This is a genomic window from Nocardia sp. NPDC051787 (assembly GCF_040681325.1).
Classification (GTDB): domain Bacteria; phylum Actinomycetota; class Actinomycetes; order Mycobacteriales; family Mycobacteriaceae; genus Nocardia.
Window position 1 is genome coordinate 57,672 of record NZ_JBFAYO010000014.1, and the last position, 55,265, is coordinate 112,936.

Annotated in this window: 58 protein-coding genes and 1 tRNA gene (2 of these 59 cut by a window edge); 37 read left to right on the plus strand and 22 right to left on the minus strand. The window is 66.7% G+C overall.

All coding sequences use genetic code 11. From position 1 onward, the window contains the following. Positions 1 to 972, plus strand: the 3' portion of a protein-coding gene (gene dmpG / locus AB0M45_RS16900; RefSeq protein WP_364329195.1) for a 4-hydroxy-2-oxovalerate aldolase. The gene continues 42 nt to the left of window position 1, outside the view; 972 of the gene's 1,014 nt are visible here — the last part of the coding sequence; its start codon lies off the left edge, out of view; its stop codon occupies positions 970 to 972. A 50-nt stretch (positions 973 to 1,022) separates the two neighbouring features. Here the strand turns inward: dmpG and AB0M45_RS16905 are convergent, their stop codons facing one another. Further along, positions 1,023 to 1,658 (minus strand): helix-turn-helix domain-containing protein, encoded by a 636-nt coding sequence (locus tag AB0M45_RS16905; protein WP_364329198.1) that lies wholly within the window; start codon positions 1,656 to 1,658, stop codon positions 1,023 to 1,025. A gap of 201 nt (positions 1,659 to 1,859) precedes the next feature. Between AB0M45_RS16905 and AB0M45_RS16910 the strand changes: the two genes are divergently transcribed. Both AB0M45_RS16910 and AB0M45_RS16915 read left to right on the plus strand, forming a co-directional pair. Continuing rightward, positions 1,860 to 2,999: an amidohydrolase family protein gene (locus AB0M45_RS16910; RefSeq protein WP_364329201.1), complete on the plus strand. Its 1,140-nt coding sequence runs from the start codon at positions 1,860 to 1,862 to the stop codon at positions 2,997 to 2,999. Between the two features lie 213 nt (positions 3,000 to 3,212). Beyond that, positions 3,213 to 4,499 (plus strand): DUF3533 domain-containing protein, encoded by a 1,287-nt coding sequence (locus AB0M45_RS16915; RefSeq protein WP_364329204.1) that lies wholly within the window; start codon positions 3,213 to 3,215, stop codon positions 4,497 to 4,499. A gap of 58 nt (positions 4,500 to 4,557) precedes the next feature. Here the strand turns inward: AB0M45_RS16915 and AB0M45_RS16920 are convergent, their stop codons facing one another. From AB0M45_RS16920 to fabG, 4 genes are all read right to left on the minus strand, one after another. Beyond that, the gene (locus tag AB0M45_RS16920) at positions 4,558 to 5,829 is read right to left on the minus strand and encodes an extracellular solute-binding protein (RefSeq protein WP_364329542.1); all 1,272 of its coding nucleotides are present in this window, start codon (positions 5,827 to 5,829) and stop codon (positions 4,558 to 4,560) included. Beyond that, the gene (locus tag AB0M45_RS16925; protein WP_364329207.1) at positions 5,826 to 6,647 is read right to left on the minus strand and encodes a carbohydrate ABC transporter permease; all 822 of its coding nucleotides are present in this window, start codon (positions 6,645 to 6,647) and stop codon (positions 5,826 to 5,828) included. The genes AB0M45_RS16920 and AB0M45_RS16925 overlap by 4 nt, the downstream gene beginning before the upstream one ends. Further along, on the minus strand, positions 6,637 to 7,500 hold the full coding sequence (locus AB0M45_RS16930; RefSeq protein WP_364329210.1) for a sugar ABC transporter permease: 864 nt from the start codon (positions 7,498 to 7,500) through the stop codon (positions 6,637 to 6,639). Before AB0M45_RS16930 ends, AB0M45_RS16925 begins: the two co-directional genes overlap by 11 nt. Positions 7,501 to 7,563: 63 nt before the next feature. Continuing rightward, positions 7,564 to 8,316, minus strand: a complete 753-nt coding sequence (fabG, locus tag AB0M45_RS16935) for a 3-oxoacyl-ACP reductase FabG (protein WP_364329214.1) — start codon at positions 8,314 to 8,316, stop codon at positions 7,564 to 7,566. A gap of 132 nt (positions 8,317 to 8,448) precedes the next feature. Between fabG and AB0M45_RS16940 the strand changes: the two genes are divergently transcribed. Continuing rightward, positions 8,449 to 8,925, plus strand: a complete 477-nt coding sequence (locus AB0M45_RS16940; protein ID WP_364329217.1) for an SRPBCC family protein — start codon at positions 8,449 to 8,451, stop codon at positions 8,923 to 8,925. Positions 8,926 to 9,072: 147 nt separating this feature from the next. Here the strand turns inward: AB0M45_RS16940 and AB0M45_RS16945 are convergent, their stop codons facing one another. Beyond that, complete coding sequence (locus AB0M45_RS16945) at positions 9,073 to 9,255, minus strand: hypothetical protein (RefSeq protein ID WP_364329220.1); 183 nt, start codon at positions 9,253 to 9,255, stop codon at positions 9,073 to 9,075. Positions 9,256 to 9,508: 253 nt separating this feature from the next. Here AB0M45_RS16945 and AB0M45_RS16950 point away from each other — a divergent pair, with 253 nt between their 5' ends. From AB0M45_RS16950 to AB0M45_RS16975, 6 genes are all read left to right on the plus strand, one after another. After that, complete coding sequence (locus tag AB0M45_RS16950; protein WP_364329223.1) at positions 9,509 to 10,129, plus strand: TetR family transcriptional regulator; 621 nt, start codon at positions 9,509 to 9,511, stop codon at positions 10,127 to 10,129. Next, entirely contained in the window at positions 10,126 to 10,929 is an 804-nt protein-coding gene (locus tag AB0M45_RS16955) for an NAD(P)H-binding protein (protein WP_364329225.1), read from the plus strand. Before AB0M45_RS16950 ends, AB0M45_RS16955 begins: the two co-directional genes overlap by 4 nt. A gap of 242 nt (positions 10,930 to 11,171) precedes the next feature. After that, positions 11,172 to 11,399 carry a hypothetical protein gene (locus tag AB0M45_RS16960; protein ID WP_364329228.1) on the plus strand — a complete coding sequence of 76 codons (228 nt, stop codon included), beginning with the start codon at positions 11,172 to 11,174 and terminating at the stop codon, positions 11,397 to 11,399. A gap of 679 nt (positions 11,400 to 12,078) precedes the next feature. Next, on the plus strand, positions 12,079 to 12,525 hold the full coding sequence (locus AB0M45_RS16965; protein WP_364329545.1) for a hypothetical protein: 447 nt from the start codon (positions 12,079 to 12,081) through the stop codon (positions 12,523 to 12,525). Then, a complete protein-coding gene (locus AB0M45_RS16970; RefSeq protein ID WP_364329231.1) occupies positions 12,477 to 13,172 on the plus strand; it encodes an NAD(P)H-binding protein in 696 nt (231 codons plus the stop codon). Before AB0M45_RS16965 ends, AB0M45_RS16970 begins: the two co-directional genes overlap by 49 nt. A 76-nt stretch (positions 13,173 to 13,248) precedes the next feature. Further along, positions 13,249 to 13,734, plus strand: coding sequence for a MarR family transcriptional regulator (locus AB0M45_RS16975; protein WP_364329234.1), 486 nt, complete (start codon positions 13,249 to 13,251; stop codon positions 13,732 to 13,734). A 29-nt stretch (positions 13,735 to 13,763) separates the two neighbouring features. Here AB0M45_RS16975 and AB0M45_RS16980 read toward each other — a convergent pair whose 3' ends face one another. Then, positions 13,764 to 14,231 (minus strand): MarR family transcriptional regulator, encoded by a 468-nt coding sequence (locus AB0M45_RS16980; protein ID WP_364329237.1) that lies wholly within the window; start codon positions 14,229 to 14,231, stop codon positions 13,764 to 13,766. Positions 14,232 to 14,364: 133 nt separating this feature from the next. On the opposite strand from AB0M45_RS16980, the gene AB0M45_RS16985 reads away from it, so the two are divergent. Continuing rightward, a complete protein-coding gene (locus AB0M45_RS16985; protein WP_364329240.1) occupies positions 14,365 to 14,832 on the plus strand; it encodes an SPW repeat protein in 468 nt (155 codons plus the stop codon). Positions 14,833 to 15,007: 175 nt separating this feature from the next. Here the strand turns inward: AB0M45_RS16985 and AB0M45_RS16990 are convergent, their stop codons facing one another. Continuing rightward, positions 15,008 to 15,622, minus strand: coding sequence for a hypothetical protein (locus AB0M45_RS16990; RefSeq protein WP_364329243.1), 615 nt, complete (start codon positions 15,620 to 15,622; stop codon positions 15,008 to 15,010). Next, positions 15,612 to 16,181, minus strand: coding sequence for a TetR/AcrR family transcriptional regulator (locus tag AB0M45_RS16995; RefSeq protein WP_364329246.1), 570 nt, complete (start codon positions 16,179 to 16,181; stop codon positions 15,612 to 15,614). The genes AB0M45_RS16990 and AB0M45_RS16995 overlap by 11 nt, the downstream gene beginning before the upstream one ends. 183 nt (positions 16,182 to 16,364) lie before the next feature. Here AB0M45_RS16995 and AB0M45_RS17000 point away from each other — a divergent pair, with 183 nt between their 5' ends. Further along, positions 16,365 to 16,745, plus strand: coding sequence for a cytochrome ubiquinol oxidase subunit I (locus AB0M45_RS17000; RefSeq protein WP_364329249.1), 381 nt, complete (start codon positions 16,365 to 16,367; stop codon positions 16,743 to 16,745). 383 nt (positions 16,746 to 17,128) lie between these two features. Here AB0M45_RS17000 and AB0M45_RS17005 read toward each other — a convergent pair whose 3' ends face one another. Then, positions 17,129 to 18,139 (minus strand): hypothetical protein, encoded by a 1,011-nt coding sequence (locus AB0M45_RS17005; RefSeq protein WP_364329252.1) that lies wholly within the window; start codon positions 18,137 to 18,139, stop codon positions 17,129 to 17,131. A gap of 510 nt (positions 18,140 to 18,649) precedes the next feature. Here AB0M45_RS17005 and AB0M45_RS17010 point away from each other — a divergent pair. Then, positions 18,650 to 19,252: a hypothetical protein gene (locus AB0M45_RS17010; protein WP_364329547.1), complete on the plus strand. Its 603-nt coding sequence runs from the start codon at positions 18,650 to 18,652 to the stop codon at positions 19,250 to 19,252. 141 nt (positions 19,253 to 19,393) lie between these two features. Here the strand turns inward: AB0M45_RS17010 and AB0M45_RS17015 are convergent, their stop codons facing one another. The 3 genes from AB0M45_RS17015 to AB0M45_RS17025 form a co-directional block, all read right to left on the minus strand. Continuing rightward, positions 19,394 to 19,792 carry a hypothetical protein gene (locus AB0M45_RS17015; RefSeq protein WP_364329255.1) on the minus strand — a complete coding sequence of 133 codons (399 nt, stop codon included), beginning with the start codon at positions 19,790 to 19,792 and terminating at the stop codon, positions 19,394 to 19,396. Positions 19,793 to 19,952: 160 nt separating this feature from the next. Continuing rightward, on the minus strand, positions 19,953 to 20,324 hold the full coding sequence (locus AB0M45_RS17020; protein ID WP_364329258.1) for a hypothetical protein: 372 nt from the start codon (positions 20,322 to 20,324) through the stop codon (positions 19,953 to 19,955). Positions 20,325 to 20,597: 273 nt separating this feature from the next. After that, positions 20,598 to 20,939, minus strand: a complete 342-nt coding sequence (locus AB0M45_RS17025; protein WP_364329261.1) for a winged helix-turn-helix transcriptional regulator — start codon at positions 20,937 to 20,939, stop codon at positions 20,598 to 20,600. Positions 20,940 to 21,020: 81 nt separating this feature from the next. Here AB0M45_RS17025 and AB0M45_RS17030 point away from each other — a divergent pair, with 81 nt between their 5' ends. Beyond that, complete coding sequence (locus tag AB0M45_RS17030) at positions 21,021 to 22,175, plus strand: MFS transporter (protein WP_364329264.1); 1,155 nt, start codon at positions 21,021 to 21,023, stop codon at positions 22,173 to 22,175. A gap of 130 nt (positions 22,176 to 22,305) precedes the next feature. Beyond that, positions 22,306 to 23,172, plus strand: a complete 867-nt coding sequence (locus AB0M45_RS17035; RefSeq protein ID WP_364329267.1) for an alpha/beta hydrolase — start codon at positions 22,306 to 22,308, stop codon at positions 23,170 to 23,172. A 416-nt stretch (positions 23,173 to 23,588) separates the two neighbouring features. Here AB0M45_RS17035 and AB0M45_RS17040 read toward each other — a convergent pair whose 3' ends face one another. Next, positions 23,589 to 23,948: a hypothetical protein gene (locus AB0M45_RS17040; protein ID WP_364329270.1), complete on the minus strand. Its 360-nt coding sequence runs from the start codon at positions 23,946 to 23,948 to the stop codon at positions 23,589 to 23,591. A 539-nt stretch (positions 23,949 to 24,487) separates the two neighbouring features. Here AB0M45_RS17040 and AB0M45_RS17045 point away from each other — a divergent pair. The 6 genes from AB0M45_RS17045 to AB0M45_RS17070 all read left to right on the plus strand — a co-directional run bounded on the left by AB0M45_RS17045 (position 24,488) and on the right by AB0M45_RS17070 (position 30,292). Further along, a complete protein-coding gene (locus AB0M45_RS17045; protein WP_364329273.1) occupies positions 24,488 to 25,837 on the plus strand; it encodes an MFS transporter in 1,350 nt (449 codons plus the stop codon). Between the two features lie 40 nt (positions 25,838 to 25,877). Beyond that, positions 25,878 to 26,303 (plus strand): carboxymuconolactone decarboxylase family protein, encoded by a 426-nt coding sequence (locus AB0M45_RS17050; protein ID WP_364329276.1) that lies wholly within the window; start codon positions 25,878 to 25,880, stop codon positions 26,301 to 26,303. 23 nt (positions 26,304 to 26,326) lie between these two features. Continuing rightward, on the plus strand, positions 26,327 to 27,793 hold the full coding sequence (locus tag AB0M45_RS17055; protein WP_364329279.1) for an NAD-dependent succinate-semialdehyde dehydrogenase: 1,467 nt from the start codon (positions 26,327 to 26,329) through the stop codon (positions 27,791 to 27,793). Continuing rightward, the gene (locus AB0M45_RS17060; RefSeq protein ID WP_364329282.1) at positions 27,790 to 28,638 is read left to right on the plus strand and encodes an alpha/beta hydrolase; all 849 of its coding nucleotides are present in this window, start codon (positions 27,790 to 27,792) and stop codon (positions 28,636 to 28,638) included. The genes AB0M45_RS17055 and AB0M45_RS17060 overlap by 4 nt, the downstream gene beginning before the upstream one ends. A gap of 27 nt (positions 28,639 to 28,665) precedes the next feature. Beyond that, positions 28,666 to 29,367 carry a GntR family transcriptional regulator gene (locus AB0M45_RS17065; protein WP_364329285.1) on the plus strand — a complete coding sequence of 234 codons (702 nt, stop codon included), beginning with the start codon at positions 28,666 to 28,668 and terminating at the stop codon, positions 29,365 to 29,367. Positions 29,368 to 29,449: 82 nt separating this feature from the next. Further along, the gene (locus AB0M45_RS17070) at positions 29,450 to 30,292 is read left to right on the plus strand and encodes an alpha/beta fold hydrolase (protein ID WP_364329288.1); all 843 of its coding nucleotides are present in this window, start codon (positions 29,450 to 29,452) and stop codon (positions 30,290 to 30,292) included. A gap of 340 nt (positions 30,293 to 30,632) precedes the next feature. Here the strand turns inward: AB0M45_RS17070 and AB0M45_RS17075 are convergent. Next, positions 30,633 to 30,706, minus strand: a tRNA-Pro gene (locus AB0M45_RS17075). Between the two features lie 318 nt (positions 30,707 to 31,024). Between AB0M45_RS17075 and AB0M45_RS17080 the strand changes: the two genes are divergently transcribed. The 7 genes from AB0M45_RS17080 (at position 31,025) to AB0M45_RS17110 (ending at position 41,983) form a co-directional block, all read left to right on the plus strand. Continuing rightward, positions 31,025 to 32,677, plus strand: coding sequence for a S8 family serine peptidase (locus tag AB0M45_RS17080; RefSeq protein WP_364329291.1), 1,653 nt, complete (start codon positions 31,025 to 31,027; stop codon positions 32,675 to 32,677). A gap of 74 nt (positions 32,678 to 32,751) precedes the next feature. Beyond that, positions 32,752 to 33,162: a hypothetical protein gene (locus tag AB0M45_RS17085; protein ID WP_364329294.1), complete on the plus strand. Its 411-nt coding sequence runs from the start codon at positions 32,752 to 32,754 to the stop codon at positions 33,160 to 33,162. 218 nt (positions 33,163 to 33,380) lie between these two features. Then, positions 33,381 to 33,731 carry a hypothetical protein gene (locus tag AB0M45_RS17090; protein ID WP_364329297.1) on the plus strand — a complete coding sequence of 117 codons (351 nt, stop codon included), beginning with the start codon at positions 33,381 to 33,383 and terminating at the stop codon, positions 33,729 to 33,731. Between the two features lie 218 nt (positions 33,732 to 33,949). Further along, on the plus strand, positions 33,950 to 35,614 hold the full coding sequence (locus AB0M45_RS17095; protein ID WP_364329300.1) for a fatty acyl-AMP ligase: 1,665 nt from the start codon (positions 33,950 to 33,952) through the stop codon (positions 35,612 to 35,614). A gap of 30 nt (positions 35,615 to 35,644) precedes the next feature. Beyond that, a complete protein-coding gene (locus AB0M45_RS17100) occupies positions 35,645 to 35,911 on the plus strand; it encodes an acyl carrier protein (protein WP_364329302.1) in 267 nt (88 codons plus the stop codon). Then, complete coding sequence (locus AB0M45_RS17105; RefSeq protein WP_364329305.1) at positions 35,908 to 40,203, plus strand: aminotransferase class I/II-fold pyridoxal phosphate-dependent enzyme; 4,296 nt, start codon at positions 35,908 to 35,910, stop codon at positions 40,201 to 40,203. Before AB0M45_RS17100 ends, AB0M45_RS17105 begins: the two co-directional genes overlap by 4 nt. Positions 40,204 to 40,396: 193 nt before the next feature. Beyond that, entirely contained in the window at positions 40,397 to 41,983 is a 1,587-nt protein-coding gene (locus AB0M45_RS17110) for a carboxylesterase family protein (RefSeq protein ID WP_364329308.1), read from the plus strand. Positions 41,984 to 41,995: 12 nt separating this feature from the next. Here the strand turns inward: AB0M45_RS17110 and AB0M45_RS17115 are convergent, their stop codons facing one another. Continuing rightward, positions 41,996 to 42,409 (minus strand): hypothetical protein, encoded by a 414-nt coding sequence (locus AB0M45_RS17115; RefSeq protein WP_364329311.1) that lies wholly within the window; start codon positions 42,407 to 42,409, stop codon positions 41,996 to 41,998. 31 nt (positions 42,410 to 42,440) lie between these two features. Further along, entirely contained in the window at positions 42,441 to 42,953 is a 513-nt protein-coding gene (locus AB0M45_RS17120) for a DUF2231 domain-containing protein (RefSeq protein ID WP_364329314.1), read from the minus strand. Positions 42,954 to 43,605: 652 nt separating this feature from the next. Between AB0M45_RS17120 and AB0M45_RS17125 the strand changes: the two genes are divergently transcribed. After that, complete coding sequence (locus tag AB0M45_RS17125; protein ID WP_364329317.1) at positions 43,606 to 44,337, plus strand: SDR family oxidoreductase; 732 nt, start codon at positions 43,606 to 43,608, stop codon at positions 44,335 to 44,337. Between the two features lie 365 nt (positions 44,338 to 44,702). Continuing rightward, positions 44,703 to 45,389, plus strand: a complete 687-nt coding sequence (locus tag AB0M45_RS17130; RefSeq protein WP_364329320.1) for a PAS and ANTAR domain-containing protein — start codon at positions 44,703 to 44,705, stop codon at positions 45,387 to 45,389. 30 nt (positions 45,390 to 45,419) lie between these two features. Here the strand turns inward: AB0M45_RS17130 and AB0M45_RS17135 are convergent, their stop codons facing one another. Then, entirely contained in the window at positions 45,420 to 46,496 is a 1,077-nt protein-coding gene (locus tag AB0M45_RS17135; protein WP_364329323.1) for a Vms1/Ankzf1 family peptidyl-tRNA hydrolase, read from the minus strand. A gap of 343 nt (positions 46,497 to 46,839) precedes the next feature. Here AB0M45_RS17135 and AB0M45_RS17140 point away from each other — a divergent pair, with 343 nt between their 5' ends. Both AB0M45_RS17140 and AB0M45_RS17145 read left to right on the plus strand, forming a co-directional pair. Then, complete coding sequence (locus tag AB0M45_RS17140) at positions 46,840 to 47,040, plus strand: hypothetical protein (protein WP_364329326.1); 201 nt, start codon at positions 46,840 to 46,842, stop codon at positions 47,038 to 47,040. A 326-nt stretch (positions 47,041 to 47,366) separates the two neighbouring features. Next, a complete protein-coding gene (locus AB0M45_RS17145) occupies positions 47,367 to 47,525 on the plus strand; it encodes a hypothetical protein (protein ID WP_364329329.1) in 159 nt (52 codons plus the stop codon). Between the two features lie 249 nt (positions 47,526 to 47,774). Here the strand turns inward: AB0M45_RS17145 and AB0M45_RS17150 are convergent, their stop codons facing one another. Next, the gene (locus AB0M45_RS17150; protein ID WP_364329332.1) at positions 47,775 to 48,353 is read right to left on the minus strand and encodes a hypothetical protein; all 579 of its coding nucleotides are present in this window, start codon (positions 48,351 to 48,353) and stop codon (positions 47,775 to 47,777) included. A 538-nt stretch (positions 48,354 to 48,891) separates the two neighbouring features. Here AB0M45_RS17150 and AB0M45_RS17155 point away from each other — a divergent pair. Next, positions 48,892 to 49,245, plus strand: coding sequence for a hypothetical protein (locus tag AB0M45_RS17155; protein ID WP_364329335.1), 354 nt, complete (start codon positions 48,892 to 48,894; stop codon positions 49,243 to 49,245). Positions 49,246 to 49,516: 271 nt separating this feature from the next. Here the strand turns inward: AB0M45_RS17155 and AB0M45_RS17160 are convergent, their stop codons facing one another. Further along, positions 49,517 to 49,873, minus strand: coding sequence for a hypothetical protein (locus AB0M45_RS17160; protein WP_364329338.1), 357 nt, complete (start codon positions 49,871 to 49,873; stop codon positions 49,517 to 49,519). Between the two features lie 17 nt (positions 49,874 to 49,890). Here AB0M45_RS17160 and AB0M45_RS17165 point away from each other — a divergent pair, with 17 nt between their 5' ends. Continuing rightward, positions 49,891 to 50,475 (plus strand): hypothetical protein, encoded by a 585-nt coding sequence (locus tag AB0M45_RS17165; RefSeq protein ID WP_364329340.1) that lies wholly within the window; start codon positions 49,891 to 49,893, stop codon positions 50,473 to 50,475. On the opposite strand, the gene AB0M45_RS17170 is transcribed toward AB0M45_RS17165, so the two are convergent. Continuing rightward, positions 50,454 to 51,929, minus strand: a complete 1,476-nt coding sequence (locus tag AB0M45_RS17170) for an MFS transporter (protein WP_364329343.1) — start codon at positions 51,927 to 51,929, stop codon at positions 50,454 to 50,456. The genes AB0M45_RS17165 and AB0M45_RS17170 overlap by 22 nt on opposite strands. 116 nt (positions 51,930 to 52,045) lie before the next feature. On the opposite strand from AB0M45_RS17170, the gene AB0M45_RS17175 reads away from it, so the two are divergent. After that, a complete protein-coding gene (locus AB0M45_RS17175; RefSeq protein WP_364329346.1) occupies positions 52,046 to 52,702 on the plus strand; it encodes a hypothetical protein in 657 nt (218 codons plus the stop codon). A gap of 4 nt (positions 52,703 to 52,706) precedes the next feature. On the opposite strand, the gene AB0M45_RS17180 is transcribed toward AB0M45_RS17175, so the two are convergent. Beyond that, complete coding sequence (locus tag AB0M45_RS17180) at positions 52,707 to 53,585, minus strand: LysR substrate-binding domain-containing protein (protein ID WP_364329349.1); 879 nt, start codon at positions 53,583 to 53,585, stop codon at positions 52,707 to 52,709. 70 nt (positions 53,586 to 53,655) lie between these two features. Between AB0M45_RS17180 and dapA the strand changes: the two genes are divergently transcribed. Beyond that, a complete protein-coding gene (gene dapA, locus AB0M45_RS17185) occupies positions 53,656 to 54,573 on the plus strand; it encodes a 4-hydroxy-tetrahydrodipicolinate synthase (protein WP_364329352.1) in 918 nt (305 codons plus the stop codon). An 18-nt stretch (positions 54,574 to 54,591) separates the two neighbouring features. Further along, positions 54,592 to 55,265, plus strand: partial view of a DHA2 family efflux MFS transporter permease subunit gene (locus AB0M45_RS17190; protein WP_364329355.1) — the 5' end (the start) only. Its footprint extends 865 nt past the window's final position; only the first 674 of its 1,539 coding nucleotides appear in the window; the start codon lies at positions 54,592 to 54,594; its stop codon lies off the right edge, out of view.

Below are 55,265 nucleotides of genomic sequence, written 5' to 3' on the forward strand. Positions count from 1 at the left end.
ATGCACGCGCTGCGGCACCGCATCACGCCCGCCACTGTCGCCGCGGTCGCCGCCGCCCTCGACGCGGCGGGAGTCGACGCCGTCGAGGTGGCGCACGGCGACGGGCTGTCGGGCGGCAGTCTCACCTACGGGCCGGGCAGTCACACCGACTGGGCCTGGCTGGAGGCCGCCGCGGGTGCGCTGAAGCACGCCCGCCTGACCACGCTGCTGCTGCCCGGCATCGGCACCATCGAAGACCTGCGGCGTGCCCACGATCTCGGCGTGCGGTCGGTGCGGGTGGCCACCCACTGCACCGAGGCCGACATCGCCGCACAGCACATCGGCTACGCCCGCGAGTTGGGCATGGACGTCTCCGGATTTCTGATGATGAGCCACATGAACACCCCGGACGGGCTCGCCGCTCAGGCCGGGCTGATGGAGTCCTATGGCGCACACTGCGTCTACGTCACCGACTCCGGCGGGCGGCTCACCATGGCGGGGGTGCGCGATCGCGTCCGGGCTTACCGGGACGTGCTGGATCCGGGCACCGAAATCGGCATCCACGCCCACCAGAACCTGTCGCTGTCGGTCGCGAACAGTGTCGTCGCCGTCGAAGAGGGCGTCACCCGGGTCGACGCGTCGCTGGCGGGGCTCGGCGCGGGCGCGGGCAACACCCCGCTGGAAGCGTTCGTCGCCGTCGCCGACCTCACCGGCTGGAAGCACCGCGCCGACCTCGACGCCCTCACCGACGCCGCCGACGACCTGATCCGGCCGCTGATGGATCGCCCGGTGCAAGTCGACCGCGAAACGCTGGCTCTCGGCTACGCCGGGGTGTACTCGAGCTTCCTCCGTCATGCCGAGAAAGCCTCCGCCGCCTACGGAGTCGACGTGCGCACCCTGCTCACCGAAGCGGGCCGCCGCGGCCTGGTCGGCGGGCAGGAAGACATGATCGTCGACATCGCCCTCGACCTCACCGGCGACCACGCCGGGTGACGGCGAACCGCGGCGGGACATCGGGCCTGCCACCGAAATCGGCGGCGGACCTACAGTTCGGGCTGCGGCGGAAGCGGCGTGGAGGTCAGCTTCTGCGCCGCCCGCTTCGTCATACCGAACATGCGCAGGACATGGAACGTCATCTCGTCCGACAGCGCCCCGGCGTCGGCATCCGGCCGGGCGTCGAGCAATTGCAGCAGACCGAGCAGCGACCCGCCCGCGGCCATGACCGCCATGTCCGGATCCATCGGTTCGAATCGGCCCGCCTCCTGCGCGGCGATGATGTCGCGACGGGCGCGCGGCGCAAGGCCCTCGTCGCGCAGCATCACCGACATGCCGGAATTCAGGATCACCCGAATCATCTCCGGGATCTGTCGCTGCATTCGGCCGGTCATCCGGAAACTCACCGCGAAGACCTCGGCCGGATCGTCGTACAACGCCACGATTACGTCGCGCATCTCGCTGTAGACCTGGAGCACCGAGCGCACCGCTTCGTCGAACAACTGTTCCTTCGACTGGAAGTGGTTGTAGAAGGTGCCGAAACCGACGTCGGCGGCGTCGGTGATCTCCTGAATGCTCACTGCGGAACGACCCTCCGACAAGAACTTCCGCGCCGCGCCGAGCAGCGCGTTGCGGGTACGTTCCCGGCGCCGGTCGATGCGGTTGCGCACCGCGGGTTCTGCCATCGGTCCTCCGATCCTGCGATAACGTTACGACAATCGTATCTGAGGAAACCATCAGATCAGATCGTGACTTCCGTAAGCCCGTGTGTCGTGCGCTACACCCCACCGCATTCCCGACGGTTGGATGGGCCCCGCCGCCGCCCACCATCGGCTGATTCCACCGCTCTGCCTTTTTGTTTCTCGATTCGGAAAGTGAGGACCTCCGTGCCCAAATCCCGCTGGCACTCTCGCGTGCAGCTGAACCGCCGCCGCATGCTGGGCGGCGCCGTCGCCGGAACGCTCGGTGTCGCCGCGACGGCAGCGGCGATGCCGATCGCCCAGTCGGCCCCGGCCCGCACCCAGCAGCCCGCGCCGTCGGGCACCTACCGCATCGACCTGCACGCGCATTTCCTGCCGCCGGACTACCGAGCGGCCCTGCTCGACCATGGTCACGTCACGGTCGGCGGATACCCGACACCGGACTGGTCGCCGGAGCAAGCGCTGGCGTTCATGGACTACTACGGGATTCAGGCCCAGGCATTGTCGGTGTCCGACCCGGGTGTGTCCTTCCTGCGCGGCAAGGAAGCCAACGACATGGCTCGCTACTGCAACACCTACGCCGCGAACCTGTTCAAGGCCCACGCCAAGCGTTTCGGCGCCTTCGCGGTGCTGCCGATGCCCGACATCCCCGCCGCTATCGCGGAAGCGATCTACGCGCTGGACGAGCTGCGCCTCGACGGCGTGGTCCTGCTGTCGGCCTACGACGGCGTGTATCTCGGCGACCCGCGCTTCGAGCCGTTGATGATCGCGTTGAACCAGCGCAACGCCTATGTCTTCGTCCATCCGGCCTCGATCCCGGCCAACGCGAAGCCGAAGCTCGTGGTGCCGGACTTCTTGGAGGAGTACACCTTCGACACCACCCGCGCCGCGACATTGATGATGATCAGCGGCATGACCCAGCGCTACCCGAACATCCGGTTCCAGCTGGCACACGCGGGTGGCACCCTTCCGTTCCTGTCTCACCGCGTCAGCGTCGCCTCGCAAACCGTAGTCGGCGAACTGTGGCCCGCGGACCTGACCAGGCCGTCGGTCCTGGACACGCGACGCCAGATCGCGAACTTCTACTACGACACCGCGCTGAGCGGATCGGTCGCAGCGATGGCCAGCGTGCTCGCGGTCAGCACCCGCGACCACATCGTCTTCGGTTCGGACTGGCCCTTCAGCGCCCTCATCCTCTCGCAGACCGGCACGCACGATCCGGCTCCTGAGCTCAGCGACATCTTCGACGCAGACCAGCGCATGGAGGTCGAACGGCACAACCCGCTGCGGCAGTTGCCCCGACTGGCCGAAGCGGTGAACGCGTGAGCCGCCGCTCCACGCTGACCGCCGGAGGGGCCACGGCGGCGCGTCGGAGCGGCCGTGCCGACGAAACTCCGAACCCCACGTCCTGTCGGCCATGGCCGCACCGCCGGGTAAAGATAGCTCTGCGTTCGCCGAACCGGCCCCACGTGATCATGCACGCCGATCTCGACCACAGAACACGCCACCGCTAGTACCGCCGTGAAAGGAACCGGTCCCATGGCAGCGAAACCAACGCGTGCACGCACGTGGATCCAACCCGTCGTGGTCCTGACCCTGCTCATGGCGTTGCTGTCCACGATGTACCTCGGCTACGTCGTCAACCCGGAGAAGAATCTGCACGACCTGCCGCTGGCTCTGGTGAATCAGGACGAAGGCGACACGCTCGACGGAAAACCGGCCAACGTCGGCAATCAGATCACCGAAGCGATGACAGCGAACATTCCGGCCGACAAGGTCGATTTGCGCGTCGTCGGCATCACCGAAATGCAACGGCTGCTGCACGACGGCAAGATCTACGGCGCTGTCGTCATTCCCAGCGATTTCACCAAACGGCTCGCCATCCTCGGCGCGGCAGGCGTGGTGTCCGGCAAGGTCGACCAGCCGGTCATCACCATTCAAACCAATCCTCGTACCGGCACGTACGCCACCCAGATCACGCTCCGCATCGCCGAACAGGCGCTGGAGAAAGTCAACGAAACCGTCGGCAAGCAGCTCACCGACAGTGTCGACGCCAAACTCAGGTCCGCAGGGGAAAGCCCGCCGCAATTGGCGGGAGCCAGCCAATTGATGCTCGCCGAACCGATCGATGTGGTCGTAGCGCCGTATCGGCCCCTGCCAGAAGGCACCGGCGGCGGCCTGTCGGCCTTCTTCTACACGCTGCTGATACTGCTGGCCGGATTCACCGGCGCCATGATCATCCACACCATGGTGGACGCGTCCCTCGGATTCACCCCGACCGAATACGGGCCCTGGTATGTGCACTATCCGCCCACCCCGATCTCGCGGGTGCGCACATTGCTGATGAAATGGGGCATTCTCGCAGTCGCCGCACCCATTGTTTCCGCGGTATTCCTCGCTGTTGGAACGGCTTTGGACATGCCTATCGGCAAAGCCCTGTTGTTGTTCCTCTACAGCACGTTCGCAATCCTCGCGGTCGGTGTGACCGCGTTGTCGATACTCGCCGCCTTCGGCGCGGCCGGAATGCTGGTGAACCTCATCCTGTTCATCGTTCTCGGCCTTCCCTCGGCCGGCGGCACGGTGCCGATCGAGGCAACTCCCACGTACTTCGCTTGGCTGTCGACATTCGAGCCGATGCACCAGGTCTTCCTCGCCGTTCGCGCCATCCTGTACTTCGATGCCAGTGGTGCCGCCGGCCTGGAACGCGGAACCTGGATGACGTTGCTGGGCCTCGTCATCGGTCTGATTCTCGGCGCGGCGGTAACAGCCTTTTATGACCGGAAAGGGCTTGTGCGCACCCCGGAACGAGGCCGAGGCGCAGAGTGATTCCCCACAGCCGACCGGCTACCCGCAACCCGGTATTCGGCGCGATGCCCGAACACGATCAGTTCTGCGCGACCGCGCCTTCCGCCGCGGCGCTGGCGCGAGATAGCGCCTCGGGCACCGGGATTCGGCCCAGATACATCTCGGCGAAGATCGGTTCGATGGCGCGCAGCGCGGCAGGAAAACCAGTGCCACCGCCGGAGGAGATACGCGGACCGCGCAGCACGTCGAAGAACGGCGCGACGTCGACGCCCTTCCCGGCCCAGTATTCGCGGTAGGCCTGCTGCTCGGCGACGACAGCGGGAATGGTGGCGCCGTCGCGGGCCAGAGACCGGTTGCCCGCACCGCTGCCCAGCCAGGCGAGCACCCGCCGTACCGCGTCCGGGTGCCGGGTCGCGGCGTTTCCCGCGACGCCGATCGCGTTGTTGGTGCTGACCCGCCCGGACGGCCCTTCCGGCAGCGGCGCGACGCCCCACGCGAAGCGGGCCTGCTGGGCAATCTGTGCGAGGTTGAACGTCCCTGACTGGAGCAGCGCCAGTTTGCCCTGCAAGAAGGCGTTCTTCGCGAAATCGGGGTTGGTGTTGGTGTCGGCGGGCGCCGGCGCGAGCCGGTCGGCGATCAACCGCAGCACATAGTCGAAGGCCGCGACACCCTGCGGGCTGTCGAAGACGAAATCGTCGCGGTCGTCCTGGAATCGCGCCCCGGCCGAGCCAAGATACGGCAGCTCGATGGACTGGAAGTCATGGCCCGCGTTGTAGGCCCAAGGTGCGACCGCGGCCAGACGGCGCAGCAGCGGACGGAACGTGTCGTCGCCGTCCGGGCTCCACCGCAGCGCGTTCAGTTCGGCGGGATCGATGTGTGCCGCGGCGAGCAAGTCGCGGTTGTAGTACACCGCCGTGCCTCCGTCCACGAATTGCGGTACGGCCCAAAGAGTTGCGTGACGTGTGTACTGTGCGACCGACGACGGGTCCCAGGAGTTCGCGGCTTCGGGACCGAGTGCCGCACCGACGTCGATCAACCGTCCGGCGTCGGCGTAGTCCTCGTACAGATTGGTCCAGAACAGGTCGTCGGCGGTGCCGCCGGCCACGTCCAGCCGCAGCTTCTGCTGATACGACGACCACGGCACGACGGTGATCCGCACCTCGACGTCCGGATTCCCGCGCTGGAACTCCGCCAGCGAGGCACGGTAGCGGGGAACGAACGACTCGTCCCAGATCCGCAGACTCACCACAGTTCGGCCGGACCCACCGGCACGACCGAGCCACAGCACGGCCGCGACGAGCACAACCGCCGCGATCCCGATCGCGAGCACCGCACGGGTCGAGGTCTTCATTTCATCCCCGTCCATGCGATCGAGCGCAGCACCTGCTTCTGGAAGATCACGAACAGCAGCACCAGCGGGGCGATGGCCAGGGTCGTCGCCGCCATCACCAGGGTCCACTGCGCGTTGTACCGGGTCTGCAGGTTCGCGGTCGCGACGGTCAGCACCTGCCACCGCTCGCCGCTGCTCGCGACCAGCGGCCACATGAAGTTGTTCCACTGCGAGACGATCGTGATGAGCGTCAGCGTGGCCAGGACCGGCCGGCTCATCGGCACCATCACGTGCACGATGACATCCAGGGTGTTCGCGCCGTCCAGGCGCGCCGCACCGATCAGCTCCTCCGGAATCGCCCGGAAGTACTGGCGCAGCAGGAAGATCGCGTACGGCGAGCCGAACACGAACGGCAGCACCAGCGCCCAGAAGGTGTTGAGCCAGCCCAGTTTCGCGAACATCAGATACAGCGGGATCAGCGTCACCATGGGCGGCACCATCATCGTGCCCAGATAGACCCAGAACAGCGCTTCCCGGCCGGGAAACTCGGTGCGCGCGAACGCGTAGGCCGCCGGCACCGAGGTGATCAGCTGGCCGCCGGTGACGAACACCGTCATCAGCGCGGTGACCAGCACCGCTCGCCCGAGCCCATGGTCCAGCGCGATCCGGAAGTTGTCCGCGGTCACCGGATGCGGCAGGGCCAGTGGCAATCCGGTGGCGAATTGGCCGGGCGTCGTCACCGCGGTGAGCGCGCTGAGCATCAGTGGCGCCACGGTCAGCACCGCTCCGGCCAGCAGTACCGCATACGCCGCGGCCGACCGCAGGTGATCAGAACTCATAGGTGGTCCGATTCCGGAAGTAGCGGTGCTGCGCGATGGTGATCGCGACCATCACCGCGAACACGACGATCGCCATGACCGCGGCCCGGCCCGGCCGCGCGGCGTCGAATGCCTCGGAAAACATCCGCATCGCAACCACATCCGTGCGATCGCCGGGTCCACCCTTGGTCAACGCGTACACGGTGTCGAACGTCTGGAAGGCGGTCAGCACGCCGGTGACGAGGACGAAGAACATGGTCGGTCGCAGCAGCGGCAGAACCAGCCAGCGGATCCGGCGCCAGCCGGTGGCTCCGTCCAGCGCGCCCGCGTCCAGGATCTCGCGTGGAATCGCCCGGATCCCGGCCACGAAGAACAGCGCCACGTACCCGAAGTTCGCCCATACGCTCACGGCGGCCACCGACGGCAGCGCCAGCGCCGGATCGGACAGCCATTCGACGCGGCGGCCGAGCGCGGCGTTCAACGCGCCGCCGGTCGGCGCGAACATCCACTGCCACACCACACCCACCGCCACCGGCGCGCACATCCACGGCAGCGCGTACAGCACCCGTAGACCGTGCGCACCGCGCCGGGCCAGCAGCGCCGCGACCGCGAATCCCAGTACGGTCTGCATCGGCACGACGATCGCCGTCAACGCCGATGTCACCAGCAGGGCATGGCCGAACGCGGGATCGCCCAGCACCGAGCGCCAGTTCCGCAGTCCCACGAACTCCATGGGTCCCAGCAGGTTCCAGCTGTGCACACTGAGCCAGGCCACCACCAGGATCGGCAACAACAGGAACGCCCCGACTCCGACCAGGCTCGGCAGCAGCAGTACATAACTCGTCACGGCACGACGAGCCTCACGCCGTCTCATGTCCCGCGACGCTACCGTCCCCTCCGTTACCACACGGGGACGGGCGTCGAGGGGACCGCGCGGTCAGTTGGTGGGGCCGCCCGCCACGTAGATCACCTGTCCGGAAACGAAACCCGCGCCTTCGCTCACCAGAAACGACGCGGTGTGCGCGATGTCCTCGGGACGGCCGACGCGTTGCACCGGGATCTGCGCGGCGGCGGCCTTCTGGAAGTCCTCGAAGGAGACGCCGACGCGGGCGGCGGTGGCCGCGGTCATGTCCGTGACGATGAATCCGGGGGCGATGGCATTGGCGGTGACGCCGAACTTGCCCAGCTCGAACGCCAAGGTCTTGGTGAAGCCCTGTAGCCCCGCCTTGGCCGCCGAGTAGTTGACCTGGCCGCGGTTGCCGAGCGCCGAGGTGCTCGACATGTTGACGATGCGCCCCCACTGCTGCTCGACCATGTATTTCTGGACCGCGCGAGTGAGCAGGAAGGCGCCGCGCAGGTGCACGTTCAGCACCGCGTCCCAGTCGTCGACGCTCATCTTGAACAGCAAGTTGTCGCGCAGGATTCCGGCGTTGTTGACCACGACGGTCGGCGCGCCGAGTTCGTTCTCCAGCTGCTGCACAGCAGCGGCGACCGACTCCTCGTTCGATACGTCGGCGCCGAGCGCGACTGCCTGTCCGCCCGCCTCGGTGATCGCTCGGACGGTGTCGGCGCAAGCCGCCGCATCCAGATCCAGCACGCCGACTCGAAGTCCGTCCGCCGCCAATCGCGTGGCGATCGCCGCACCGATTCCGCGTGCGGCGCCGGATACGACTGCAACTCGCTCGCCCATGAGCGCATCCCTTCGTCGATCTGATGTCGGGTTCAGTCATACCGCACCAGCGAGGCTGTGGCGGTGATCAGCGGGGATGGCCGCTCTCCGGGAAAGCTTGCTCAGCGGTCGGCTCGATGTTTCGATCGGCACATGACCGACCAGACCGACGTTCCGCGCATTGTCAGCGCCAGCCGTGAAATCGCCGCGGCTGCGGCAGAAATCTTCGAGCTCATCGCCGATCCGTCCCAGCAGCCACGCTGGGACGGCAACGACAACCTCTCGGAGGCCGCGCCGGGGCAGCGGGTACGGGCGGCAGGGGAGGTGTTCAGCACGACCCTGACCACCGGGCCGGTGCGCGACAACCACGTGGTGGAGTTCACCGAGGGCCGCCGCATCGCTTGGCGTCCCTCCGAACCAGGGAAGGAGCCGCCCGGTCACCTGTGGCGCTGGGAGCTGGAACCGGTGGACGACGCTCGCACCCTGGTCACCCACACCTATGACTGGACTTTGCTGACCGACGAGAAGCGTCAGGTCCGCGCCCGCGCGACCACCTCCGAGAAACTGCTGGCATCCGTCGTCCGGCTCGCCGAACTGGCTGAAAGTCAGGCGATTTCATCGCGGCAGTAAACGATGGCGTCGCGGGGTCGTGGTGGGGGAGGCCCCGCGCGCGTCATTGACGCCGCCCAGCACGGTGCTGAGCGGACTCGATATGCCACCTATCGCGCGATGAGCGGAATGTCCGGCGGTGCGCCATTTTCCGCTCGGTCGGCAACGTCAGACGCAGAAGCTGACACCCACCGACCCCAGCGGCACGTTGAGGCATACCACTACCGAACCCAAGGCGTCGGTGGTCGGTGCGGGTGCTGCTGGAGCGGCCGATGCTGCCGGAGCGACGAGGGCGCCGACGAACAGTGTGATGGCGGTTGCGGCAATCGCCTGAGCGGCTTTGGTAAACATGATGGCGTTCCTTGGCTGAGCGATTAGTGCGACCCGAGCCAGTGGTGACTCTTCTCCGATCATCCGCCGATGCGGTGGCGTAAACAAGGCCCTCGCGGTGCGAACCGTCCCCTTCGCAACTCTCCAGCGATGTCCTCCATGGCTGGCAGGGACACATTAGCCACAGAGTAAGCAGGAATGGCGAATTTGTAGCAAGTCATCCATTCGCCTAAAATAATTAGCCGTTTGTAAAATTATGACCTAGTGTGTGCTTGTGCCCGCTCACCGGACCCCCGATCCCGACCATCGCGTCCGCGATGCCGATCGAACCAAACGCTGCCTGCTCGAGGCCGCTTTGGAGGAGTTCGCCGCACGGGGTTACGCGGGCGCCCGGGTCGGCGATATCGCCGAGCGCGCGGGCGTCAACAAGCAGCTGATCACCTACTACTTCGGTGGCAAAGAAGGTCTTTACCGGGCGATGCGGCAACGCTGGCTGGAGCGGGAGTCCGCGATCAGCGACCCGGCGCTGCCGCTGGCCGAGGTGGTCACCAACTATCTGCGCGAAGCGCTGCACGACCCGCGCGGCGTTCGATTGCTCATGTGGCGGGCACTATCCGATGTCGACCCATCCATCGACCAGCCGCTGACCGCGGACGACATCGCCGACACCAGGCGCCGCCAAGAGCGCGGCGAGATCGCCGCCGATCTCGACCCGGCTGCCCTTCGCCTCGCATTGCTCGGGATGGTCGCCGTACCGGTGCTGCTGTCTGCGCAGGTTCGCGAGTTGTTCGGCATGGATGCGCGGTCGGCGGAGTTCGAGCGGCATTACGGCGAACAGTTACGCCGCATTCTCGCCCACCTCAGCGATTCCCGTTCCGAAGGAGAAACGTCATGACTTACCTGGTCGCCGGTGCCCGCGGCATCGTCGGTCGCACCGTCGTCGATCAGCTGCTCGCGGCCGGAAAGCCGGTACGGGCGGCCAGTTCTCGACCTGACCGCGCGGCCGCCCCCGACGAGGTCGAACTGGTCGGACTCGACCTGACCGATCCACGCTCGGTCTCCGCCGCGCTCGACGGGGTGGACAAGATCTTCTACTACGCCGCGCGAGAGGGCTTGGACACCTTCATCGACGCCGCGAAGTCGGCCGGTGTCGCGCACATCGTGCTGCTGTCCTCTCTCGCGGCGGTCAATGACCAGAACCCGATCGGCGCACTGCATCTCGCGGTGGAGAACCCGCTGCGCGAGTCGGGTCTGCCGCTCACCATCCTGCGGCCGGGCGCCTTCGCGGCCAATGCCCGCACCTGGTTTTCCAGTATCAGATCCGAGCGCGTTGTCCGTGTGCCCTTCCCAGGCCTGCAGCTGACTCCGATCCACGAAGCCGACTTGGCCGCCGCGGCGATCGCCGCACTCGACGTCCCTGGCCACGCGGGCAAGATCTACCCGCTCACCGGACCCGAGTCTCTCTCGCACCGGCAGCAGGTCGACGCCATCGCCGCAGCCCTGGGGGAACCCGTCGACCTGGTCGAGCTGACCCATGAGGAGGCGGCCGATTTCTACTACCGCCCGGTGCTCGATCTCTGGGCCGCGGCCGGAACCGAACCGAGCCCGGTCGGCCCCACCTCCGAATCGGTGACCGGCACCCCCGCCCGCTCCTTCGCACAGTGGGCCGTCGACCATCTGGACGACTACCGCTGACGGCCGCCGCGGCACGCCGGAGCGACCGAGCGGCCGCGCCGGTCGCCGGAGTCCGACCTGCTACCTCCTCGAATGGTGAGCCACCGGCGAGGCCGCGCATGCGGCCCGTATCGGCGGGTACCCCGGCGTCACGAGGACTTGCGACCTCGGCGATCCCCGCGGAAAGCGGGGAGCCCCTGTGAGCCTGATGGCGGACACTCCGCCTTCGCCGCGGTATCCGGGACGACCGAAGGAGGGCCACCATGTCAGCGCAACATCGCAGATATCTCATCCTTCTGGAGCCGGGGTCCACCGGCGGCGACGCCACCCCGACGGCCATTCGGAGGAATTTCTTCGAGTGGCTGGAAACCACCGATGCCCGGGTCGACCAGGACGGCGGCGCCAATCGGCTGGTCGTCTCCGCTTCGCTGGAAGTAGCCGAACGAATCAGAGACCTCGACTACGTCCTGCGTGTCGAGCCGTACGCGTAGCGGCGCGGCGGGATGCGCGCCTGCGCTGATCCCGCCGCCCAGCAGCCGCGAATTCGCACACCTCCACATCGAAGAACCGGTTCTCCTGCATGGTGACGACCACCGCGATGTCGGCGTAGGGAGCCGCACTACGAAACTCATATCGACAGGGCGCCGAACCGATGTAATATCTGACTCATATAGTCTGAGTTAGATAGGAGTTGGCATGTATCTTGTCACCGGCGCGGCCGGCACTATCGGCGGCCCCCTCGTCAGTACTTTGATGTCCACCGGAACGAGAGTCCGCGCTGTCTCTCGACGGCACCTCGCCGGCTTTCCCGAGGGCGTGGAAGTCGTGCCCTTCGATGAGGTGAGTGGTGTCGGACGACGGCCTGCTCGGCCGCCGCGTAACGATCACCGGTCCCGAGGCCGTGAGCCTGGAGCGGATGGTCGCCGTCATCGGCCAGGTGATCGGCAGACCGCTTCGCTACCAGCAGATTCCGGCTGAAGCAGCCGCGCGCGCGATGATCGAGCAGGGGACGACGCGGACCACGCGATCTGGCATCTCGGCGCGCTGGTCCCATTCGACGCCACCGCAAGCCGGACCGGCGGCCGGCTCGCCATTACCAGGCACACCTGCCGACGTGGTACCGCGGCTGCCCTGCACCGGCACGAGTGCGAGGACGAGGTATTCATCGTCCTGGCCGGTGAGCTCACCGTGCACGTCGCCGACCAGCGGGTCGAGGTCTCGACCGGTTCCACTGTCTTCGCCCCACGCGGACTGCCGCACGCCGACCGCGTCGATTCGGAAGTGTGCCGGTTCCTGACCCTGATCACGCCGGGCGGATTCGAGCACTGGTTCACCGAAACCGGGCGGCCGGCCGAATCCCTGTCTCTGCCTCCGGTACCGGCCAGCCCGACATCGCCCAGCTCGCCGCCGCAGCCGCCCGCCATGGCGTCGAAATCCTGGGCCCTCCGCCGGGGGCTGCAACGGGCTCCTGACCCCAGTGGCCGGAACACGGCCGTCTTCCATCCATCGAATTCCACTCGTTTCGAGCGTCGCAACCGGCGCCCCGCACGAACCCGGAAGGAATATCCATGCGTCTCATCGTCTTCGGAGCAAACGGTCCCACCGGCCGCCTGCTGACCGCCCAAGCCCTCGCGGCCGACCATGACGTTGTCGCCGTCACTCGCAACCCTCGGAATTTCCCGCTCGAGCACGACCGGCTCACGACGTTCGAGGGCGACGTCCATGTGGCGGAGTCGGTCGAGACCGCGATCGCGGGCGGTGACGTGGTGTTGTCGACGCTCGGTGTGCCCTACAGCAAGCAACCGATCACGACGTATTCGGCCGGGGTCGCCAATATCGTCGCCGCCATGCGCAGGCATGCGGTGCGCCGTATCGTGGTCGTTTCATCCAGTGCGGTGGATCCGAAACCATACGCGGACGCGGGCTTTCTGTTCAATCGAGTCCTGCAGCCTTACCTCACCCAGGTCATGGGCAAAACCCTCTACGACGATATGCGCGCGATGGAATCCCTGCTCACCGCAACCGAACTCGACTGGACGGTCGTGCGCCCCAGCGGCCTGTACACCTCCTCGCTCGTCACCGGCTACACAGTGGTGGAAGGCCATGCCGAGGGCCGGTTCACCTCCCGAGCGGACTTGGCCGCCTGCCTGCTCCGGCTCGTCGACGACGTCCGATATGTACACAAGATCGTCAGCGTCGTCACCACGTCGAACAATCCCAGTCTGCTGCGACTGATCCGCACCGAGGCGCTCGGTAAACACTGAGACATGGCGGAAGCCGTTTCCCCCAACGGTTGCGTATGATACGGAATCCATACGAAGAGTCGTGAAGGTGACTTGAATGAGTTCCGTAGTCGATCCGGCCGCGGCCCGGCGACACCGTCGGCTGGTCACGTCGGTCAAAGAGGCGCTCCGCGACCTGAATACTCAACTGTCGCTGCTGAACCGGCGCTTCGGCAGCAAGGTGGAACTGAAGGACGTCGACTGGACCTGCCTGGATCTGATCAACCGGCACGGGCCGCTGACACCGACGGCGTTGGCGGCGCGTGCCGGTCTGCATCCGGCGACGTTGACCGGCATTCTGGACCGGCTACAGCGGGGCGGATGGGTCGTGCGCGAGCGCGATCCCGAGGGCGCCGATCGACGCGCGGTCACCGTGCGTGCGCTGCACGACCGAAACCGCGAGCTCTACCGCATATTCGCTGGAATGAACGGCCGGATGGACGCCATCTGTGACGGCTATACCGATGCCGAACTCGAACTGATCGCGGAATTCCTCCGACGCACAGCAGCTGCCGGCCACGAGTCGGCCGACGAACTTTCCTGACCGGATTCGCTCTCGGCAGCCCGCCCGGCCTAGGCCCGAACCGGCAAGCACTCACCCGCCCGCGGTACGGCTGGGGGATCGACCAGCGCGCTGATCAGAGGTACCAGCCGCTCGAGCTCTTCCAGGTGTGTGGCGCTGAGCCGGGCCAGGATTTCCTGGCCCGCCTCGGTCAGGGTGAGGCGGACGACCCTGCGGTCCTTGCCCTGCCCTCGGTTGCGGGCGACGAGGCCGAGTTGCTCGGTGCGATCGATCAGTTGCACCACGCTGTGGTGCCGGATGTCCAGATATCCAGCGACTTCTCCGATGCTGGGCCGGTCAGGGCCGGGATGCCCTCGGATCGCCAGCAGAAGCTGGTGCTGAGTGTCGGTGAGTCCGGCCACGGCTGCCCGCCGCTCACTCCCGCGCAGGAACTGGCGAAGTCCGGCTCGGAACGCCAGCAGCCTCGAATACTCCTGGTTGGTGAGGTGTTCCGGCGATGACATGGACCCATGTGTCATGGAGTGATAATATCACAGAATGATATATGTCCGAGGTGGTGACAAGGATCGGCGCCGCGTTCCGCCGTGACCGATCGCAGGCCGCCCCGGCTCGAGAGTCTCGATTCGTGCACTTGTCCGAAGGGTGGAAACCATGACTAGTGAGACCGTGAGCATGAGCCGGCATCCCGACATCGTGGAGTTGCGGGAGAAGTACGAGCTCGCCTCGGAGGCGCCGGCCGCCCAGGTGGTCGCCGGCTGCATGTTCCTGACCGGGCTCTACATCGCGATTTCTCCATGGGTAGTCGGATTCAATGGGTTCCCGACCTTGACCGGGAACAACCTCATCGTCGGCATCGCCCTCGCGATGCTGGCTCTCGGGTTCGCCTCGGTGTACGGACGGACCCACGGCATCGTCTGGGCTGCTCCGCTGATCGGCGTGTGGACGATCGTCTCTCCCTGGGTAGTCAGCGGCGATGTCGACACCGCATCGACGATCTGGAGCAACGTCGTTGCCGGCGCAGTCGCCGTGCTGCTCGGTCTGGGCTCGATGCTGCTCGGGATGAGGCGAACCGGACGACTGATGGGCCAGGGGCCTTCCGCAGGGGCGACTCGGCCCTAGCGCAGTCCAGGCTTGCGTCTGAGGCTCCCGCGGCGAGATGGGCAGGCTTTTCAACCACGCCCACCACTGAATCCCGGGAGCCGGAAGCCGCGGGGGGTCAACCGAGTCCGGGGTCAGAGTGGCGGCGACCAGTGTTGTTCGCGGCCGCCGGCAACCCGGGCATCCCGGTTCGGAATCAAATGCTCGGGCGAGAATGACCGCGGGTTGCAATGGGGGCCTCCGGAATCAAATAGCAGACCAGCAGCTTGAGATAGAACAGGGGGATGAACCAGGCCAGCAGCGCTGGTGGCGGGAAGGCGATCAGGTTGATCAGGAGCACGGTCATATAGGCCGCCATGGCAACTGGACGGCGCAAGGCGACTGGCACGGATTCGATCAGAAGCGCGCACCCGAGCAACAGCAGGGTATTGCCGACGAACCACACCGGATCACCGAGAAGCGCCAAGCCGACGACGGCGAGATGCGCGGTGTGGACAGCGACGAACGCCAACCTGCCCCGCGATGAGGGCGTGCGGTGGTACCAGCGCTTCGCCGAGTTCGTTGCGTTGGTCAATACACCTCCGACGAGGTCGGCGGCGATAACGGCCAGCACCACGACTTCCGCGATACCGCGGCCGGAAAGCATCGGCCAGCAGTACCTTGCGAGAAGCAGCAGGCAAATCGCGCCGCCGATGTATTCGACGGCGGATTCCGCCCGAGTCTTCCCGGGACCCATGAACCGTTCCAGGTGCCCGGTCCATCCCGGCGATGTCGCCGGAATCGACCAATCGACATGAAGATCACCGCGCATGAGCAGGTCCCCACAATCCGGCGAGCAGGCTGAAGATCTGATCGGGATGGCCGCCACCCGCGAGCGCCCACTGGTCGCCGGCGCGTAGCACGGCGGCCGACGCGGCGGTCAGCAGTTCACGGTTCACGTCCGTGCGGATGACGCCGAGATCGATGCCGTTGTCGATCACGGCGGCCAGCCACGATTGCTCGTTCCCAGTGGGAATCCGGGCGAGGGCGGCGTCGGCGAGGGCTCGATCCAGTGGGTTGTCCTCGAGGAAGCGGACGAGTCCGGCCGAGTCCTCGCTGAGGCGCTGCCAGAATGCCTCCGCTGTGTCCTCTGGGACCCAGCTACCCAGCTTCGCGCGCAATCGGTCGGCGACATCGGACAGCACCAGCCCGAGTATGTCGTCCTTGCCGTCGAAGTACTGGTAGGCAGAGCTTTTCGAAATACCTGCCTTGGCAATGATCGTGTTGTACGACGCGGCCTCGGGGCCGTGGTGAGCGAACTCGGTCTTCGCCGCGTCGATGATCGCGCGTTGTCGATCGGGCGGCAGGCGGTAGAAGCGAGGCAAGGGCATGTACCGATGGTACGCACCACTGGTTCGTGCCGGAAGCGCCGCGATGCGACCAGGCATCGACTGCGGCGGGGCGCCGGGAGAGGTCGACCGGTTGGCGCGGTGAAAAGCGGGGATACCACGCGAGAGGGCCGGGCGGTAACCAGCGCACGCATCCCGCCCGCGCCGCAACCGGAAGGAGTTGCGATGGTGTCGAGCACGCTCACCGCGGTCTACTCGGCATCGGGTGAGGGTCCTCCGGGACTGCTGCCCGCCCGCCAGCAGATGGCGTTCTCGCTGGGCTGGCATATCGTCCTGGCTTGTTTCGGGATTGCGTTCCCCGCGATGATCTACGTCGTGCACTGCCGCGGCATCACCCGCCATGACCCGGTCGCCCTGGGTCTGGCCAAGCGGTGGGCGACGGTGTCGGCGATCCTGTTCGCCATCGGCGCGGTCTCGGGGACCGCGGTCGTCGCACTCGCCGCGGTCACGGTTCTGCCCGCGCTGGCCTACCTGTTCTGGCTCACCCAGACCGACGAATGGGTGCGCGACCAGACTGCACACAGAGCTGACAGCAGTACCGCATAGGGAGGGGGCACCCACACGGATTGTGATACCGCCGCGGTAACGATGCAGCGGCTGACGTGAGTGGACAAATACAGGTGTTCGTCTGGAAGCGAATGGGAATTCAAGCCTCAGAGGACCTTCCCGTGCGGAGACTCGAGGAGAACGACCATGAATGAGCTGGTGTGCATCGATTGCTGGCGCCGTGACAACCTCAGCTTCGCGCAACGACTGGACCCCGCATTTGTCACTCCCGGTCCTGTGCACCGGTGCGCCATGCACCGGACCCTCCGGGACGACCTTCTCCGCGGACCCGGGCACATGCCGCAGGCCGCGTAGCCGCCGGTCGCCGCCCACGTTCGCAATGACTCGGCGGTCGGCCGCGGCTGCGAAAACGGGGAGCGCGGTCAGCCCGCGGCCCGCACCGCGGCGGTACTGAAATCATCGACGTCGGCGCAGGCGTCGAACGGAAGCGGCGGCCAGCTGCCATCCGTCGGGTGACCGGGATCGCCATACTGCGCGAGAGGCAGCGCGGTCCAATCGATCGCAAGCCCGATGAGATGACCGTTCATGCGGCCATCACTACTCGGCCGGTACGTCAGGCTGACGCCGCAACGCGACGGGACAGGACCGTACACGTTCGAACGGAGAATAATCCCGTTCAGGCCCGCCGCCCGGTAGGCGCCGTTGCCAGGCCCGGGCGATGCCTGCTGCTCCACGTCCAAGCGAAACTGCAGCTCGACCCGCAGGCTGTATTTCGCGCCCGGCTTGGCGAAATCCAACTGGCAGTGATACGGACCCACCCACCTGATCGAGTTCAAGGTCCAATCGCTGTACCGGGCCGCTACCGCGTCTCTGGCCGCGCACGGATCCTTGCCGTACAGCACGTTGCCGTCGGCCGGTTTGTCACGGGGCGTAAGGCTGTCCAGCCGATCGACGATCTTGCTGACGTAATTCTTTTCTACATCGCATTTTTCGGGCCACGGCGTCTTGTTCGGCGCACCGTCGGGCAGAACCTTGCGCAGCCGCAACCGGTGCGCGTAGCCGGTGTGCCCGGCAGGCACGTAGTAGTAGCACGTGTCGGCGAAAGTAGGATCATCAGCCAAGCGGGAGCGGTAGATCGTATGACCGTTGACCGTTTCGGCCTTGTCCCGCGCACGGTCATCGTCGTCGTACACCTCGCCGAGCGACAGTTCGAACAGGTAGAACGGATCCTTCGAACCGGGTTCGCCGACGTGATCACCCACCCTGAGTTGGCACCCGGCGAACCCTCGCCCCTCACGTGTTACCGACTTCGCGCCAAGATTCATCGACTTCAACGGCTCAGGGTCGACCATCGAGCACGGATCGGTGGCGCGGATCCTGGCCATCAGTGACTCAGCGTCGGGGCTGGTGACGATACTGCCGTGTTTGCCCACCGAACTGGGGTGGTGGATGGCGTGGAAGTCGTCGTTCCGGCTGACTTCGTGCTGGTGCTGCTCGCCGCTACCGGGTTCTCAGTGGCATTCTTCCCGCAGCCGGTCGTCGCGCTCACTGCACATACGATCGCCAGCACGGTTGCTGCGGCCAAGGTACGGAGTGTCATTGCGTCCTGTCGTAATCTCGCCGAGCTCGGAGCTTTTCAGTTCTACGGCGTCGGGCCGTCGGGCACGCTGCACACCGGCAGGCGCAGCCATGCGGCCATCCAACCCCACAAGTTGTTGTCGGACAACCGAATCGCCAATGTCCGTCCATCAGCAGGCGCAGACCGACCCGAGGTAGATCCACAGGGGCCGAGGTCGTTTCCTCTTATCGAGGAGATACGGTGCAGTCCGTGGCGAGGCCACGGGCCGAGCGGAGTTGGGTAAGCGGCCAGCAGCCTGTTCGCTGCGGCCCTACACTCGACGCACACGCATGCTTCGGACGGAGGTGATCGGCGGTTGAATCCCATGGATCCGCGCGACCAGCACACCGCACGTTATGAATCCGGTTATCAACCGGGGAATTACCGTGATCCTGGGTACAGCCAAGATCGCGGGTACGGCCAAGGTCACGGGTACGGCCAAGATCACGGATACAGCGCATATCAGCAGTCCGATCCTCCGGACCGGCAGTCCCGGCAACATCAGGGCCCAGATGTCAACATCGGCATGTTCGTCGGTGGTGTGATCGCGGCGGCCGTGGTAACCGCCCTGGCGGCCTGGCTGTGCGCCTGGATCATCGAAATCATCGCCACCCGGGTCACCGAGAGCGGCGAGTTCGGGGTGTGGAACCCGATGGCGCAAGATGCGTACTGGTTCGCGGTGGTGGCCTTCATCTGCACACTGTTGGCCGGGGTGCTCTGGTTTCTGCTTCGCCTGGGCACTCCGTCACCGGAATTGTTCTTCGGCTGGATCGTGGGAATCCTCACCGCCGCGGCGGTGATCATTCCACTGGCACTGTCCAGCCACCTCTGGGTGGGTATCTCCACCGGGATCGAACACCTGGTGATCGGGCTCCCGATCCTCAGCCTGGTGCGCATGGTGGGCGCCAAGAGCATCGTGCCCCAGTGATGCGCTGGTCAGTGGAGCACCAGCAGCGTTGGGCGTGAGAGCCGCAGTGACGACGTTCCCCGCGATGCGCGCCGGGCAGTCCGAGACGCAGTCCACTCCGGCCGCCGCTGAGGCAGGCCCAGCAGATCGGCGCGCTCGCTGTCAGGGATTGCGCGGCGGCCGTTCAGGGGCAGCACGCTGCTGCGTCTCACCTGACTTCGAGTCCGGATCGACCTTGTCCGCGCGCTCCCACTCCTTGTCCAACTCGGTTCGCGAATCCGCCGCCTCGCTGTGATGCATGTGCGCTTGCTGGGCAAGCTGCTCGGCTTGCGCCGCCTTGGCCTCGGCTTCCGCCTTTGCTGCCCGGCTCCTGGCGGCAGTCTCGTCAGCCCGCGCCTTCCGCTGAGCGACCTCGACTTCCCGTTCCGCCGCGCGGTCACGGATACCCTGAGCCTCGACCCGCTGGTGTTCGCGCCGTTTGCGCATCAACACCCATGCGGTGGCCAGCAAGACAACCAGAGCGGCGACGATAATGATCACGATCAGAATGGTGGTGCTCATCTTTCGACTCCTCGCACTCTCCCCCCTTTACCCTAACGCCACTCGATTACCCCCGAACTGCGAAAATGCGCGGGCCCGCCGGACAGCGCCGGGCAACCGGGCCGGCCGACACCAGTTCGCCTTCGCAAGGGTGGGCATGGGGCGGCGGTGTTGCAGGTGGTCAGCCGATGATGGCAACCGCTGTCCGGCCGCCACTCGTTGCGAGGAAGGCGATCATGCTGGTCGCTTGGTAGCCGAGGGTCCGGGTGAGGTCCTCGCGCCAGGCGAGTGGAAGGAATAGGGCTGGATTCAGCCAGGTGCCGAAGACGACGACCGCCGCTGTCCAGGTGGGTAGTTCGGGAGCGGCGAGGCCGATCGCGACGAGTATCAAGCCCATCATGATGAAGTCGATGTGTGCCTGGAGCAGTCGTCGCGGCGCGATGACTCCGAGCCGTCCGGCCAGATCGGGTCCGGCCAGCTGGATGACCAGGATCCATCCCAGCATGGCTCCGAATGCCAGTTCTATCAGTCCGATCCGGGTGAGGGTGTTCATCGGGTGCCGCCATGGCGTGCGTACCAGCGCTGGCCATGTGTGCGTTGGTAGGTCCATGCCAATGCGGGAAGTGTGCCGCGACAATCCGACGCCGCGCGTCGAGCGCGGCAGCGGTGCCGACCTCGATCGCCGGATCACTCATTGTGCGCACCCTTCGTGATCGTCTCGACGACGCTGGCAATGCCGCTCGCGGCGTGGCCGTTGGCCGCCGTCTGCTCCAGCAGGGACCGGAACAGGCTGGGCACCTCGGTGCCGATGTGCTGGGCTTCGCTGCTAGGGACCTGCCTGATGAGCCGCCCAGTTGACGCTCCACGCCAACACGGCATCCAGTACCGGTTCCAACTCGCGGCCTATGGGCGTCAGTGCGTAGCGGACCTCGACCGGCCGTGCGACCGTAACGACTCGCTCCACGACTTCGGCCTGCTCGAGCTCCTCGAGGCGTTGGGACGCCGGCACGCCGGTACACCGACGCCGGCTTCGTTGCCCGACTGACTGTGACAGGCGCACCTCAACTGCATGCGAAGGGGCCTTTCGGGGGCGCCGTCGTCTGACAGGGCTGGGCTTCGCGAGTGATGTTGGCTGCGGACACTGACTATATTCCCGCATTCCAACCATTTATGTCACATTGACAGGTTAGCTCCATGGCGGCCACTCTTAACCATCAAAACAGATGTTGATGGTTAGAGGGTGGTAAGCATGCGGCGCGAGCAGATTGCCTGGGCGGGCTTGGCGGCCATGACGGTGTCGTTCGGGCTGAACTTCTCCGTGGGAGTGTTCTTCGCGCCCACCGCCGCCTCGTATGGGGTGAGTGCGACGGCGTTGGCCCTCGCCGCCGCTCTCGGCACGACGGTGACCGGGCTGGCGCAGCCGTTGGTCGGCGGCCTGCTGGATCGGGTCGGTGCGAAGCGGGTGCTGATCGGCGGTCTGACGCTGATCTCGGCGAGTTATCTTGTGCTGGCCGTGGTGCGTACGACGTGGGAATTCCTCACGGTCTACGTGCTTCTCGGTGGAATCGGGTTCGCGTCGTCGTCCACGCTCACGGTCACCACCCTGATCGGGCGGACGCTCGCGAATCAGGTCGGTCCGGCGCTCACCAGGGCGGCTGTGGGAATCAACCTGGGGCAGCTGACCGCGCCATGGGTTGCCACGGCTCTGTTCGAGCCCGTAGGTGTTCGCGTCACCTATGCGCTCCTCGGCGGTGTCGGGCTGGTGGTCACTGGCGTGCTGTGGTGGGTGCTGCCTGTCGATCACATCGCCGGCGTCGCGCGCCGTGCCGAGTCATTGGCCGGCCGGGGGCGGGTGCTGATCTCCTTCGGTTTGCATTCAGCGACCCTCTACGTGGTAATCCTGATGCTGCCCGAACACGCGGTCGAGACCGACTGGTCGATCGCCGCGGCCGGTCGCCTGGTGGCCGTCGCGGCATTGGCGGCGGGCCTGACCTCGGCGGCGATGGCGCGACTGCAGCGCTGGTATCGACCTGAGGTCCTGCTGCAGATCCTCTATGGGATGCGGATAGTCGCGCTCGCCCTTGCCGTGTGCGTTCCCGGCCCGAGCGTGCTCATCGCGGTCGCGGCCGTGTTCGGCGCGGCCTCGTTCCCGGTCATCCCCTTGACCATGGCGATCATGTCCCGCGGCCTCGACCCAGCCAGGATGGGCCGGACCTTGGCTCCCGCATGGGTGATCCATCAGCTCGCCGCGGCCGCCGGGCTGGCGGTTGCCAGTGGGATCCATGCCCGAACCGACAGCTACCGAGGCTATTTCGCGCTCGGCATGGCCTTCAGTATCGCTGCGGCGCGATTGGTCGCGCCGGTGCGCAAACCCCGAACCGAACTCGTCATCAGCACGGCCTGACCGTCCATCATTCGTGCCCCGGCGCTGGATTCGTGCTCGGCACTCCTGCCACGCCCACCTCGTCGAGGTCATCGCTGACCTGCGACCGAAACCAAGTGTCCGTTCGATCAACACAACTAGGAGAATCGCGATGAACGCAATACGTCACAACACTGTCGAAATCCAGGGCCTGCCGGTCTTCTACCGCGAGGCGGGAGATCCGAGCAAGCCGACACTTGTCCTGCTGCACGGCTTTCCGACCAGCTCGGCGATGTTCCGCAATCTACTGCCCGAGCTGGCCGCAAATTATCATCTCATCGCGCCGGACCATATCGGTTTCGGGCAGTCGGCCATGCCTGCCGTGCTCGCCTTCGACTACAGCTTCGAGAAGCTCACCGAGATCACCCTGGAACTGCTGGACACCTTGGGCATCCACCGGTTCGCCCTCTACATTCAGGATTACGGCGCACCGATCGGGCTGCGCATCGCCTCCCGCAATCCGGACCGCATCACCGCGATCATCACCCAGAGCGGCAACGCCTACCTGGAGGGCTTCACCCCGTTCTGGGAGGTACTGTTCGCACACGCCAACGACCGTGCGGCACACGAGCCCGAGGTACGCAAGCTGCTCGAACTCGACGCCACGAAATGGCAGTACACGCACGGCGTTCCGGCCGATCGGCTGGCGCAGGTCAGCCCCGACACCTGGACCTTGGATCAGCACTACCTGGATCGACCGGGCAACAAGGAGATCCAGCTCCAGCTCTTCGCCGACTACACGCTGAACCTCGACCGCTACCCGGAGTTCCAGAAGTACTTCGCCGAGCACCGGCCCCCGGTCCTGATCACCTGGGGCGAGCACGACGAGATCTTCGGCGCCGACGGCGCCCGCGCCTACCTGCGCGATCTGCCGGATGCCGAACTGCACCTGCTGAATACGGGCCACTTCGCCCTGGAAACGCACGGCCCCGAAATCGCCGCACTGATCCGCGACTTCCTGGCCCGCAATCTCGGCTGACCGACGCAGAGCGAGCCGGACCGACATCACGCTGGGGAAACCGCGCTGCGCGCAAATAGAAGACGGAGCATGCTCAGGAATGGGCGTGCCCCGTTCCGGCGCCAGGGTCACGTCCAGCTCGTCGAGCCGGCGCTGCCCGATCTGCTGTGTCTCGATCCTGGGATGCTGACCCAGGAGCGCCGCTGTCGTCCATGCCAGCGGCGCACCTGCAGTCTCGCCCGAACATGCCAGAACAGCGGCTTCGTCTGCCACCTCCGGCAAGGTGACCGGCGCGCGCCGGTCACCCCGCGAACGTTTCGCAAGGGTGTCGCGACCGCGGCCGATCAGGCCTTCGATGACTCTGAACGCGCCGCCCGTCGTCACAGCCGAGATGCCGTTGGTCGTCAGCATGGGCACGTCATGCGCCAGTGCCTCCACTACCAGGTCCGGCGGAAGGTCCTCGGTGTCGCCGGGGCGCGGCGGGGCGTAGGCAGCAGGCCGTGGTCGCCGCCGAACAGGTCCGCCCACGGGTGGCCCGCCTCCCGGCCGGCGACCGCCCACGCAACGAACACCTCGACGCCGCGCGGATTACGCAACGACGTGACCAACTCGCGGTGTTCATCGCGAGGAAACGGTTTCTCCGGGCCCGGGTCGTCGACACGATGAAGGCGACGGCGTCGGGGGTGGTGTTGGGTGCACCAGCGGCGGGTGCGGGCCAGGATCGGGATGGTGGCCAGGTAGTCCGACGCCAGGTACAGGTTCCTCGCGGCGGATGAGTTCGACCGCGGCATACGCATCCGGCCGCATTCGCCGCGCCCCAGTAGTCACACCTGATCAGCGAAGCTGATACCTGCTGACCTGGCATTCCTGATCCTCGCCCTGGCCGGCTGGTGGTATGCCGTCCCGCGGATGGCTCGAATGATGCACGCCGACAGCCAGACAGTCCCGCGTCGGCTGAAGCGGCTCTTGAACTTGCGGCGACCTGTCGGCCATGCCGTGAACGTGATTGTCTGACAATCGCTGTGGCGCCTGTTAGTCGTCGACCCTTGGAAATTCCCAGGTCGTCGGTACTTCCGGCCTAGTAGGCTGGGTCCATCGCTGCGGAAGATTCACCCCTTCGTTTCCGGCGACTACGCCTCCCGTCTTCAAGAATCGGCACTTCCCCTGTTCAGAGGGCTGCATGCACCCGTGAGACTGGAGGAAAGTGCGCGAAGCCCGCGACCTGGGCTCTGGGGGAAGAATTGTATTGCAATCGTACGGTCATACAGCTACTGTGATCTCAGCTCCTCCACACAGGGGCACTCGGCAGAACTAGGCCCGACAGCAGGGAGGCGTCATGTCAATGACGACAGGTGATGTGCGTACCTCGGCACGTGATCAACGGCGGATCGGCGTGGCCGCCGCATGCGGCAGCTTCATGGAATGGTTCGACTTCGCCGCATACGGCTTCTTTGCCATCACGATCGGCGAACTCTTCTTCCCCAACGACGACCCCGCCACCGAACTCCTGCTGTCGCTGAGCGTGTTCGGAGTTGCGCTGGTGATGCGGCCGGTTGGCGGAGTGATCTTCGGCATCGTCGGCGACCGCATCGGCAGGCGAGCGTCGCTGACCGGTTCTGTGATCTTGATGGCGGTCTCTACAACGCTCATCGCCCTGCTGCCCACCTTTGCGTCGGTCGGCCTCCTCGCCCCGATCGCACTTGTGCTCCTCCGCATGCTGCAGGGCATCTCGGTGGGCGGCGAGTGGGCCGGCGCCGCCGCCTTTCTCGTGGAACAGGCCCCTCGGAACAAGCGCGCACTGCTGGGCAGCGTGGTGCCCGCCACGGCCGCGGCGGGTGGTGTCGGCGGCGTGGCCGTCGCGCTCGCCTTGACGAACCTGCTGAGCCAGGAACAAATGCTGAACTGGGGCTGGCGCGTCCCGTTTCTCCTTGCGGCGCCCCTGGGACTTGCCGCGCTCTATATCCGCCTGAAGCTCGAGGACACCCCGATCTTCACGGAGATGAAAGAGGAGGGCGATATCGCGCAGGCACCGACCCGGGAGGCGCTTCGCCGCAACAAGCGGGCGATCGCCCTGTGCTTCTTCGCCACCGCCTCGGCGGCGGTTGGCTACTACTACCTCGTCACCTCCACCGCGAACGCGCTGATGTCGGAGGAGGTCGGCATGAGCAGAACGACCGCTCTGTGCGCCACGGGGATCATCCTCGCCATCTATACGGCGATGTGTCCGCTCGCGGGCGTCTTCGCCGACCGGATCGGGCGACGGCCGACAATTCTGGTCGGCGCCGCCGGCCTCGCTGCGTCCGCCATTCCCGCCTTCCATCTCCTGGGCAGCGGCAGCATCATCGTGGCAGTCCTGGCCATGTCGCTCTTCGCTCTCTTCGAAGCCATGGTGAACGTGACAATGGTGGTACTGCTGATCGAGCTGTTTCCCGCCAGAACGCGGCTGACCGGCTGCAGTCTTGGTTTCAACCTCGCCGGCGCGCTGGTGGGCGCACCCGCTGCGCTGGTCGTCGCGGCTTCGGTCGCGGAATTCGGCTTCCTGGGCGCCGGGGGGTTCTACATGACCGCCGTCGGCGCGATGACTCTGATCGGCCTCTACTTCCTGCTCCCCGAGACCAACGGCCGCGATCTTCATTCCCATGAGGAAGCCCTGAAGAAGGACTCGTTGGCCTCGGTCACCGACTGACAGCCCATCCCCATCCCGCATACAAACAGGAGTGATACGAATGACTGTCGACAACGCCGACGCTCACAGCAGTAGCGGCAGCACACTCGAAGCCGGGATCAGCACCCGCCGTTCCGTCCTGGGCGCGCAGCATGTGGACCGCTCCCTCGCGAACGCCAGCAAGTTCTCTCGACCTATGCAGGAACTGGTCACCGAGTACTGCTGGGGCGCGGTCTGGTCCCGGCCCGGGCTGTCACGGCGGGACCGCAGCCTGCTCAATATCGCGATGCTCACCGCCCTGAACCGCTCCCACGAACTCAAACTCCATGTCCGCGGCGCACTGAACAATGGCGTCACCCCGGTCGAGCTGAGAGAGGTTCTCCTCCAAGCCTGTATCTACTGCGGAGTGCCGGCCGGCATGGAAGCCTTCCGCTCCACCGAGGAGGTTCTCATCGAGCAGGGCCACAACCTCGACGAGCAGGACTGACGACGAACCGGAAAGGATCCGCCATGCACAAGACACACGACCCGCAGCCCACCACCGAACTTCTTCGCGACCGCTGCCTGATCGACGGCGTATGGACAGACGCCATGAGCGGCGAGTACATCGACGTTGTCAATCCAGCCACCGGCGACACGGTCGGCCGCGTTCCGGCGATGGGGCAGACCGAGACCAGCGGCGCCATCGCAGCCGCCCGCCACGCCCAGTACAGCTGGGCGGCCCGCACCGCCGGCGAACGCGCCGAGATCCTCCTGCGCTGGCGCGACCTCGTCCTCGAGTCTCAGGAGGACCTGGCCCACTTGCTGACCTTGGAACAGGGCAAACCCTTGGCCGAGGCCCGGGGCGAGATCGCCTACGCGGCGTCCTTCCTACGTCTCTACGCCGAGGAAGCACGCCGTATCCATGGCGAGATCATTCCCTCGACCTCCGCTGACACCAGGATCATGGTGTTGCGCGAGCCTATCGGTGTGGTCGCGTGCATCACCCCATGGAACTTCCCCGCGGCCATGATCACCCGCAAGGCGGCACCCGCCATCGCGGCAGGCTGCACCGTGGTGATGAAGCCCGCTGAGGAGACACCGCTGTCGGCGCTGGCTCTGGCCTCCCTCGCCGAACGGGCCGGGCTCCCGGCGGGCGTGCTCAATATCGTCACCGGATCCCCGCAGGCGATCGGAGCCGAACTTTGTGCGAACCCGGCGGTGCGCGCACTGTCCTTCACCGGATCCACCGAGATCGGCCGGCTCCTGGCCACCCAGTGCGCACCCACCATCAAGAAGATGACGCTCGAACTCGGCGGCAACGCGCCATTCCTCGTCTTCGACGACGCCGATGTGGACGCCGCGGTCAATGGAGCGATCGTCTCCAAATTCCGCCAGAGCGGGCAAAGCTGTGTGGCCACCAACCGGTTCCTGATCCACGACAGCGTCTACGACACTTTCGCCGAACGCTTCGCCGAACGGGTACGCGGCCTCAACGTCGGCAACGGCCTGGACGAGGGCACCGACGTCGGGCCGCTGATCAACAAGCAAGCCGTGAGCAAGGCACAGGCGCACGTAACCGACGCCATTGCCAAGGGCGCAACGCTCCTGGCCGGTGGCGAGCAGATCCGGGGCGGCACCTTCTTCACGCCCACCGTCCTCGGTGAGGTGACCACCGCCATGCGGATCGCGCAGGAGGAGACCTTCGCCCCGGTCGCCGCGCTGTCCCGCTTCCATACCGAAGAGGAAGCCATCACGCTGGCCAACTCCACCGACTTCGGCCTCGCCGCCTACTTCTACAGCCAAGACCTGCGCCGAGTCTGGCGTGTCGCCGAGCGGTTGGAGTCGGGGATGGTCGGTATCAACACCGGCTTCCTGTCGGTGGAGGTGGCGCCCTTCGGCGGAGTGAAACAGTCCGGCCTCGGACGCGAAGGCTCCCGGCACGGCATCGAGGAATACACCGAGATGAAGTATCTCAACTTCGGCGGCATGGTATGAGCAGTGACAGTCCCACCTCGCGAAGGCTCCTTCAGCTGAACGACTCAGGCGACGAAGTTCGTCACATCGCCTACCGGACCAGTGGAGCGGGCCGCCCCGTCGTCCTGCTCCACCCAGTCGGTCTCGACTGCCTCTGGTGGACCAGCTACATCAGTCACCTCGCCGAGCAATACCGCGTGATCGCCGTCGACCTGCCCGGCCACGGCCGATCCAGCCCGATTCGCAACCCGATGACCCTCGGCGACCTGGCCAGCGACGTCGCTGCGGTCCTCCGGGCGGAAACCGATCAACCGGCTCACGTGGTCGGAGTCTCGATGGGCGGCATGGTCGCTCAGCACCTCGCACTGCAACAGTCGCAGCACGTGGCATCGCTGATACTGTGCGCCACCGCCGGAAGCTTCGCCGACGCAGTGCGGCCGAAACTGCGCGAGCGCGGTCACGCCGCCCGCCGAGGAATGGACGCCGTCGTCCAGCCCACCCTGGAGCGTTGGTTCTCGCCCCACGGCCGCAGCACCTCCATCGGCCGCAGCTGCGCGCAGACCCTCGCGGCGAACGACCCAGCGAGCTGGGAGGCGAGCTGGCAGGCGATCTCGGAGCTCGACACCCTGGAACGTCTTGGCGCACTCGACATGCCCGCACTGGTCATCACGGGCGCGGCGGACATCACCACGCCTCCCGAGGCATCGGCGGCGCTGGCCCACGCGCTGCCCGATGCCCGTCTGAGCATCATTCCCGATGCCTGGCACCTGGGCGTATACGAAGAGCCCCAACCCTTCCTGACCGCCTTCACCCGCTTCCTGGCCGAACGCCGCGAAGTCGACTCGGTGCCTCCACAGCGGGAGTGACCAACCATGCGTAGTACCGTCAGACAAATGACAGCACGTGAGGTGAAGCAGCCGTTGGACGGGCTCTCGGTCCAGGTCCGGCGCGTGGCAGCCCCGATCCGGGAGCAGGTCGCAGACCAGTTACGGCAGGCGATTGTCGAGATGCGGCTGCGCCCGGGGCAACGGCTCATCGAGCGCGAGCTGATCGAGCAGACCGGTGTCTCGCGAACCACCATCCGCGAGGTGCTGCGGGAGCTGACGGCGGAGGGGCTGGTCAGCAACATCCCCAACAGGGGAACCTTCGTTTCCTCGGTCTCTCCCCAGCGTGCGGCCGAGCTGTACGAAGTCCGGGCGGTGCTCGAAGGTATGGCGGCACGCCAATTCGTCGAGCACGCCTCGGAAGAGAAGGTCCGGCAGCTGCGGGAGGCATTCGACGTCATCGCCGCCCACGCCAGTGGTCAAGGTGCGGCCGTAGACATGCTGGAGGCGAAGAAGCGCTTCTACGACACACTGCTGACCGGGTCGGGCAACGTGACCGTCCAAGAAATCGTCGAAGGTCTCCAAGCCCGCGTGACCATGCTGCGGGCGCTGTCCCTATCCCAGCCAGGCCGGGCGGCGAACAGCGTTGCGGAAATGCGCGAGATCGTCGAGGCAGTCGAAGCGCGCGACGCACAGCGAGCGGCCGACGCCTGCGCACGCCACGTTCGTCAGGCGGCCCGCACCGCACTGGAGGCGATGGCCACCCGCTGAAATACCCCAGGCGCAACGAATTTCACCCACAGCGGCCCGGGCGGGCCCCCTTATTCTCAATTCAGTCATCGGAGACACCACCATGCCATTCGCCGACGTCAACGGAACCCGGATCCACTACCAGATCGAAGGGGCGGGAGAACCCCTGGTCCTGATCCCGGGCCTCGGCCTGGACTACACCTACTACCAGCTCGGCGTACCCGCGATGTCGGCCGCCGTGCGCACCATCGCCGTCGACCCCCGCGGCGTCGGCCAGTCTGACAAGGATCCGAACTGCGAGTACTCCGTCGAGGTCTGGGCGGACGACATCGCCGCACTGATCACCGCCCTCGGCTACGACAACGCGCACATCCTGGGCACCTCTCTGGGTGGGTCCATCGCCTGTGCGCTCGCCGTTCGGCACCCCGACAAGGTTCGCTCACTGATCGCAGTCGGGGCCTTCACCGAACTCAATCGCTCGGTGGAACTGAATTACGCACTCCGCCGACGTCTCATCGCCAAGATCGGCATGAGCGAGGAGATGGCCGACTTCATCGCACTGTGGATCATGACTCCGCAGTTCCTCGAATCCGAGCATGGCCAGCAGGTCGCGGCGAATATCCGAGCCGGGGTGAAGAGAAACTCACCCGACACCTACGTCGCCTTCCTCGACGCCATCCTGCGCTTGGGCCGACGTGAAACCGGTGGACAGCCGCAGCCCCTCACCGCCGCCCTCGAGAAGATCACAGTCCCCACCCTGGTGGCCTGCGCCGACAACGACCACTTCATCCCCGCTGAGCTCAGCAAGGTCATCCATGACGCCATCCCCCACTCGACATTCGTGGAGATTCCCGGAGGTGGGCACATTCCCTTCATCGAAGCCCCCGACCTCATTTCCGCGACCGCCGTCGATTTCATCGAGTCCGTGAGCAATAGTCGCGGTTGAGCGATGCAAAACTGACCAGTGATCGAGGTGGTGCGCCGCGTCGCAGGCTACCCGCTACGGAGGAAACTTCCATGCGACACAGCGGAATCCAACGCCGCCGCGGGATTGGACGGTGGTGTGGGTGGTGGATGTGATCAGGTGCAACGGGGTCGCTGCGCAAACCGAACACCTTCGGCCGCACCTGGCGCGCCGCCCGCGGCGACGACTTCGCCGTTCTCGAAACCTTGGCGCGCGGGGCGAGCCCGAAAACGTGAGATTTCTGTGAGATGGGTCGAATCCCGAACCCTTGCTGCTGAATGAGAAAACCCCTTCCGACCCAGGTCAGAAGGGGTTTTCTGTGTCGGGCTGACAGGATTTGAACCTGCGACCACTTGACCCCCAGTCAAGTGCGCTACCAAACTGCGCCACAGCCCGTTGCGTCCGCTTCGCGGGTGCTCGAAGAGATTACCGCACGAGCCGGGGAGGGAGCTAATCGCCTAGTCAGAGTGGGTTCGGGTCGGCCGTCCCGGTGTCGGGCGTCGGGGAGGGGCAACCGGTAGGGGGCTGCTGAGGAGGATGGTGTGGGCGGGTCGGCGGGTCTGGTGCCGCAACACCTGCGAGATGAGGTCTGGCGTGTCACCATCCGGGGGGTGGATCGAGGACGAATAGCGAGTACCGCGCTGCTCGGGATTCGGGTGGTTGCCGGGGCTAGGTTCATGCTGGTGCTCGGTCCACACGGGGAAGGAGATCACTGTGCCTACAGCTAATTTCGGTACGAAGGACGATCCTGGTTTCGAGCTCGAGCAGAGTCCGGATCTGATCGTGGTACGGACCTACAGCGGGCGCGGGGTCCGGCGGAAAACCGGATCGGTGCAGACGCCGCTGGCCGGTGAGCTCGATGACGCGACGTTGGTGCAGGCCTACCCGGAGGCGGGGGTGGAGGTGTACCGGCTGCCCGCCGGGGAGTCGGTGGCGCGACGTAAACCGGTGCTGAATGCCGCGCCGGAGGTGCGGTTCGCCGGGCATGTGCTGGTTGATCCCGGCACTGAGGAGCCGGTGCTCTACACGGAGAACGTCTTCGTGAAGTTCGTCGACCGGGTCGATCACGAGCATTGCCTCGATGTCTTGGCGGCGGCGGGCCTGCGCGTGAAAGAGGTTGTCACGTATGCGACCAACGCGTATTTCACCGCGGCGCCGGAGGGGACCGGTCAGCGGGTGTTCGATATCGCGAATGAGCTGTTGAGCCGTGACGACGTGGAGTACTGCCACCCCGAGCTGATCCGACGCCGTTCCCGCAAGGCGATCTTCCCGCAACAGTGGCATCTGAAGAAGACGGTGATCGGCGGAAAGCCGGTCGACGCGCACGCCGCGGTGGAAGCGGCCCACGCCGTCACACGCGGTGCCGGGATGACGATCGCCATCATCGATGACGGTGTCGACATCGACCATCCGGAGTTCACCGGTGGCAGGAAAGTGGTCGCGCCGCGCGACGTCACCTTGCAGATCAACGATCCGCGCCCCAAGGACATGTTCGGGAACGGCCCGGACCGCGGCGAGAACCACGGCACGGCGTGCGCGGGTGTGGCGTGCGCGAACGGCAAGGCAGGGGCGTCGGGAGTGGCGCCGGAGGCCGCGCTGATGCCGATCCGGCTGGCCTCGGGCCTCGGATCGCAAGCTGAGGCGCGTGCCTTCGTGTGGGCCGCCGATCACGGTGCCGACGTCATCTCGTGCAGTTGGGGCCCGCCCGACGGCGCTTGGTTCCGGCCCAATGACCCGCTGCACAACAAGGTGGTGCGGCTGCCCGCCAGTACACGGTTGGCGATCGAACACGCCGTCACCACCGGACGCGGCGGTAAGGGTTGTGTGGTGCTGTTCGCGGCCGGCAACGGCAACGAGTCCGTCGACAACGACGGCTACGCCAGTTTCGCCAAGGTCATCGCCGTCGCGGCCTGTAATGACACCGGGAAACGCAGCGTCTACAGCGATTTCGGAAAAGCGGTGTGGTGCGCGTTCCCCAGCAGCGACTTCGGGCACAAACCTTTCGGGCATCCCGCCCCGATCACACAAGGCATCTGGACGGTCGACCGGCGCGGCCGGGACGGCTACAACCCGGGCGATCCCCAGTTGGGCGATGGAGCGGGCAACTACACCGACGACTTCGGCGGCACCTCCAGCGCTTGCCCGGGAGCTGCCGGCGTGGTGGCCCTGGTGTTGTCGGTGAACCCGAATCTGACCTGGCGCGAGGTCAAGGACCTGCTGAAAGGAGCGTGCGACAAGATCGATCCGCAAGGCGGCCGCTACGGCGCCGACGGGCGCAGCGACAAGTACGGGTACGGCCGACTCAACGCGCTCGCCGCGGTTCGAGCGGCCCGGCCCGCGTCGCCCAGTCCGCTGCCGGTGCACTGACGCACCGGTCGATGGTATGACTACGTCGGGGAGGCCTCGCTCGGGTAACACGGCGGCGGGGAGAGACTGAGTATGTGACAAAGGACAGCGATCAGCTGATCGTGGTGGACGCCGCGAATGTCGTCGGCTCGCGCCCCGATGGGTGGTGGCGCGATCGTTCCGGTGCGGCACGGCGACTGCTCGCGAAAATGTCCCGGCTCGATGAGCACCTGGAGCAGCTGGCCGAGTTGATTGTCGTGCTGGAAGGGGCGGCGAAGGCCGCGGTCGCCGATGTGTCGGATCCGGAATTCGCCAGCCTGCGTGTCGTGCGGGCGGACGGTTCGGGAGATGACGCGATAGTCGATGTGGTGGCCGCGGCCGTCGCGGAGGCCGGCAATCGTCCGGTCACTGTCGTGACGGCGGATCGGGGTCTCCGTGACCGTGTCGAGGCGATCGGGGCGAATACGGTCGGTCCTCGCTGGCTCCTGGACCGTATCGGCTCGTAGCGATCAGGGCGGCAGCACTCGCGAACGTCACGCTCGGCACAAGCCAGGATTTGCCTGCGGGGATCACTGTTCTGCCGCCATCACGCAAACGTGAGCGCCGGTGGACCTTCGGCAAGTCCGATGTCAGATGGTTCTCGGCTGGACCGACAGATAGCGTCTCAGCACACGTTCGGCGTTTCACCTGTCTGCCCAGTCCGTTTTGGTGCAGTCTGTGCGGTATGACCGCCTCCGACACCGTGGGGATGCCTCTGCTGTACCTGGTCGAGATCTCCGAGCCAGGATATTTCAGTCAGCCGTGGTGGAAGATCACCAGCGCGGGCGAGCCGAGCCAGGTCACTGCCGCGCTGCTCGAACTGGCCGTCCGGACCGAACGCGATATCCAACGCGGTCGAAGCTACGGACGCTGCTGGTACCGCTACGACGTGCGGTGGTCCGACGGCGCCATGCTGGAGTGTTTTCAGGGCGCCATTCGATCGGTGCTGATCCCCGGCGAGTTGCGCTGTCTGGCTATCGCCATTGCCTCGGCCTCGGGCGCCAACCTGCGTTCCGCTGAGCGGCCGCCGCAGTAAGGCGTCGTCGGTTCGGGAACCGCGCGATGCCATGTTGCGCGGTAGCTCGGCGCACCGGTCACCGCCCAGCAAGGTGACGCGGTCCCACGTACACCAAGGGTGGGATTCTGCCCACCCCTGGGTTTGCTGGATGCTCCCTGAGGTCCCTGGTTCCGAGGTCGTGGACGGCCGAGAGTAGTAGCCGACACTGATGCCGATCCCTACCGAGGAACCACGAGATGCAGCCGAGTTACGTTCACCACGTAAGGCAGCAAATTTTCGAATACGGGGAGACCAGGTCATACACCTACCTTCGTGAGGCCGGGCGAGAGCTCGGCGAGGAAGTCGTCACCTACCTCGAACTCGACCGCGACGCCCGGGCTGTCGCCGCCTGGCTCGCGGACCGTTCGGAATCAGTGCGGCCGGTCGTGCTGCTCTATCACGACGGGCTGGCGTTCCTGCGGGCATTTCTCGGCTGCCTGTACGCGGGCGTGATCGCCGTTCCCGCGCCTTTGCCGCACGATGAGCGCAGCACCCAGCGGTTAGCGGGCATCATCGCGGACTCCGGGGCACGACTGATCCTCACCACCAGCGACGTCCAGCCCCTTGTCGCGGCCGCGGCAAGCGAGATCGTCGTCGCGACCGACGGTCCGCTCGGCGACCCGGGCGCATGGCGGATGCCCGCCATCGACTCGGGGACCATCGCCTTCCTCCAGTACACGTCGGGCTCGACGGGTACCCCCAAGGGCGTCGTCGTCACGCACGGCAACCTCATGCACAACGAAGCCGCCATCGCCTCGATCGGGCTGAACGATGCCGCCACCGGCGTCAGCTGGATCCCGCACTTCCACGACATGGGCCTGATCGGCACGCTGCTCGGGGTGTTGTACGCCGGAGCGAACCTGGTGTTCATGGCGCCGACGACCTTCCTCAAGCGTCCGGTGCGCTGGCTGCAGGCCATCGACAGGTACCGCGCCACCTATACCGCCGCACCGAACTTCGCCTACGACCTGATCGCCCGCCGGGTGACCGGCGAGCAGGTGGCCGAACTCGACCTCAGCACCCTCGAAGTCGCGCTCAGCGGCGCCGAGCCGGTGCGCGAACGGACGATCGCGGCCGTGCTCGAACGTTTCGCGCCCGCCGGCTTGCGACCCACCGTCTTCCTGCCTGCCTACGGGCTGGCCGAGGTGACGTTGTTGGCCAGTGCCGGATCCATCGGCGCCGCGCCGGTTCACTTGGACCTCGGCCGCGAGACGCGGCTGGTCAGCTGTGGCCGGGCGGCCCGCGGTCTGGACATCCGCATCGTCGACCCGCGCACGCGGCAGAGCCTTCCGGAGGACCAGGTCGGCGAGATCTGGATTCGCGGTGACAGCGTGGCGGCGGGCTACTGGAACCGTCCCGAGGCGACCCGCGAGACCTTCGCCGCGTATATCGGCGCCGAGGGGCCGTTCCTGCGCACCGGCGATCTCGGCCTGCTGCACGAGGACGAGCTGTTCGTCACCGGCCGCAGCAAAGATCTGCTGATCGTCAACGGCCGCAACATCTATCCGCAGGACATCGAAGAGCTGGTCCGCGAACTGCACCCGGCGCTCGCCGCCGCCGGTGTCGCCGTATCCGTCGACGCGGAAGGCAGGGAGCGGCTCGTCGTGCTGCAGGGTGTGAAGACGGCCCTGCGAGGCGACACAACGCTCGCCGAGCTGTCCTCGGCGATCAAGCACACCGTCGCCCGCGGATTCGACGTGGCCGCACCGAATGTCGTTCTCCTGGAACCCGGATCGGTGCATCGCACCACCAGCGGCAAGGTCCAACGCGGCTCGATGCGGGAAGCGTTCCTGTGGCACCGCGTGGACGGTGTCCTGCACCAAGATCTCGAACCGGCGCTGAGCCGATCTCTGACCGCCTGACCGACCCGTACCCCGTCGAGGAGCCGAACCATGTTCAGTACCGCCGTCACCTGCCCGGCCACCATCCAGGGATGGCTGGTGGAGCGCGTGGCCGACTACACCGAACGCGCACCCCACCAGGTCGATCCCGTGGTCCCGCTCGCCGAGCTGGGCCTGGACTCCGTGTCGGCGATCAACCTGTGCGGCGAGATCGAGGACCAGTGGTCGCTGGAAGTGGATCCGACCCTGGTCTTCGATCACCCCACCATCGCTGCCATCGCCGCGCATATCGCGGCCGAATTCGTCGTCGCCGCATGACCGATATCGCCATAGTCGGCCTCGACTGCCGATTCCCGCAGGCACCCGATCCAGCAGCGCTGTGGCAGCTGCTGATCGACGGACGCGACGTGATCTCCGAGGTTCCGGCGAACCGCTGGAACGCCGACGACTTCCACGACCCGGCCGGTGCGCCCGGCACGATCAACACCCGCAGTGGCGGATTCATCGACGATGCCGACGCGTTCGACCACGAGTTCTTCGGCATCACCCCGCGCGAAGCCGAGGCGATGGATCCGCAACAGCGGTTGCTCTTGCAGGCCACCTGGCGGGCTTTCGAGGATGCCACCCTCGATCCTCGCGCCGAGGCCGGCTCGCGGACCGGGGTTTTCGTCGGGGTGATGGCCAACGAATGGGCCAACTTGCAGATGAGCGACTATGCGGCGATCACGCCGCAGCACGGCTCGGGCAACGGGTACTTCATGACCGCCAACCGGTTGTCCTACCAGTTCGACCTGAAGGGTCCGAGCATGGCGGTGGACACCGCCTGCTCGTCGTCGCTGGTGGCGATCCATCTGGCCTGCGCCGCATTGACTTCCGGGGAATGCGACCAGGCGGTCGCCGGTGGCGTGAACCTCGTGCTCACCCCGGCCGTCGGGGTGTTCTACACCCAAGCCGGGCTCTCCGCGCCGGACGCGCGGTGCAAACCGTTCAGCGGCAACGCCGACGGAATCGTCCGCGGCGAGGGCGTAGCCGTGCTCGTGCTGCGGCGGCTCGCCGACGCGCAGGCCGCGGGCCTGCCCATCTACGCGGTGATCAAAGGCAGCGCGGTCAACTCCGACGGGCGAAGCAACGGCATCACCGCACCGAACCGCTGGGCGCAGCAGCAGGTGATCGGCGCGGCGTGCGAACGTGCCGGAGTCCAGCCCGAGGACGTCGATTTCCTCGAGGCGCACGGCACCGGAACCGTGCTCGGCGACATGATCGAAGTGAAGGCTTTGGGTCAGTGGCACGCGAAGAACCGCGTGCGTCCCTGCGGAATAGGTTCGATCAAAGGCAATCTCGGCCATACCGAGGGAGCCGCCGGTGTCGCGGGCTTGATGAAGGCCGCACTCGCTCTGCACCACGGTGTCGTTCCGCCGTCGAGGTTCGCCGACCAGGAGAACCCGCGGCTGCGGATGGCGCAGCACGGCTTGCGGCTGCTCGCCGAACCGATGCCGTTGGACCGGCCTGCGCACGGCGGTGTCAGCAGCTTCGGCATCGGTGGCACGAATGCCCACATCGTGCTCGGTAGCGCACCCGCGGCGGAACCGGCCTCGGTGTCCGGCGGCGGTGTGCTCACGCTGTCGTCGAACGACGCGGCAGGGCTGCGGCGCAACGCGCATCGCATGGCGGAGTCATTGGCGGCGGTGCCGCCGGATCGCTTCGCGCAGCTCTGCTGGACGAGCAATCGCGCCAAGGCGTCGGGCCAACACCGGCTCGCGATCGTCGCCGCCGACCGCGACGAGGCGATCGCACGTCTGCGTGGCGAGCTGGAATATGGTGTCGCGCAACCGCTTCGCATCGGCTGGATGTTCACCGGCCAAGGCTCGCAATTCGCGGGAATGGCCAGGGCATTGGACGCGGCGAGCCCATTGTTCCGGCGCGCCATCGCGACGGTGGATCACGCCATGACGGCCCACCTCGGCCGCTCGGTGCGCGAGCTGCTGCTCGACCAGCGCGTCGACATCGACCGGACCGAACTCGCGCAACCCGCGATCTTCGCGATGGAGTACGCGCTCGCCAAGTCGCTTGCCGACGCAGGCGTCCGGCCCGCTTGGCTGATCGGTCACAGCATCGGCGAATTCGCGGCCGCCGCGGTGGCGGGGGTGTTCGACCTGGACGATGCCTGCCGACTGGTCGTCGCGCGCGGCGCGCTGATGCAACGATTGCCGATCGACGGCGCGATGCTTGCCGTGCGGGCAACCACCGAACAGATCGCCGAGCTGATCGCGGACGAACCGGAGGTCGCGCTCGCGGCCGTCAACGGACCCGGAGAACTCGTGCTCTCCGGTGCGGCCGCCGCGCTGGACCGGGTTCGGGATGCGCTCGCCGCGCGTGCGGTGAGCACCAAGGAGCTCAACGTTTCGCACGCATTCCACAGTCCGCTGATGGCGCCGATGCTGGAGCAGTTCGAGGCCATCGCCCGCGAATGCACCTATCGGGCACCCGTTCTTCCGATCTACTCGACCGTGCACGGCCGTCTGCTCGACGAGCACGAGGCGATGGACGCCGCGTATTGGACCGAACACGTCCGTGCCACCGTCCGGTTCGGCGATGTCATCGAGGCCGCTCTGGGCACCGATCCCACGCACGTGATCGAAGTCGGTCCGCGCCGCGTGCTCGCGGCTCTGGTCGGACGGATTCGTCCCGGCCTGGCGGGGCGTTGCCTGGTACCGAGCCCGGGGCCCGCCGCGACCGGCGGCGAATTGGCCGAGACGCTGGCCGCGCTGTACCGCGACGGATCCACACCGAACTGGGACCAGCTCTATGAACCAGCCCAGCGGGTGCGCCGTCGCCTGCCGGTGTACGAGTTCGCCACCGAGCACCGGTTCTGGATCGAACCGCCCACCGTCCCTTCGACTTCCACCCATACCGAGGAAACGACCATGGATCAGCTGATTTCGTTCTTTCGCGAGCAGAACGCGGTGCTAGCGAGCCTTGTGGCAGGCACAGGGGAAAGCGGCGCGCCGCAACTGGCCGTCCCGCCGATGGCGGCACGTCAGCCGGTCGCCCCGCGGACGACGGCCGGGCACACGGTCATCGCCGCGGACACGGCCGCCGGTGTGGTCCGCGCGGAACTGGCCAGGGTGAGCGGATTCCCGGTCGATCGACTCCGCGACGTGCAAACGCTCAGCGACGACCTCGGATTCGATTCGCTCATGCTGACCGACCTGTTCGCCGGACTCATCCGCAAGCTGCCCGGACTGACCATCGACCCCGCCTGGTTCACGCGGACGACGACGCTCGGCGACGTGATCGGTTACGTCACCGGTCGGGTCGGCGGACCCGGTTCCGGCGTGCCCGCCTCCAGCTCGGGTGTGACGGCTGCGAGCGTGTCCGAATCCAGGCCCGCCGCCGTCGAGGCGGAGTACCGCATCGCCGACTTCGCCGAAGTGAAAGCGATCGCCGACCGGCTCTCCGGCGCGGAAGCACTCGATCTGCCCAATCCCTACTTCCTCGTCAACGACGGGATCACCAGCGACACCTCGGTGATCGACGGGGAATCGGTGGTCAACTTCTCCAGCTTCAACTACCTCGGTCTGTCCGGCCATCCGGCGGTCGTCGCGGCCGTCCAAGACGCCGTGGCGCGCTACGGTAGTTCGTGCTCGGCCAGCCGGATACTCTCCGGCGAGAAGCCGGTGCACCGCGAGCTGGAGGCCGAACTCGCCGCCCTGCTCGGCACCGAGGACGCCATCGCGCTGGTGGGCGGCCACTCCACCAACGTCACGATCATCGGGCATCTGGTGGGACCGGAAGACCTCGTGATCCACGACGCCCTGGCACACGACAGCATCCTGCAAGGCTGCAAGCTGTCGGGCGCGACGCGGCGGCCGTTCCCGCACAACGACCACGCCGCACTCGACCGGCTGCTCACCGAGATCCGGCACCAGTACCGGCGAGTTCTCATTCTGATCGAGGGCGTGTACAGCCAGGACGGCGATATTCCCGATCTGCCCGCGATCATCGCGATCAAGAAGAAGCACAAGGCGCTGCTGATGATCGACGAGGCGCACAGCGTCGGCGTGCTCGGCGAGGGCGGCGGCGGAATCGGCGAATACTTCGGCGTCGATCGCGACGATGTCGAATTGTGGTCCGGCACCATGTCGAAGGCGCTCGCCGGCTGCGGAGGCTATGTCGCGGGCAGCGCGGAGCTGATCCGCTTCTTGAAATACACGACGCCCGGATTCGTCTACAGCGTCGGGATGACGCCGATGAACGCGGCCGCCTCGGCGGCGGCGATCCGGCAGCTGCGAGCCGACCGCGAGCCGCTCGAACGTCTGCGGCGCAACGCCCGGCTGTTCCTGCACCTGGCCCGCGAAGCGGGGATCGACACGGGCGACAGCCACGACACACCGATCATTCCGTGCATCGTGGGCGACTCGCTGAGAGCATTGAAGCTGTCCAACGCACTGCTGCGCCGAGGCGTGAACGTCAACCCGATCCTGCATCCTGCGGTACCGGAAGGCCTTGCGCGCCTTCGGTTCTTCGTCACCGCCTGCCATACCGAAGACCAGATTCGCGACACCGTCAAGATCCTCGCCGACGAACTCGCTCTGCTTTCCGGAAGTTGATCCGGGGCGGACGGGCCGCGAGTGTCACCGAGGCTTGTGCCGTGCGCGTCGACGCGCCGCGGGCCGCTGTAGCATCTGTCCGAGATGCCATGTGCCTGGCTGGTCGAGGGCTTGTGGCTGGGCTGATGAAGGTCATTGCTGCCGACCGTAGCGACCGCATCGGAGGTATTGGGCAGCAATGATTCGCTCGATCATGCGATCCGCGATCTCCGGAATGGCGGCGATCGGCTTCCCGTTCGCGAGCGCTCCGGCGCCCGCGTCACCGCCACCCACCGTGTTCGTGACCGGCGGCGAGATCTCCGGGTTCGCCGCGGACGGGATCGTCGAATACCTGGGCATCCCGTTTGCCGCACCCACCGGCGGCGACGCGCGGTTTCGCCCCCCTCGGCCCGCGGAACCGTGGCCCGGCGTCCGTCCGGCGCTCACCCACGGTCCGCTGTGTCCGCAGAACGGATATCTGCCCGGCACCCCACCGACCGGCCCTACCAGCGAAGACTGCCTGACCATCGACGTCTACGTGCCCGAGGGCGCACGCGACCGAAACCTGCCGGTCATGGTGTTCTTCCACGGCGGCGGTTACGTCACCGGGTCCAACGGCCAATACGACGCCCCCTCCCGGATGGTCGCCGAAGGCGACGTCATCGTGGCGGTTCCCAATTACCGCCTCGGGCCGTTCGGATTCATGTCCTTGCCCGAACTGGCCGCCGAGTCGGGTGGAGCCACCGGAACAGTCGGTATCCAGGACCAACAAGCCGCGCTGCGGTGGGTGCACGACAATGCCGCCGCCTTCGGTGGCGATCCCGCCAACGTCACGATCTTCGGTGAATCGGCCGGTGGCGGAAGCGTCTGCACACACCTGGCCGCACCCGGCTCCGACGGCCTGTACCACAAAGCGATCGTCGAGAGCGGGTCCTGCGCACAGTCGCCCTTGGTCCCCGGCAACCGCGACGATGCCTTCGCGCGCTCGCAGCGCTACGCCGAAAGCGTCGGATGCGGCGATCCGGCGACACAATTGGCGTGCTTGCGGGCGCTGCCCGCCGCGAAACTCCTGGAGTCGCCGACCGTCCAATTCGACGGGCCGGTGCCCATCTGGGTGCCCAGCATCGATGGTGTCGTCGTCACGCGCACGCTCGACGTCGCGCTGGAAGTGGACGACCGGAAAATACCCCTCATCGTCGGAAGCAACAGCAACGAAGGGGCGCTGTTCGTGGCCGAATCCGACTATGCGCGAGGTCATGCACCGGATGCCGCGAGCTACGAACGCTACGTGCGCCAATCATTCGGCGCGTACGCCGATCGAGTGCTCGCCGAGTACCCGCTCGATCACTATCCCGCACCCGCGGCCGCTCAATCCGCGGTCATTACCGACGGTTTGTTCGCCTGCCCGGCGCTCTTCACCAGCCGCGTGGCACGCGGCACCGGACATCCCCTGTGGCAGTACGAATTCGACCAGGCGCCATTCGGCGACACCAACCCCGTGCTGCCGGGCGCCTTCCATTCCGCCGAACTGCCCTACCTGTTCACCAGCCTGATGGGTGTGCCGATCCCGTGGACCGGCGCGTCCGATGCCTTCGCCCGGCAGATGCAGCGATGGTGGACCACCTTCGCCCACACCGGCGACCCGAACGGACCTGGCTTGCCCCAATGGTCCGCCTGGCCGGAACACAGTGGTCCGACCACCGACGGTGCGGCGCTGATCATGCGCGCGACCGGCAGCTCCATGGCCGACGACTTCGCCGGCAGGCACAGGTGCGGCTTCTGGTCCGAGCGTCCGCGCTGAATCCGGGGGACATCATTCACCGACGCCGAGAGCCGTCAGTAACACCAGAACTACGGTCGTGACCGCGAATACGCCGTGACCCGCGACGACCGCCACGGGAAAGTGGCTCTCGGCCGCCTCCTGCGTGCCGGATGCGGCCCGTGCGCGGTATACGGGGAGCCAGCGGGTGAACATGAACAAGCCGAGCAAGGCCACGGGGAGGAGCAGAATGAACGCCGTCCACGCGAGCGCGTCTGTGTCGGCGAAGAGGTAGATGATCCAGACGATCAAACCGGCGACGGCGAGGATGAAGTGACCGAAGACGACCGGCGGCGGCAGCTGGGTCGTGTCGGGTTGCCGGGTGGCACCTTTCGAAATCCAGGTGCTGAGCAGGACGAAACCGCCTGCCGCGGTCAGCAGCCAGGTGATCAATGCCGCGATGGCCATGACGATTCCTTTCGATCCGAAGGAATAGGGATCAGCGCTGGAAGCCGGCGGCCTGACTGGCCTCGTCGGCCACTCGGACGCCGTAGTGGTAGGCGAGCTTTCCACCGAGGAAGCCCGACACACTCAGCGCGGCGAGGCTCGCCGCGGACAGCAGCAGCGGGCCGAGGGCGACCGGACCGTGAGCCCCATCGCCCGCCCGTCGCCATAGGAAATCGATCGCGAAGGCGACCGTGACGGCGAGGTTCAGACTCATGTGCAGCAGACCGGTCCGGAACGCTCGCGTGCCGCTCGGGATGGCCAGCAGATCCAGGAACCCGATCGCGGCCGCGGCCAGTGCTCCCAGCACGCCGATCGCGATCAGCCACAGCGCGCCTTCGGCGAGAAAATCCGGATCGTCCACGACCCGGGAGCCGATGTCGAACACCAGGCTGGCCACCCACGCGCCGATCGGCACGGTGACCAGGATCGGATGGAACGGGTGCCCGTATGGGCCGGCCAGCAGCGCGCTCACCGGGCGCTTCGCCTGTTGTGGATCGCTGGTCACGACAGCCTCCGAACTGGGCGGAATAGTGCCTTGCGGTGTTGCCGCGGTGTGGGCAGCAACGACTCGGCAATACCCACTGCGCCCCGGATATCACGATCGCCGTCGGCGCGGTTCGGCGATCACGGATCGGCACGATAGGCCGAGCACGACACCGGTCTGCGGGAGCCGCCAGCGGACGGCTCGCGGTCGGCGCGTGGTGGAAGGGGGGAGACCGCTGTCGCCCCTGAAGGGCGGGGGTGTCGAGCCGGGGAGCGGGCCTGGGTGCCCCCTCCCCGGCGGAGAACGACGTACCTGCGTATGAGCCCGCGTATGCCGTCATCCCTGCGATGCCACAGGCGTGGCGGTGCGCGTAGAGCGGGTCGCACGCTGTGCTCGAATGCGCCGGGTACAGGGTCGGCGTCGGCATTCCGCGGAACTCGTTTCTAACGGTCGAATACGGGCATCACCTCGCTTTCCTTTCGTCGCTTTGTAGTTCGCAGCGCGACTGCGTACTGCGCACACTCTGTTCTGCATAGAACGAATCAGAAAACCTGTGCCAAGTGGCACAGATTTCTTATAGCACCAATTTTCGTCTCGCGCAAGGGTCTGGGCGGGAAAATATGGCGGCACCGCGGCGGAGTGTGAGCCCCGGACGACCGGGTAGCCGCAGGCCATGGGTACTACAGCTCCGCTACCGGAGGATCGCGCGGGTGCGCCGCTGCGAGCCGTGGTGACCGGGAGCGACTCCGGCATCGGCGCGGCGGTCGCGGTCGCCCTCGCGGGCGGAGGAACCGATGTCGGGCTCACATTCCGCAGCGACCGGCAGGGTGTCGAGAACACCGCCGCGCAGGTGCGCGAACGGGGCATGACCGCCGCGATCCGCCGGCTCGATCTGGCGGATCTGCCGACTGCCGCCGCGGTGATCGATGAACTGGCCGACGAGCTCGGCGGCCTCGATGTCTTGGTGAATTGTGCCGGTACCGGGTCGGCCCAGAAGGCCATGGACATGGACTTCGATACCTGGCGGCATGTCCTGTCGGTCGACCTCGACGGTGCGTTCCTCTGTGCGCAGCGCGCCGCCCGGCACATGATCGCGGCGGGCAAAGGCGGGCGGATCATCAACATCACCAGCGTGCACGAGCACGCGCCCCGCGTCGGCGCCGCGCCGTACTGCGCGGCCAAGGCGGGTCTCGGGGCGTTGACGAAAGTGCTGGCGCTGGAACTGGCCGAACACGACATCACCATGAACTCGGTGGCGCCGGGCGAGATCTCGACACCGATGACCGGTCAAGAAGACGTCGATCCGCGCGAGCAGTACCGGCCGGGAGTGCCGTTGGGACGTACCGGTCACGCCAAGGAGGTCGCCGCCGTGGTGGCCTTCCTTGCGACACCGGCGGCGGGCTAAGTCACCGGCGCATCGTACGTCGTCGACGGCGGAATGCTCCTGATGGGCCCGCAGGCCAGCACTCTGTTGCCGGACGAGAAGTGGCGCACGCCTTAGCTTTACGTCGGCACCTCACCAGACTATCCGGGTCCGCCGGCGCGCTCATCCGGCCGCCACAACGGTCCTGTTACCGGCGCTGGATGCTCGACCGGGCACCGGACGGGCCGAGGCGAGTGACGGGCTTTGCAGAACCGCCTCGTCGCACCTCGGCCCGGACGGTCCGATGGCATGATCGTGATACCGCCGAGCGGCAGCGTGTGCCCCAGCGCACCGCGGATGCGGGACTAGACTGAAGCCCCAGTAGCAGCTAGGAGCACACTCACGCGATGAACGAGTCGGGCGACGCGATCGTGGACACGGCCGAAGGAGCGGTAGCCCGGGTGGTGGGAGCGGGCACGCCCCAAACTACGGGAAGTTTCCGATTCTGGTTCGGCGCTCAGCAGTGGGAATGGTCGGACGAAGTCGCCGCGATGCACGGCTACGCGCCGGACACGGTGACGCCGACCACGGAGTTGTTGCTCGCGCACAAGCATCCCGAGGATCGGGAGCATGTCGCCGAGGCGATCGAGAAGTCGGTCCGCAACGCCCAACCGTTCTGCAGCCGCCACCGCATCATCGACACCGCCGGGTCGGTGCACCACGTCATCGTGCTCGGCGACACCCTGACCGACAAAGACGGCACCGTGGTCGGCACCGCCGGTTACTACATCGATCTGACCGCCACCATCGCCGAGGAACGGCAGGACCTGCTCGACGACACGCTGCCGAAACTGGTCGAGTCGCGCGCGCTGATCGAGCAGGCCAAGGGCGTGCTGATGCATGTGTACCGGATCAATGCCGACCAGGCATTTCACGTATTGCAATGGCGCTCGCAGGAAACCAACGTCAAGCTTCGTGACCTGGCCGCACAGCTCATCGCCGAAATCGACCGCGTGCCAGCGGCGCCACCGCAGGTACAGACCGCCTTCGACCACCTGCTGCTGACCGTCCACGAGCGCGTTCCGAAGCGGTGACATTCGGCGGTCCGATTCCGATCGCCGGACTCAACGGTGCCGCAGCAGGGCGCCGACGCCGTCGCGCAGCGCTGTCGCGTCGTCCACCACGGTGATCGCGGCGTCGATCGCCAGCGCCGCCACCGGCAGCGCCTCGTCGGCCCGGCGCATCTCGCCTGCCATGCCGTTGGCGACGGTGCCGAGCAGCGGGTTCGGGGTGGCCCCGGCCACCACCAGCTGGTCGCCCAGCGCCCTGCGGTTGAGCAGCAGCCGTTCCACATTGGCGGCGCGCAGGGCATGGGAGGTCTCCGCGAGCCCGGTCACCGCCAAGCCGTCGGGTCGCCCGAGTTCCGCGGCGAAGCGGTCGAGCACCTGCCTGCACCGGTCGGTCGCGACCCCGCGCAGGATCTCGCGTACTTCGGCATCGAGCGCTTTAGGATCCGAATTCGGGGCCAGCGTGCCGGATTCGGCCTCGATGACCTCCCGTCCCTTCGCGCCGATCTCCGCGCGCAACTCCGAGCGGGCCTGCGCCTCTCCGGCCAGCACGATGACGTCCGCGTGCACCGTGTCGGCCAGACGGTCCACTTCGCGGGCGAATTCGCGGATATTGCGCCGGGTCGTGTTCTCGACCCGTTGCTGAATCATGCGATGGGACCACCCGCCGCGGCGGACCTTGTGCACCGGATGATCCGCTCCGCGCAAAGCCTCGTCGAATTCTGCGCCGTGCTCGTCGAGCGAGTAGAGCTCTGAGCCCACTCGGTCCACGACCGCGACCACGTGCGGTATCTGCTCGGACTCCCGCTCGATCAACGGCAGCAGATAGGGCAGCGGCGACACCCGGACCGTCTCGGCGTCCGGCGGACTCGGCAGTCGCTCGTCGGCGAGCACCTCGGTCTCATCGGCGATGAGCAGTCTGCCGCACCGCCCCTGCGCCGGGGGATGCCGTTCGATCTCCTGGGCGAGCAGCCGGCGAATCCGCGGCCGCGCTCCGCTGCTTTCGAGTTTTGCGTCGATCGAATTCCACCGCAGTTCGAGTTGATGCGCCGCGTCTTCGGTGTCGTGTGAACTGTCGAAACAGACCGATGCGAAGGGGCCGTGCTTGTCGATTATCCGCCGAAGGTCGGCCATCGGTATCACCTGGTTTCCCATAGCGCACGAATATCCTCGCCGCTGATTCGCGTGTGCGGCCGCCCGGAACCGCGCGAACTACGGACTCTCGGCGCCGCGGTGGGTTCGGACCAGCGGGACGCTGGACGAGTACCCGCGTATACCGTTCCGAATCAGCACTCGCCCGCGCCTGCGTGAGCGTGTTCCGTGCCACTCTTACGCTGCCGTACCGGTTGTGCGCGAACGCTTTTCGAGAGTTTTTGGCGGTGCGCCGATTGCCCCGGATCGCTTCGGGTAGGACTTCGGTGTGGCCGTTGCCGACGGTCACCGATTTGGTTCCAACGCACCGAAGGAGGATCCGCGAATGCCTGATCCGAAGAACCCAGGTCAGTTCGGCAACCGTTCGGACACCGAGGAGCAGGCGCGTCGTGGCGGCAGGGCCAGCACCGGTAGCTTCGGCGAGAGCAACTCAGCCGATCCGAGTGCGGCCGGGCGTAAGGGCGCGGAAGCACAGCCGACCGAGGCGAAGGTCCGCGGAGGCGAACACAGCCGCGGCGGCCGCTGATACCGAGAGCTCGAAGGGCCGGGTGGCGAGGCCGCCCGGCCCTTCTCTGTGCGGGCGCTGAGCGGCGCGAGTGACGATTTCTGCTGGTCGAGTGGCCCGGGCGCGACCAGGCGCCGCAGGCCGAAAACCGTAAAGAGCGGTTTCTTCCGCATTCCGCGTGGTATTGGTGGTATATATCGGACCGACAGCGTGGTCGTCCGACCCACGGGCGAGGAACCCGCGCTGCTCGACGACCAGCCGATTCGAAGCGATTCGTCGCGAACCACCGGCGCCGCGCGAACACGAGGGCCCTCCGCACATACAGCTCAGCGCAGAGGAACGTCATCGTGATCGAGAAACCCAAAGCGCACGTCGCAGACGACGACGATCGAGATCGAATCGTGTGGCCCGACCCCAGCCCGTTGAGCGGTTGGTGGACCGAGGTCATGGCCCATCGCCGCATCACCCGCCCGCACACCTCCACCCCGGACCCTAGCCGCAACTGATCCAGCAGACGCGACCCTGAATGTGCTGGTCAGTGGGCTGCTGACGCATTGGCCAGTCCATCGAGCGTCAGTCTGAAGACGAAAGACGCGTTCTCTTCCGGACTGGCCGCACGACGAGTGAAGCACCGCAGTAGCAGCGCGTTGGTCAACAGGTCGGCCAGGTCCGCGGCGGGCTGGTCTTCGGCGAACCTGCCGTCGCGCTGTCCGTGATCACGGGAATCAGCAGAGCGGGAAAGTTCAACTCGCGTTTCACCGGAGTCCGTCCGGTTCTGCGTACGTGTCGTGGGCGACGAGCGCCACCAGCGCGTCCATGAACGCACGTTCGTCGGCGACCAGGCGCGCGAAACGCAGGAAATGGTGCTCCACAACGGAGACGACGTCCTGGTCCAGCGCGATGTCGTCAGCGATGCCCTGGCCCAGTTTCTCGTGGGCCGACTTGAGTGCGTCCACGATGACGTGCGCCTTGGTCGGGAAGATTCGCAGGGCCGCGTCCAGCGGAACGCCTGCCTCGGCGGCGATCACGGCGATGCTCGCCATGAAGTAGCCGCGTTTGGTGAATTCGGTCCTGGCCGCGGTCAGCAAGGCGGCCCGCGGCTCGTTCGGCAGGCTCGACGGATCGCTGCGGGGAGCCTCGACCGCGGTCATCCCGTCGTCGATGTGCCCGTGCCGTTGCGCGCTGTCGACGGCCACATTGAGCACCGCCAGGATGGCGTCGGCGACCAGTTCGGCCGCCACCGCCTCCGGTTCGGTGCGGTGGCGCATGAGGAAGCCATCCAGCACAGCGGTCAGCACGACGCAGAAACTCTTGATGGTGAGCGGCTTTCGCAACGTCGCGCCGGTGGTCCGGCGCGCGGAGTGACCTGGCGTACCGCCGGCGATTACATAGTGACATCTATCGAATTGCCTTGTACGAGTGGGGACTCGAGTTCTGACTTCACGCCTTCCGTCCAGCCGACGGCATCGGGACTGCGCACGCTTCGGCGACGATCGCTCGCCCTGCGATGCCGAGTCGATGCGAAGTGTTGCCACGGAGGTCAGACCGCGGACCGGTGTGGCGGTATCGGTCGATCAGGGGATAGCCGACGAGTCGAGCGAATCCCGAAAATAATTTAACCACGCCCATTTTCGCATCAACGGTCGATCATTCGAATGATATTCCGAATGGGGTAGCGGTGCTACGTTCGATTCCGCGGATTCGGTGGAAGCGCTGGATGCGGGGGCGCCCGTCTTCGGCCGTCTCAGTGGGGAGCATGGTAATGGAAATATTCGTCTGCACGGTGGTCGTCGGTGTCGTCGGCTTGCTCGCCGCTTTTTCGATCGGCTTCGAGGCAGCCTTGTTTTCGTCGGAATCTATCTCGTGTGCCTGGTGGTCGGCGGATGGGCGCTGACGTTCTCGGCCAGGAGGCATCTCGTCATGGTGGTGCCCGCGCCGGTCGGCGTGGTCGGCGACGCGGTCCAGCAGCACTTCGCTGGTGGTGGCTGGCGCGCCGTGAAGGGCGAAGGAGCGTTCAATTCCCAGGCGCGGGGGATCGGTATGAGTGCCTATGGGACCGGAAATCCCGTCGTGTCGATCGAGTTGGAGGATCTGCACGACGGCACCACCGGCGTCGAGGTGTGGATGTCGGAATGGATGAGCCGAATCGGCATCGCGGCATCGTGTGACCGCGGCGTGTCCAAGAAGTGGTGGCTGGCGCGGAAACTCGCTGAATATCGGCCATGACGAGAATCACTGTGCCGGGGGTGGGTAGGGCAGGAGCGTAATCGGAGTGCCGGATGACCAGTACGTCTATCCAGTGTGGATCGTCTATGCGCCAGGGTGCCAACGGCTTTGGCGTCTGCTTCAATAGGTCATCACATTCGGCGGAGGACGCGGGGGCGTTATGTCCGGCATCAGGGGAGTCTCCTTCCAGGGAGTCGTTGTGCTCGAAGACTTGCTGCGCTGGTTGGTGCCACGGCCGCCGCGCGGCGAACGGATGTTGCCGATGGTTGGCCTATCCGGTGATCTCGCCACTGTCGAGGCCTGCCTGGTGATGTTCGCCGGAGCACTCGGCAGCGCGGTGCACGTGAGCGTCGACGCGGCGAATCTCGCACCCCTGCCCGACGGCAGCTCCCTGGCGGAGGACGGGGCGGAAGGGTTGACGGCATTGCGTCAACTGCTCCACAGCCTCTGCAAGGGTTTGTCCGCGGATCGCTTCGGACGGTTGCGCCCGTTGCCCTTTCGGCGCTACCGGTTGGCCGAATGGCTGATGGCGCGCAAACTCGCCTCCGACAATGAACTCGACGAGCTGGCGAAGCTGCTGCGCGAGAACTTGGGCCGATGGGGCGAGGAGCTGCTCGGTGAAGCGCACTCGTCGGGGGTAGGGCCATGGCCAGCGCGGAGCGGCGCCGGGCGGCCAACAGCGCACGGCCGCTCGTCTACGTGGCCAAAGCCAGCCTGGTCACCTGCCGGAACAAAGGTCAGGGATTCCGCAGCCGCGTCGAGTTCTACAACCTTGCCACCACCGTGGATCCGGATATCCCGAGCTGGAACGCCTGCGCCGAAACGGACAAGCCCTTGGGTGAACGGGTTCAGTTGCATCCGCTGGGCGAGCGCGTCGCGTTGACCTATGACGCGGTCGGATTGTTCGTGCGGGCCGTGCAGGCATTGGCCCCCGCCGTCTCCGGGGTCTGGACCGAGCCGATCCCGATCAGCGCGGCCGCGGTGTGGGCTGCGCTGCGTGATCTGCCGCGTCAACCGGTGATCGAATCCAGCAGCGGCGTCCTGGATTTCTCGGTCAGCCAGGGTCCGTACGCGGGGCGGGTGGCGCAGGACAAGTGGGTCGGCCTGCTCAGTGTGGAGCAGATCTGGGATCCCTCGACCACCGCAGAGCCCGTGATGGTCTACGGCTGCGGCCGGGCCACCGCGACCGACACCGCGCAGTGCCGTCCCTATCCGCTGGACGGCGGCTGAGCGGCGGCTGTGCAGGTCGGCTCGTGGGCCACGCTGAGCGGCTCGGCCAGCTCTTCCAGCGATCGCCGTTCGGCACGGACCCCGTAGGCCAGCTCGACCAGCCCCGCGGCGAACATGGCGAGCGCGCCGATGGTGAACGCCAGCGCGGTGTTGCCGGGGTCGCCCTCGTCGGACAGTTCGGCGAACACCAGCGGTCCCGCGACGCCACCGGCGACGGTCCCGATCGCGTAGAAGAAGGCGATGGCCATCGCCCTGGTCTCCATCGGAAAGATCTCGCTGACGGTCAGATAGGCCGCGCTCGCGCCGCACGAGGCGACGAACAGCACGGCGGTCCAGCACGCGGTGAGCGTCAGGGCGGACAGCTGGCCCGCCGCGAAAAGCCATGCGGTGCCGAGCAGGAGCACGGCGGAACCGAGGTAGCTGCCCGCGATCATGGGTTTGCGGCCGACGGTGTCGAAAAGCCTGCCCAGCAACAGCGGGCCGAGGAAGTTGCCGAGACAGAGAACGGCGAAGTAGTAGCCGACGCGGTGGTCGGGCACGCCGAACGCTCTGGACAGGATGAGCGCGTAGTTGAACGTGATGGCGTTGTAGAGGAACGCCTGTCCGATGAACAACGCCAGTCCGAGTGCGCTGCGGCGCGGGTAGTGCCGCACCATCACCGCCGCGATCTCGCGGAAGGAGATGGCGCGCCGCTGCCGGATCACGATCCGCTGATCGGAGACATCCTCCAGCGCCGCGCCGGTGTCGACGCGGACCTGCTGTTCGATCGCGGCGACGGTCCGCTCCGCGTCGTCCTCGTGGCCGTGGATGAACATCCAGCGCGGGCTTTCCGGAACATGCCTGCGTACCAACAGGATGACCAGCCCGAACACGGCGCCGAGCGCGAACGTCAAGCGCCAGCCCACATCCGGCGCGAACAGGTCGGTGTTCAGCGCGACGATGGACAGCAGCGCACCGCCGACCGCGCCGAGCCAGTAGGTGCCGTTGATGACGATGTCGGCGCGTCCGCGGTAGCGCCGCGGAATCAGCTCGTCGATCGCGGAGTTGATCGCCGCGTATTCGCCGCCGATGCCGAAGCCGGTGAGGAAGCGGAAGATCACGAACCACCACACCGAAAACGACAGTGCCGTCAGCGCGGTCGCGCAGAGGTACACCGCGAGGGTGACCAGGAAGAGCTTCTTGCGGCCGAATCTGTCGGTAAGCCAACCGAAGAACAGCGCACCGGAGCCCGCGCCCGCCACGTACATCGCCGCGGCGAGGCCGGAAACCTGTGTCGCCGTGATGTTCAGGCCGCTGCCCGGTTCCGACAACCGGCTGGCCACGCTGCCGACGACGGTCACCTCGAGCCCGTCGAGGATCCATACCGACCCGAGCCCGATCACGATCATCCACTGCCAGCGCGACCACGGCGGACGATCCAGCCTGGCCGGAATATCGGTCGATATGGTCCGCATGGATCATCCCTTCGGAAGACTGACGACCGGTTACCCGGAGTCGCCCCGGCCAACCGCGCCGTGGGCTAGGCTCGGATCGTCCGAAATGGAACACGTTCTAGAAAGTGGCCGGGCCGATGAAGACGATCTTTGCGCTGTGGGGTGTCCGTGACCTGCTGGCGGCCGATCTGGCGGCGCGGTTGCCCGGCTCGGCCGCGGTGCAAGCGAACGTCTCGGACGCGGCGGTCGAGAAGGCGATGCTGCGGATCACGACGTTCGACGCGCCGGTGCAGGCCGTCGTCAGCGTGTGGTGGGCCGCGGATCCGGAATCGGCCGTGACGGAGCGCGTGCTGGGCACCGTCGCCGAGCGGGTCGCCGGTTGGCACGTCGAGGAGGTGACGCCGATTCCGCTGCCGGGCGTCGCCCCGCTGGAGCGTGCGCCGGGCCTGTCGAACATCGCTTTCCTGCGCAAGCCGGACGACCTGCCGCATGCCGAATGGCTGGACCGCTGGCGCATCCATCACACGCCCGTCGCGATCGAGACCCAGGCGACGTTCGGCTATGTGCAGAACCTCGTGACCGGACCCGCCACGGACGACGCTCCCGCCATCGCGGGCATCGTGGAGGAACTGTTCCCGATCGAGGCGCTCACCGATCCGCACGCCTTCTACGGCAGCGGCGGTGACGACGCGGAGCTGGCGCGCCGCGTCGACCGGCTGATGACCAGCGTGGCGACCTTCGGCGGCGACCGGAACCTGGACGTCGTGCCCACCAGTCGATATCGGCTGCGGTGACGGCTCAACGGTCGGACGAACGTCCCGCCGATTCGCGCAGCGCCACTCGTGCGGCGCGCACCGCGGGATGGTTGCCGGTGCCGCGTCGATAGGCCAGGCTGGTCCGTCGCCGCGTCGGCAGGGGGCTGAGTGCGACGCCGTCCGGGCATTCCCGAGCGCCGAGTTCGGGGACCAAGGCAACGCCCTGTGCCGCGGCGACCAGCGCGAGCACGGTGCCGAAGTCGTCGGCATGGTGGCGGATGCGGGGGGTGAATCCGGCCGCCTCACAGGCGCGCACGGTCATCGTGTGGCACAGCGTGCCGGGAGTGCTTGCGATCCATGGGCTTTCGCGGTGGGCGGCGAGGGGCTGCATGGAGCGGGCGGCGAGATAGACGATCTCTTCGAACAGTGGCTCACGGTGCAGGGCGGGGTCTGCGGCAACCGGCACATAGTCGTACTCCTGCACCAGTGCGACATCCAGCGTCTCGGCTCGCAGCGCGTCGGGCGCGAGCGCCGGATCCAGTTCGGTCACCCGCAGTTCCAGCCGCGGATGCGCGGTGCTCAGGGCGACGAGTGCGGAAGACAGGATGGTCCGCACCGCGGTGGGGAACGCTCCGATGCGCAGCGTTCCGGTCAACTCCGTATGGGCCGTGGCCAGCTCGGCGGTGGCCTGCTCGAGCACCGCGAGGATCGTCTCCGTGTGCTCGACCAGGGCCAGGGCCGCCGGGGTCAGCGTCACGCGGCGGCCGGTGCGCGCCAGCAGCGGCACGCCGGCCTCGCGTTCCAGCGCGGCGAGTTGCTGCGAGACGGCCGACGGCGTGTAGGCGAACGCCTCCGCGACCGCGGCGATGGTCTCGCGATGCGCGAGTTCGCGCAGCAGGCGCAGCTTGCGGACATCAAGCATAAGTTGAGCTTAGGTTCACCGATAGAAACGTGAACTGGATCTGACGTATTGGCGCGGTCAGGCTGGTGGCATGACGCTCGCAGGTCTCTTCGTTCCCATGATCACGCCGTTCACCGCTGACGGCGCGCTGGCCGCCGACGCTCTGGAGCGACTCGCCCATGAGGTGCTCGCCGACGGTGCGACCGGCATCGTCGCGCTCGGCACCACCGGGGAACCGGCGACGCTGACCGACGCCGAACGCGCGCGGGTGATCGCCATCTGCGCACGGGTTTGCCGGGAGCACGGCGACGCGCCGCTGATCGTCGGCGCGGGATCGAACTCCACGGCCGGTTCGGTCGATGCTCTCGCGCGGCTCGACGCCGGCAGTACCGCCGCGCTCACCGTGGTCCCGTACTACACGCGGCCCTCCGAAGCTGGTGTGCTCGAACATTTCCGCAGACTCGCCGCCGCCAGTCCGGTGCCGCTGATCGTCTACCACATCCCCTATCGGACCGGGCTCGCACTCGGCGCGGACACTCTGCTCGAGCTCGCCGATCTGCCGAACGTGATCGGCCTCAAACACGCCGTCGGGGCGATCGACGACCCCACCATCACGCTGATGAGTGCGCGTCCGGCCGACTTCGCGGTGCTGGCCGGCGATGACCGCTTCGCGGCACCGCTGCTGGCTCTCGGCGCCGCCGGCGCGATCACGGCCTCGGCGGCCGTGCACACCGCATCGTTCGCCGCCCTGGTCGACGCCTGGCGCACCGGACCGGTCGAGGCGGCCCGGTTGCTCGGCAACCAGCTCGCGCCCTTGTCGGCCGCGCTGTTCGCCGAACCCAATCCGACGGTCATCAAAGCGGTGCTCGCGGCGCAGGGCCGCATTCCTAGTCCGGCGGTTCGATTGCCTCTGCTCCCTGCGAGCGACGGCGCGACAAGAGCCGCCTTGACGGCGATCACGGAATTCTCGGCATCAGGAAACCCCGAATCGGTGGTGCGAACGTTGTGAAGCTGCCACGCTGAAGCGGTGACACAACCTCCGGATACCAAGGCGGCCGGGCCCGGCCCGGCGGCCGACAAGCTGGACGCGGCCGTCTTCAAGGTCGCGGGCGTGGTCGTTCTCGGCGCGATCATGTCGATTCTCGACATCACCGTCGTCACCGTCGCGATCCCGACTTTCCAACGCGAGTTCGACACCAGCTACGCCATCGCGGCGTGGACGATGACCGGCTATACCCTCGCGTTGGCCACCGTGATTCCGTTGACCGGGTGGGCGGCGGACCGGTTCGGCACCAAGCGCCTCTACATCATGGCGCTGACCTTCTTCGTGCTGGGCTCGGTGCTGTGCAGCACCGCGTGGAACATCGAGTCGCTCATAGCGTTTCGCGTGATCCAGGGCATCGGCGGCGGCATGCTGATGCCGCTGGGTATGACGATCATGACGCACGCGGCCGGTCCGCAGCGGGTCGGCCGCGTGATGGCGGTGCTCGGCGTGCCGATGCTGCTCGGCCCGATCGGCGGCCCGATCCTGGGCGGCTGGCTGATCGAGAACTTCAGCTGGCACTGGATCTTCCTGATCAACCTGCCGATCGGTGTGGTCGCGCTGGTGCTGGCGGTCATCGTGTTCCCCGGGGACAAGCCGGAGCCGTCGGAGTCGTTCGACTTCCTCGGCATGCTGCTGGCCTCGCCCGGTCTCGCGTT

Excerpts from the sequence above, each read along its gene's own strand:
- AB0M45_RS16905 (WP_364329198.1), bottom strand. The coding sequence starts at position 1,658 with ATGGCAGAACCCGCGGTGCGCAACCGCATCGACCGGCGCCGGGAACGT.
- AB0M45_RS16915 (WP_364329204.1), top strand. The coding sequence starts at position 3,213 with ATGGCAGCGAAACCAACGCGTGCACGCACGTGGATCCAACCCGTCGTG.
- AB0M45_RS16920 (WP_364329542.1), bottom strand. The coding sequence starts at position 5,829 with ATGAAGACCTCGACCCGTGCGGTGCTCGCGATCGGGATCGCGGCGGTT.
- AB0M45_RS16925 (WP_364329207.1), bottom strand. The coding sequence starts at position 6,647 with ATGAGTTCTGATCACCTGCGGTCGGCCGCGGCGTATGCGGTACTGCTG.
- AB0M45_RS16930 (WP_364329210.1), bottom strand. The coding sequence starts at position 7,500 with ATGAGACGGCGTGAGGCTCGTCGTGCCGTGACGAGTTATGTACTGCTG.
- fabG (WP_364329214.1), bottom strand. The coding sequence starts at position 8,316 with ATGGGCGAGCGAGTTGCAGTCGTATCCGGCGCCGCACGCGGAATCGGT.
- AB0M45_RS16940 (WP_364329217.1), top strand. The coding sequence starts at position 8,449 with ATGACCGACCAGACCGACGTTCCGCGCATTGTCAGCGCCAGCCGTGAA.
- AB0M45_RS16945 (WP_364329220.1), bottom strand. The coding sequence starts at position 9,255 with ATGTTTACCAAAGCCGCTCAGGCGATTGCCGCAACCGCCATCACACTG.
- AB0M45_RS16955 (WP_364329225.1), top strand. The coding sequence starts at position 10,126 with ATGACTTACCTGGTCGCCGGTGCCCGCGGCATCGTCGGTCGCACCGTC.
- AB0M45_RS16960 (WP_364329228.1), top strand. The coding sequence starts at position 11,172 with ATGTCAGCGCAACATCGCAGATATCTCATCCTTCTGGAGCCGGGGTCC.
- AB0M45_RS16970 (WP_364329231.1), top strand. The coding sequence starts at position 12,477 with ATGCGTCTCATCGTCTTCGGAGCAAACGGTCCCACCGGCCGCCTGCTG.
- AB0M45_RS16975 (WP_364329234.1), top strand. The coding sequence starts at position 13,249 with ATGAGTTCCGTAGTCGATCCGGCCGCGGCCCGGCGACACCGTCGGCTG.
- AB0M45_RS16980 (WP_364329237.1), bottom strand. The coding sequence starts at position 14,231 with ATGACACATGGGTCCATGTCATCGCCGGAACACCTCACCAACCAGGAG.
- AB0M45_RS16985 (WP_364329240.1), top strand. The coding sequence starts at position 14,365 with ATGACTAGTGAGACCGTGAGCATGAGCCGGCATCCCGACATCGTGGAG.
- AB0M45_RS16990 (WP_364329243.1), bottom strand. The coding sequence starts at position 15,622 with ATGCGCGGTGATCTTCATGTCGATTGGTCGATTCCGGCGACATCGCCG.
- AB0M45_RS16995 (WP_364329246.1), bottom strand. The coding sequence starts at position 16,181 with ATGCCCTTGCCTCGCTTCTACCGCCTGCCGCCCGATCGACAACGCGCG.
- AB0M45_RS17000 (WP_364329249.1), top strand. The coding sequence starts at position 16,365 with ATGGTGTCGAGCACGCTCACCGCGGTCTACTCGGCATCGGGTGAGGGT.
- AB0M45_RS17010 (WP_364329547.1), top strand. The coding sequence starts at position 18,650 with ATGGATCCGCGCGACCAGCACACCGCACGTTATGAATCCGGTTATCAA.
- AB0M45_RS17015 (WP_364329255.1), bottom strand. The coding sequence starts at position 19,792 with ATGAGCACCACCATTCTGATCGTGATCATTATCGTCGCCGCTCTGGTT.
- AB0M45_RS17020 (WP_364329258.1), bottom strand. The coding sequence starts at position 20,324 with ATGAACACCCTCACCCGGATCGGACTGATAGAACTGGCATTCGGAGCC.
- AB0M45_RS17025 (WP_364329261.1), bottom strand. The coding sequence starts at position 20,939 with ATGGTTGGAATGCGGGAATATAGTCAGTGTCCGCAGCCAACATCACTC.
- AB0M45_RS17030 (WP_364329264.1), top strand. The coding sequence starts at position 21,021 with ATGCGGCGCGAGCAGATTGCCTGGGCGGGCTTGGCGGCCATGACGGTG.
- AB0M45_RS17035 (WP_364329267.1), top strand. The coding sequence starts at position 22,306 with ATGAACGCAATACGTCACAACACTGTCGAAATCCAGGGCCTGCCGGTC.
- AB0M45_RS17040 (WP_364329270.1), bottom strand. The coding sequence starts at position 23,948 with ATGCGTATGCCGCGGTCGAACTCATCCGCCGCGAGGAACCTGTACCTG.
- AB0M45_RS17045 (WP_364329273.1), top strand. The coding sequence starts at position 24,488 with ATGTCAATGACGACAGGTGATGTGCGTACCTCGGCACGTGATCAACGG.
- AB0M45_RS17050 (WP_364329276.1), top strand. The coding sequence starts at position 25,878 with ATGACTGTCGACAACGCCGACGCTCACAGCAGTAGCGGCAGCACACTC.
- AB0M45_RS17055 (WP_364329279.1), top strand. The coding sequence starts at position 26,327 with ATGCACAAGACACACGACCCGCAGCCCACCACCGAACTTCTTCGCGAC.
- AB0M45_RS17060 (WP_364329282.1), top strand. The coding sequence starts at position 27,790 with ATGAGCAGTGACAGTCCCACCTCGCGAAGGCTCCTTCAGCTGAACGAC.
- AB0M45_RS17065 (WP_364329285.1), top strand. The coding sequence starts at position 28,666 with ATGACAGCACGTGAGGTGAAGCAGCCGTTGGACGGGCTCTCGGTCCAG.
- AB0M45_RS17070 (WP_364329288.1), top strand. The coding sequence starts at position 29,450 with ATGCCATTCGCCGACGTCAACGGAACCCGGATCCACTACCAGATCGAA.
- AB0M45_RS17090 (WP_364329297.1), top strand. The coding sequence starts at position 33,381 with ATGACCGCCTCCGACACCGTGGGGATGCCTCTGCTGTACCTGGTCGAG.
- AB0M45_RS17095 (WP_364329300.1), top strand. The coding sequence starts at position 33,950 with ATGCAGCCGAGTTACGTTCACCACGTAAGGCAGCAAATTTTCGAATAC.
- AB0M45_RS17100 (WP_364329302.1), top strand. The coding sequence starts at position 35,645 with ATGTTCAGTACCGCCGTCACCTGCCCGGCCACCATCCAGGGATGGCTG.
- AB0M45_RS17105 (WP_364329305.1), top strand. The coding sequence starts at position 35,908 with ATGACCGATATCGCCATAGTCGGCCTCGACTGCCGATTCCCGCAGGCA.
- AB0M45_RS17110 (WP_364329308.1), top strand. The coding sequence starts at position 40,397 with ATGCGATCCGCGATCTCCGGAATGGCGGCGATCGGCTTCCCGTTCGCG.
- AB0M45_RS17115 (WP_364329311.1), bottom strand. The coding sequence starts at position 42,409 with ATGGCCATCGCGGCATTGATCACCTGGCTGCTGACCGCGGCAGGCGGT.
- AB0M45_RS17125 (WP_364329317.1), top strand. The coding sequence starts at position 43,606 with ATGGGTACTACAGCTCCGCTACCGGAGGATCGCGCGGGTGCGCCGCTG.
- AB0M45_RS17130 (WP_364329320.1), top strand. The coding sequence starts at position 44,703 with ATGAACGAGTCGGGCGACGCGATCGTGGACACGGCCGAAGGAGCGGTA.
- AB0M45_RS17135 (WP_364329323.1), bottom strand. The coding sequence starts at position 46,496 with ATGGCCGACCTTCGGCGGATAATCGACAAGCACGGCCCCTTCGCATCG.
- AB0M45_RS17140 (WP_364329326.1), top strand. The coding sequence starts at position 46,840 with ATGCCTGATCCGAAGAACCCAGGTCAGTTCGGCAACCGTTCGGACACC.
- AB0M45_RS17165 (WP_364329340.1), top strand. The coding sequence starts at position 49,891 with ATGGCCAGCGCGGAGCGGCGCCGGGCGGCCAACAGCGCACGGCCGCTC.
- AB0M45_RS17170 (WP_364329343.1), bottom strand. The coding sequence starts at position 51,929 with ATGCGGACCATATCGACCGATATTCCGGCCAGGCTGGATCGTCCGCCG.
- AB0M45_RS17175 (WP_364329346.1), top strand. The coding sequence starts at position 52,046 with ATGAAGACGATCTTTGCGCTGTGGGGTGTCCGTGACCTGCTGGCGGCC.
- AB0M45_RS17180 (WP_364329349.1), bottom strand. The coding sequence starts at position 53,585 with ATGCTTGATGTCCGCAAGCTGCGCCTGCTGCGCGAACTCGCGCATCGC.
- dapA (WP_364329352.1), top strand. The coding sequence starts at position 53,656 with ATGACGCTCGCAGGTCTCTTCGTTCCCATGATCACGCCGTTCACCGCT.